The sequence below is a fragment of the Mycobacterium sp. 852013-50091_SCH5140682 genome (genome assembly GCF_001665685.1).
Classification (GTDB): domain Bacteria; phylum Actinomycetota; class Actinomycetes; order Mycobacteriales; family Mycobacteriaceae; genus Mycobacterium.
Genome location: NZ_LZTB01000141.1, coordinates 1 through 56340, shown reverse-complemented (window position 1 = coordinate 56340; position 56340 = coordinate 1). Strand labels below are relative to the sequence as shown.

The following is a 56340-nucleotide window of genomic DNA, read 5'->3' as shown; positions in this document are numbered from 1 at the left end:
CACCAGATCGGGCTCGTTCGTCGGCTTCGGATCGTCGGCGCGGAACGGATTCGGGCTCCAGGCGGGAGCGGCCGTCGGTGAGGCGGCGTCGGCCTGGACAGCAGCCCGCGACACCGGCGCGTTGACCGAGCTGTCGGGCTTCGGCGTGGCGGGCTTTTGGGGTGCGGCGGCCTGCTTGGGCTCGAACATCTTCTTGAGCCGGTCGACCTGCTTGGCCTCGAAGTCCGGCTTGCTGCCGACCTTTGTCGTCGGCTTCGCGGCGGGCTTGGCCAACGAGTCGGAGATCGACGCGGACACCGTGTGCGCCGTCGTGGTGACCTGAGCGCTGACCTTCGCCACATTGTCGTTGATCTTCGACAGTGCCTTGGCGGGCCCGGCGGGGGTGCGCTTGGGCCCGGCGTTGACCGATGTACTGGTGCCGGCGTCCTTGGCGGCCGAACCGCCGTCGGTCGCGTCGGCGTTGGCGGTGCCCTGGCCGGCAGCGGCGATCGCCGCACCCACACCCATGGCTACTGCCACACCACCGATATAACCGATGTACTTCGTTGACGCCATTGCCGTCCTTCGCAGTCGATCCCCAGCCCACGGGCATCGTAGGGGGTTCACAGCACTTTGGCAGCTTGATCGGTCAGTTCAGCGGTGGCGGGCGCCTCGGTCACACCCAGGTTCCGCCGTCGACCCGCAGCGTTGTACCGGTGACGTAGGACGCGCGGTCGCTGAGCAACCAGGCGGCGGCTTGCGCGATCTCGTCGGGCCGCGCCGCGCGCCGCAGTGGGGTGTCCGCGACCAGTCGTTCGACCACGCCGGGACTCGCGTCCTCCCACTGCTGGATCATTTCCGTCATGGTCGGCCCGGGTGCGATCGCATTGATCCGGATACCCTGCGGCCCATAGCTCACGGCGGCAGACTCGGTAAGGCTGTTGACCGCGCGCTTCATCGCCCCGTAGGCCGGCAGGTCGGGATTGCTGTGCAGGCTCCCGACGCTGGAATTGTTCACGATTGCACCGGTTTTGGCGGTCGCGCCAATCGCAGTCACCTCCGCGGACAGCGCCAGCCACAGGCCTTTGAGGTTGACCGTGTAGACGTGATCGAAATCGTCCTCGGACACCTCGTGCAGTGGTCCCGGCGGCTGGATCGTCGCGCCGTTGTTGAAGGCGACGTCGAGACGCCCCCACAGCTCTACGACCCGCTGCACCGCGGTCCGCACACTGGATCCGTCGGCCAGATCACAGACCACGTAATCGGCAGTGCCGCCCGCGGATCTGATGTCTTCGGTGACCGCCTTGAGCTCGCTCTCGGTCCGCGCCGTGAGGACGACGGTGGCGCCCTCTAAGGCGAACAGGCGGGCGGCCGCGGCGCCGATACCGCGACCCGCGCCGGTGATGAATGCGATCTTGCCTTCCAGCAGGCCGGTTTTCGTCGGAGAAGTCATGACAGCGAGCCTGCGGGTGCGCGCTGGTCTTATCCAGGTATCACCGGTACCTGGCTACGGTCCGCGGTCCCACGGAGAATGGCAGCGTGGACAAGCGAGAGCTCGGCGCGTTCCTGCGCAGCAGGCGCGAGCGAATCCGGCCATCGGACGTCGGTCTGCCCGCCGGGCAACGGCGTCGCACCCCGGGTCTGCGACGCGACGAGGTCGCGCATCTGGCGTTCATCTCGACCGACTACTACACGCGTCTGGAACAGGCCAGGGCCCCGCACCCGTCAGGTGACGTGCTGTCCGGTCTGGTTCGCGCACTTCGCCTTTCCGGTGCCGAGCGGGCGTATCTCTACCTGCTGGCCGGCGTCGAACTCGAGCGGCCACCCGGCCCGCCGCGGGAGGTTCGCCCGAGCATCCTCAACTTGATCCAGCGGCTGCCGCAAGCCGCTGCCATCGTGCTGTCGGCGACCTATGAGGTGCTCGCCTGGAACGACCTGGCGTGCGCGCTGATGGAGGACTTTTCGGCGTTGTCCCGCCGGGACCGCAACCTGCTGCGGCGGGCGTTTCTCGGGTCGCATCCGGCGGACGGGAGGCGCCTGTACGGCGTGTCCGACGCCGACGAGTTCTCCGACACTGCCGCGCTGCACCTGCGCGCCACTGCCGCACGCTATCCCGACGATCCGGAGACGAGCGAGCTGATCGCCGAACTACGTTCCGGCAGTGCTGAATTCGCGCGGTTGTGGAATGCGCACGACATCGTGTCCCGCCCGACCCTGTGCAAGACGTTCGCCCATCCGGTGGTCGGCCCGGTCGCGGTCAACTGCGATTCGCTCGACATCGCCGACCGCGATCAACGCGTCGTGATCTACACGCCGGAACCGGGCTCGCCGTCGGAGGAAGCGATGCGGCTGCTGGCGGTTCTGGGCACCCAGCGGATGGACGTACCCGGCTGAGCAGTCACGGATTGATGGTGTGCTCGCCGATCTGGCGGCCCCAGACGTACTCCGATGTCAACGGTTGGCCGAGCTCGAAGTGGTTGTACGGCGCCAGCGATATGCCGGTGTCCATCACCAGGTACGGCGCGGGCCACAGGTCCCGGGTGATCGGTTGCCAGCAGCCGGGCCGTCCCTCGGGGCCGCCCTTGGCGTTCACGCGGGGCAGGTTGTCGGGATACACGTAGGGATTGCCGACACCGACGATGAAGGTGTGCGTACGTACCGAGTATCCGTTGCCGCTGAACGCCTCGGCCATCTTGGGTGCGGCATCATGAAAGCCGCGGATGGTGCACAGCAGCTCCGGACTGTACTTGTCCAGCAGCCCCGACGTCGGGAGTAGATCTTGGGCGCCGCGGACCAGGTAGGGGCCGCCGCGCTCGAAGATGTCACCACCGGTGTTGCCGAAGCCGACCGCGGCGACGAGGGCCTGGTCGAGGTTCCCGCGTTGATCGTTGAGGGTGCGCGCGGTAGTGACGGCGTTGCTCAGCCCGTCCCAGAGATCCGGTGAGGCGTTGGCGTACACCTCGCTGAGATCGGCCAGGGCGGTGATGTCGTGGCGGATCTGGGGCATGCGGGAGTTGAGATCGGCCAGGATGGTGTTGCCGTTGACGATCGACTGGCCGTACTTGCCGCCGAGGCCGTCGAGGGCCTGGGCGGTGGCGGTGAGGGTTTCGTTGAGCTTGATCGGGTCGACCTGCTCGGAGATCTTCGTGATGGTCTCGAACAGTGTGTTGAACTCTGTTGTCACACCCTGGGCCTGAATCGGGATGTGGGGCGAAACGCGTTGCCGCGAGGGGTTTTCCGGTGACATGAACGATATGTATTTGTTGCCGAACACCGTGGTGGCCCGCAATTCGGCGTGCACATTCTCCGGTATGAGATGCAGGTATTTCGGATCGACGTTGAGCCGTAATCTCGCTTCGGGGTTGTCCCCGACGTCCACCACGTCGACCGTGGCCAGCCTGCCGATCGGCACGCCGTTGTAGGTGACCTTCGAACCCGGGTCCATCGACAACCCGGCCCGGCCCGACAGCACGGTCAGTTGCAGCTTGGGTTGGAAGCCCCCGCGGAACTGCGTCCAGATCAGGCTGATGCCGACGGCGATGACGATCGCGGTCACCAGACCCATCCGCTTGTACGGGGGTGTGGGAGGCCGTGCCACCATCTATGGATGCTGACACGAGCAAATACTCGCATTCAATTCGCGTTCCGATGACCTGCCCGCCACCGCCACCACGGCGAACGCCGCGTCAGCAACGCTCACGCGATATGGTCGCGCGCATTCTCGATGCGGCGCAGCGCGTGCTGATCGAGCAGGGGTACGAAGGCGCCTCCACCAACCGGATCGCCGGCGTGGCCGGCATCAGCCCCGGATCGCTGTATCAGTACTTTCCCAACAAAGATGCCGTCGTTGCCGCGGTGATCAGCAGGTTCAGCGACCAGATGGCAGCTCAGGTGGCAGACAGCGTGTCAGCTCACCTCGACCAGCCGGCTCCGACGTACGTCAGGGTGTCCATCGCAGCGTTGCTCGACGCACTTGACGTGCACCCGGAGTTCCTGCGGGCCATCGTCGAGCACACCCCGCGCCTGGGGGTGGCCAGCAAGCTCGTCGCATTCGAGCAGCGCATCAGCGATCTGACGATGGCGTATCTGACCTTGAACCGCCGCCACTTGCGCAGCGACACGACCCATTCCACCGCCACCTGGATGCTGGTGCGGCTCGTCGAGCACCTCTGCATCCGGTACGTCATCGACCAACCCGCGATCGCTCGTGAAGAGTTCCTCGACGAGATCACCGTGCTGGTGTTGAACTACCTGCGCCCCTATCCGTCCGAGGCCTGACGCGCCCTGCTCGCGTTCGGGTCGTGTTCACCGGCCGGTCGAGCCGTCGATCAGTTCGCGGATGATGTCCGCATGACCCGCGTGGCGTCCGGTCTCCTCGATCATGTGGGTGAGGGCCCACCGGAGGCTGGGGGCGGCGCGGCCTGGGACGGGCGCAGTGAGATCGCCGCAGCCGTCGAGCATTTGGTTGGCGTCAGCGACCGCCGCCCGATAGCGGGCGACGACGTCGGCGACGTTGTCCGCCTCCGGCGCGTGAAACGTCGTCTGCCAGTCGGCGACGTCCTCGCCGAGGAAGATCCAGCGTTCGACGTGCGTCAGATGCTGCAGGAGGCCGAGCAGATTGGTGCCCGACGGCACGGCGGCCGTTCGCACGGCCGGTTCGGGCGTCCCGTCCACCTTGGCCGCGATCGAGGTGCGTAGGTAATCGAGAAAGCCCCGCAGAGTCGTCGTCTCGTCAGACCCGGTCTTCGGTGGCGGGGTGTCGTGAGGCATACGCCAAGTCTGGCCGGGCTCACACCATCTGGCACGCGGACTTGCTGTTCGGGCAAGACCGATGAGTTTCGCCGGGGTGGCGCGTCTATATCGACAAATCCGACAACCGAGGAGACCCTCATGACCGCCACGTACACCTTCGACGTCTTTTCCAGCCTTGACGGTTACGGCGGGGTCAGTGGCGGGGATTGGGGCGGTTACTGGGGGAAGCAAGGTGCTGAACTGCTCGATCACCGCCTCGCGCTCTACGCCGAAGATCAGCGGATGGTGTTCGGGGCCAACACTTATCGGACGTTCACCGAGCTGCTGAGCTCGGGCACCGATGAGTCGGTTGGCGACCCCTGGGTGACCCGCATGCGCAACCTGCCCGCGACGGTCGTCTCGAGCACGCTGCCCGGGCCGCTGGACTGGCCGGATGCGACCGTCGTGAGCGGTGACGCCGTCGACGTCGTCGCCCGGCTCAAGGAGGAGTCCGACGTGCCGCTGCGCTCGCACGGCAGCCTGTCGATGAACCGGGCGCTGATGGTCGCGGGCCTGGTCGACCGTATTCAGGTGACGATCTTCCCGGTCATCACGGGTCAGACCGGCGACGATCCGATCTTTGCCGGTGCTGCTGATTTCGACCTCGAGCTGATCGAGAGCCGCACGCTTGACGGGCGCATCCAAGAACTCACCTACCGGCCCTCCCTGCATCTTGTGATGTCCTGAGAGATCACAGGGCTGGCACGACGGACCGCCGAGGTTGAGCGGGTGCTTACGGGCAAACCGCGTCGGTCCGGGCGTTTCTCGGGCCTACAGCCGAACCAGTGAGAACGGATAGGTCAACGTCCCACTCGGTGCGCCGTCGCAGCCCGCCGCGAATGAGGACTGCAGAGTGCCGGTCAGGGTCTGCGCATCCCACGAGTACACGTCTCGGGTCGCGACGACCGGACCGTAGTAGACGTTGCCGCAGCGCAGCCCGTCTGGCACATCTACGGTCAGTGTGTAACGGCCGTCGGCCAGGGTGGCGTTTCCGCGGTACTCGAACGCCTTCGCGATGGGCATCGGTATCGCGTTGATCTGTACGCAGTCATGGGCTTCCGGAACGCAGTACGAGACTGCCCATGTCCAAGTGTGGAAGTCGTACCGGTCGGGAATGAGCAACTGGTAGTTGGCATAGAAGGGGGTGGCGTGCGCGACGGGTGACAGCCAGCCGACCGCGGTCATCAGACTGGCGAGGGCGACGATGGGCTTCGGAATCGGCATATGTTGTCTCCGAGTCAGTTTCGGCGGTCACGTCACATGTGCGAACCGCCGTCGACACGGACCTCTGTGCCGGTGATGAAATACGCATCGTTGCTGCCGAGCAGGGCGACCACACCGGCGACTGCGTCAGGAGTCGCGAAGATTGCGCCACCGTCAATGGGCAGCATCGGGGCGACCTTGCCGAACAGGGCGTAGTCGGCGTCATCGGGTAGACCTGGGCCGACGCTTTGTCGCGACTCGCCGGAACCGTCGGTCATCCCCGATGAGATCGACCCTGGCTGAACGGAATTGAACCGGATTCCGGCCTTGGAGAACTCCGATGCCCACGCGTGTGTCATCGCCAGCACCCCGCCCTTCGAAGCTGCGTAGGCAGCCATGTAGGGGTGTGCGAACTGCGCGGAGGTGGAACTGAAATTCACCACGGCCGGCGCGTTGCCCTCATGCAGCGGGCCGATTGTTTCACGGGTCACCAGGAAGGTGCCGACGAGGTTGACCCGGACCACCTGTTCGAAATCATCAAGGGTGGTTGCCGCCAGGTGCGCTGAGCGCAGGATCCCGGCGGCGTTGACCAGGGTGTCGAGGCCACCCAGGGCCTCGACGGCGCGGCTGACACCGGCGCGCACGGATTCCTCGTCGCCCACGTCCATGACCACGGTGGTCAACCTCTGCCCGCATTCCCCGGTCTTGGAAACGGTGTCACTGAGTCCCTCTGCGCTGATGTCGGCTGCCACGACCCGACCGCCTTCGGCCAGGATGCGCAGCACGCACGCCTGGCCGATGCCAGAGCCGCCGCCGGTGATCAACACCCGGCGGTTGGCGAAGCGTGACGGGGCGATCGTCGATGCAGGCACTGCAGTGGGCACGGTTGTGACTCCTGTTCGATTGGGCCGGCTCGTCGTCGGATACGGCAGCGACTACCTACGGTGCGGCTCGGACGGACGCCTGGCGGTGATGGCTCCCATTGGGTGGGAGGTTGTGTATTCGCGATCACTGATGGCTGCGAAGGTTTGGGGCGTCCCCACCAAGTTCGGCACGTTGCCGAGATGCCTGTAGGCGGATCGTGATGGAGTATTCGGTGACACATGGTGAATAAGGCCGCGGACCGCTGGTCCACCGGATTGCCCGTGCTGAGCGCTGGCACGTCGGGAATGTTGCAGGCCGTCGGTGGTCTGTTCAAGATGTCCGCCGACGCAATCAAGTTCGTGTTCCGCCGACCGTTTCAGGGCAAGGAGTTCTTGGAGCAGTCGTGGTTCGTCGCACGCGTCTCCCTGTTGCCCACACTGCTGGTGGCCATTCCGTTCACCGTGCTGGTGAGCTTCACCCTCAACATTTTGCTGCGCGAGCTCGGCGCGGCCGATTTGTCGGGTGCCGGCGCGGCCTTCGGGGCGGTTACCCAGGTCGGGCCGATGGTGACGGTGCTGATCGTGGCAGGCGCCGGTGCTACCGCAATGTGCGCCGACCTGGGTTCACGGACCATCCGTGACGAGATCGACGCGCTCGAGGTGCTGGGGATCAATCCGGTCCAACGGCTCGTTGCGCCGCGCGTGTTGGCCTCCGGGCTGGTGGCTCTGCTTCTCAACAGTCTGGTCGTCATCATCGGCATCCTGGGTGGCTACGCCTTCTCGGTGTTCATCCAAGGGGTCAACCCTGGCGCCTTCGCTGCCGGGATCACCCTGCTGACCGGCGTGCCGGAAGTCATCATCTCCTGTGTCAAGGCAGCGCTGTTCGGGCTCATCGCCGGGCTGGTTGCCTGCTATCGAGGGCTGACGATCAGCGGCGGCGGAGCCAAGGCGGTCGGCAACGCGGTCAACGAAACCGTCGTCTACGCGTTCATGGCGCTGTTCGTGGTCAACGTGGTGGTCACCGCGATCGGTATCCGGATGACGGCGCACTGAGGCCGGGAGGATTCGCGATGGCAATACGCGTGCTCTACCCGCGGGTTTCACGGGAACTCAACAGGCCGATCGAGGCCGCGAGTCGTCTGGGCGACCACACACTGTTCTACGGCAGGGCCTTGGCCGGAATGCCCCACGCCGCGGTGCACTACCGCCGCGAGATCGTCCGGCTGGTCGCCGAGATCAGCATGGGCGCAGGCACACTGGCGATGATCGGCGGCACGGTCGTCATCGTCGGCTTTCTGACCTTGGCTGCCGGCGGAACCCTGGCAGTCCAGGGATACAGCTCTCTGGGCAACATCGGCATCGAAGCCCTGACAGGATTCCTCGCCGCCTTCATAAACGTGCGGATATCAGCTCCGGTCGTCGCCGGTATCGGGTTGGCTGCCACCTTCGGTGCCGGCGTCACCGCTCAGCTGGGAGCCATGAGGATCAGCGAGGAGATCGATGCACTCGAGACCATGGGCATCCGGCCGGTCGAGTACCTGGTCAGCACCCGCATCGTCGCGGGCATGGTCGCCATCGCGCCCCTGTACTCCATCGCGGTGATCTTGTCGTTCGTCGCCAGCAAACTCACCACCGTCGTGATGTTCGGCCAGTCCGCGGGTCTGTACAACCATTACTTCTCGACATTCCTCAACCCGATCGACCTCCTGTGGTCTTTCCTTCAAGCCATCCTCATGGCGCTGGCAGTCCTTCTGGTTCATACGTACTTCGGATATTTCGCGGCGGGAGGGCCGTCGGGTGTCGGGGTGGCGGTGGGCAACGCGGTGCGTACCTCACTCATCGTGGTGATCTCGGTGACTTTGCTGGTGTCACTGTCGATCTATGGGTCCAACGGCAACTTCAACCTGTCGGGTTAGGAGCGCGCCGAGTCGATGAAGAGAAATCCGAATGTGGTGCGCCCGTTGGCCGGGTTGGCTACCGCAGCCACCGTCGTGGCGATTGTGGCTGTCGCGGTGGGGCTGTTCCGGGGCAGCTTCACCAGGACTGTGCCGGTGACCGTGCTCTCGTCGCGGGCTGGCTTGGTGATGAACCCTCAGGCCAAGGTGAAATTGCATGGCGCACAGGTGGGCTCGGTCGAGTCCATCGAGTCGCTACCCGACGGCCAGGCGGCAATCCATCTGGCGATCGACCCGGCACGGATAGACCTGGTCCCGGCCAACACCGGTGTCGATATAGCGTCCTCGACGGTGTTCGGCTCGAAGTTCGTCGAGTTCGTTCCCCCGAAAGATCCGGCGACACAATCGCTACAAGCCGGGCAGGTGCTTTCGGCCGACCACGTCACCGTGGAGATCAACACCGTCTTCGAGCAGCTGTCATCGGTGCTGTCGAAGATCGAACCAGACAAACTCAACGAGACCCTCGGCGCACTGTCATCGGCTCTCGATGGGCGAGGCGGGCAGATGGGCCAGACGCTTTCCGATCTCGATGAATTCCTGACCAAGATCGACCCGAGCCTGCCCGCGATGGAGCATGAGCTTGCAGTGGCGCCGCAGGTGACGAGTGCCTACGCCGATGTCACACCGGATCTACTCGCGACCGCCACTGCCGCGACCACCTCCAGCCAGATGCTTGTGGACGAACAACGCAGCCTCGACGCGGTGCTGCTAAGCGTGATCGGCCTATCCGATGTAGGCAATGACGTGGTTGGCACCAACCGCCAGGCGATCACCGATGTGATGCACCTGCTTGCCCCGACGACCGATCTGACCAATCAGTACCACGAGGCACTTACCTGCGGGCTTGGTGGAGCCGCGCAGCTTGCCAAGGCGCCCGGCAGCCCGGTTCCCGGCGGCCTGCTGCTGCAAACCGTCGTTCTCGGCCAGGAGCGGTACCGATATCCCGCGAACCTTCCGAAGGTGGCGGCGACAGGTGGTCCCCAATGCACAGACCTGCCGAAGGTGCCGTTCCAGAAGCATCCACCGTTCGTCGTCACAGATGTCAACGCCAATCCGGCGCAATACGGTAACCAAGGCATCCTGCTCAACTCCGACGGTCTCAAGCAGATGCTGTACGGACCCGTGGACGGCCCGCCCCGCAACTCCGCACAGATCGGACAACCGGGATGACGAGCCTGGGAAGAACCGCCGTCAAATTCGGTGTCTTCGGGGTGGTGATGACGCTGCTGACGGCGGCGCTGTTCGCAATCTTCGGGCAGTACCGATCCGGTTCAAGCAACAGCTATTCCGCAGTGTTCGCCGACGCCTCCAGTCTCAAATCTGGAGACTCGGTGCGGGTGGCCGGAATCCGCATCGGCACCGTCAAGGATGTGGCCCTGCAATCCGACAACACGGTCGTCGTGACCTTCGACGCCGACAACTCCGTCCGGCTCACGGAAGGGACACAGGCGGCGGTTCGCTACCTCAACCTGGTCGGTGATCGTTATCTGGAGCTCGTCAATCGGCCCGGTGCAGCGAGGATTCAGCCCCCGGGGTCGAGGATCGGCGTGGACAGGACTGAACCAGCTCTCGACCTCGACTTGCTACTCGGCGGTCTGAAACCTGTCATTCGTGGATTGAATCCTCAGGACGTCAACGCGCTGACCGGCTCCCTGATCCAGATCTTGCAAGGCCAAAGCGGTGATGTGGAATCGCTTTTCGCGAGGACCTCGTCGTTCACCAATGCTGTCGCCGACAACGGACAAACCGTCTCACAGCTGATCGCCAACCTCAACGACACCCTGGCCACCGTCGCGAAAGATGGCGACAAATTCTCCGGCGCGGTGGACCGCCTGGAGAATCTGGTCACAGGCCTTGCCGCCGATCGGGATCCGATCGGAAACGCGATCACCGCGCTGGACAAGGGGACAGCGTCGCTCGCCGACCTGCTGACTCAATCCCGCCCGCCGCTGTCCGGCACCGTCGATCAATTGAGCCGACTGGCTCCGCTGCTGTCGAACGACAACGACCTGGCCCGGCTCGACCTGACCCTGCAGAAGACTCCCGCCAACTATCGCAAGCTGGTTCGGCTCGGTTCCTACGGCAGCTGGCTGAACCTTTACATCTGCGGCGTGTCGGTGCGGGTGACCGACCTGCAGGGACGGACCGCTCATTTCCCCTGGGTCATTCAGAACACCGGAAGGTGCGCAGAACCCTGATGCACAAATATCGTGGAAAACAGCTCGTCCGTACCGGTTTCCTCGGCCTGGTGCTGATCATCCTGATCATCGTCGCCGGCTTGCAACCCCAGCAGCTGTGGTCGATGGCGACGTCGGTCAGGTATCACGCCGTGTTCGCCGAGGCCGGCGGATTGTCGGCGGGCAACGACGTCAAGGTCTCGGGTGTGAACGTCGGCACCGTCTCCAGCGTCGAACTCGAAAATGGCTGTGCACTGGTCACGTTCGCGGTCGACGGTAAGGTCCGCCTAGGATCCGAGACGACCGCGCAGATCCGGACCGGGACCCTGCTCGGCCAGCGGATCCTCACACTGCAACCGCGCGGCAGTGGCAGCCTCGGTGCCTCGGGCGTGATCCCGCTGACCCGCACCGCGTCGCCGTATTCGCTGACCGACGCGGTGTCAGACTTCACCTCGAACACCGCGGGCACCGACACCTCGGCCATCAATCAGTCGCTCGACACCTTGTCGGACACCATCGACCGGATAGCCCCCCAATTGGCGCCGACTTTCGACGGTGTCACCCGACTTTCCAAGTCGCTCAACAATCGTGACGAATCGCTGTCCGGGCTCCTCAAGAGTGCCGCCGATGTCACGGGGATCCTGTCCGAGCGCGGCCAGCAGGTCAATCGGCTCCTGCTCAACGCCAACGATCTGCTCGGTGTCCTGCAGCAGCGTCGGTATGCGATCGTCAACCTGCTGGCCAGTACGTCGGCAGTGGCCCAGCAGCTGTCCGGCCTGGTCGCCGACAACGAGAAGAATCTCGCCCCGACCTTGGAGAAGCTCAACAAGGTCCTGGAGATGCTCGAACGCAATCGTGACAACCTCACGAAATCGCTTGCCGGACTGGCGAAGTATCAGCTCACCCAAGGTGAGGCTGTGAACAATGGCTTCTACTACTACGGGTTCGCCTCCAATTTGCTGCCCGGATCCGCGATTCAGCCATTCCTGGATTACGCATTGGGGTTCCGTCGTGGTGTCAACGCTGGGCAGCCACCTGACAACGCCGGACCGCGCGCGGAGTTCCCGTTCCCCTACAACGGTATTCCCGGAGGAGGGCGATGATAGCCGAACGTAGACATACGCCACGGTTGGCCAAGGTGCTGTTCGCTGCCTTGATGGCCTTGATCGTGGCGGGCTCGGGTTGGCTGCTGTACCAGAAGCTGTTCAGCCCCAAGACGATCGTCGCCTACTTCAGTTCGGCGACGGCGATCTATCCGGGTGACGATGTCCGGGTCGTGGGCGTCAAGGTCGGCACCATCGACGCGATCGAGCCGCAGGGCACTCGGGCCAAAGCCACTCTGAGTGTTGACCGCAACGTGCCGATCCCGGCCGATGCCAAGGCGATCATCGTGGCCCAGAACCTGGTCTCGGCACGCTACGTCCAGCTGACCCCGGCCTACGGTTCGAGCCCCGCTGCGAGCGGCCCGATGATGGCCGACCACGCGGAGATCGGGCTGGATCGTACGGCGGTGCCTGTCGAGTGGGACGAAGTCAAAGCGCAGCTGACTCGCTTGGCGACCGAGCTCGGACCCGCCAACGGCGTGTCGGATACGTCGCTCGGCCGCTTCATCGATACGGCCGCCAACGCCATGGACGGAAACGGTGAGAAACTGCACGAGACGATTACCCAGTTGTCCACCGTAGGCCGGGTTCTCGGCGAGGGTAGCGCGAACATCGTCGACGTCATCAAGAACCTGCAAACATTCGTTACCGCGCTGCGCGACAGCAATGTTCAGATCGTGCAGTTCCAAGATCGACTGGCCGACGTGACCAGTACGGTCGACGCGAGCCGATCCGATCTCGATGCCGCCATCAACAATCTGTCCGGCGCTGTCGGCGATGTGCAGCGGTTCATCGCCGGGTCACACGATCAGACCGCGCAGCAGATCCAGCGGCTGGCGAACGTCACCCAGGTCCTGACGGACAACGCCATGGTGGTCAAAAACGTGCTGCATGCGGCACCAAATGCACTCGTCAACGGCTACAACATCTACAACCCGGACACCGGAGGCCCACGAGGGTCGTTCGCCATGAACAACTTCGCCAATCCGGTCGCGCTCCTCTGTTCGGCCATCGGAGCCGTCGAGAACGCCACTGCAGAGCAGTCGGCCAAGGCCTGCGCCCAATATCTGGGCCCCGCATTGCGTCTGATGAATTTCAATTACCTGCCGATGCCGTTCAACGCCTACCTGGGACCCGCCCCTCAGAACGTTGTCTATTCCCAACCGGGACTCGTCCCCGGGGGCGGCGGCACAGGTGACAACCCAGCCGCTATACCTCCCGCGGTATCCGCATACACCGGTGCAGGTGACGTTGCGCCGCCCGCCGGTTGGACAGATCCCGCACATCCGCCCGGCGCGTACACACCTGACGGTCTGCCGGCAGATCCACAGCCTGCACTGTTCCCCGGCGCCCCGATTCCCCCCGTACCCGGCGTGATGCTCCCGCCGCCCACGCGGAAGCCATCGAGCTTGCCGGAGATGTTGTTGCCTGCAGAGGCCGCTGCCGTGCCGCCACCACCAGGAGGGACGCCATGAAGACACGACGCAGGTCGGCGCGCGGACTGTTCGCAACGGCTTGCTGCAGCGCCGTGGCCCTCTCAGGCTGCACATTTGACGGTGTGAACTCACTGCCATTGCCCGGCACCGTCGGTAGCGATGGCGATGCTGTGACGTATCACGTCCAGATACCGAATGTGGGTACGTTGGAGTCGAATTCGCCGGTCATGGTCAGCGATGTGGTTGTTGGCACGGTGCGCAGGATGAAGGTCGACGACTGGAACGCCGATGTGGATGTATCGGTCGAACCAGATGTCGTCGTGCCTGCGAACGCGGTGGCCACCGTGGGACAGACAAGCCTGTTGGGCTCGATGCACCTGGCGTTGGATCCCCCAGTCGGCCAACCTCCAACAGGACGCTTGCAGCCCGGCTCGACCATCCCGCTGAATCGCTCCTCGACCTACCCGTCGACCGAGCAGACGCTGTCGTCGCTGTCGACCGTGGTCAACGGTGGCGGACTCACCCAAATCGGCGACATAATCCACAACTTCAACGCCGCGCTCGACGGTCGGTCTGACCAGATCCGCGACTTGCTCACCCGAATGAACAGCGTGGTGACGATTCTGGACAACCAGCGCGAGAACATCGTCGCGACGATCAGCGCACTGAACCGATTTGCCGGCACCATTGCCGCACAACGCGATGTCGTTACCAAAGCGCTAGACCGAATCCCTGCTGCCCTACAGATCCTGATCGAGCAACGACCCCAGATCACCACCGCATTGGAGAAGCTCGGCAGTCTCAGTGCCACCGCCGATCGTCTGATCAACGACTCGCAGGCTGACCTCGTCCGCAACTTGAAAAATCTCGAACCCACCGTGCGCGCATTGGCAGATGTCGGACCCGATCTCGTGACGGCGCTGTCGTACCTTCCGACCTACCCATATACGCAGGAATTCATCGACCGGGGCATACGTGGCGACTACATGAACCAGTTCATCGTTTTCGACTTCACGATCCCCAGACTCAAGAGTGGAATCCTGCTCGGGACCAGATGGGGCGAGCCAGGCGCATCGCTTGTCCCCGCACCGGGAGATCCGTGGTACTCGTCGTACACGCTGGATCCGCTCAAAGCGCCCGTTACCCCGGTCCCCACTGAACTTGCCCCGATCCCGCCGCTGGTCGACGTGCCGGGGGCTCACGGCGCAGGCAATCCGCCCGCACCGACCGAGCGCGCAACCCCCGACGCCCCACCGGCACCGTCGGGCGACGACCAGCCGGCGAACGCTCCCGCGGGGCAGGGAGGCGGAAACTGATGCTCACCCGCTTCGTCCGCACTCAGCTGGTCGTCTTTTCGATCGCTTCGATCATCGGGCTCACGATGATGGTGCTCGTCTACCTGCAGGTTCCCGTGCTCGTCGGAATCGGCCGCATGACAGTCACATTGGAGCTGCCGTCGACTGGAGGCCTGTACCAGTTCGCCAATGTCACTTATCGCGGGATCGAGGTCGGCAAGGTCACAGACGTTGCACCCACCCGACACGGCGCCGTCGTCACCATGTCGCTACAGAAGACGCCGAAGATCCCGGCAGACTTGCAGGCCGACGTGCGCAGTATCTCTGCCGTCGGCGAACAGTACGTGGATCTGCGGCCCCGTACCGATACCGGGCCGTACCTGCAAGATGGTTCGGTCATCGCCGAAAGCAACGCATCCATCCCACCTGCGGTCGGCCCGATGCTGGATCAGATGAGTGCGCTGGTGGACAGTATCCCCTCAGGCAAACTTGGTGACCTGCTCGGCGAATCGTTCAAGGCACTCAACGGAACCGGCCATGACCTGGCCGCGTTGTTCGACGCATCGGCTCGGCTGAGCGCCGACGCCAACCACACCGCGGATCAGACGCGCACACTTGTCGACGACAGTCGACCGTTGCTCGACGGTCAGGCTGCCAGCGTCGACGCGATACGTACCTGGGCGCAGGGCCTGGCCGGGATCAGTCAGCAAGTGGCTGCGGACGACACCGCCGTGCGTACCATCCTGCGGACCGGCTCTGGGGCCGCCGACCAAGCCACGCAGTTGCTCAACCAGGTCAAGCCCACCTTGCCGGTGCTGTTGGCCAACCTGACCACGATCGGCCAGATCGGCGTGACCTACCATCCGTCGATCGAACAGTTGCTCGTGCTCTTGCCGCCATATCTGGCCGCAACCCAGTCCTACGGATCTTCCCTGAACAATCCAACGGGTATGGCGTTGTCGGAATTCAGTCTCACGCTGGGCGACCCACCGGCGTGTACGGTTGGCTTCTTGCCGCCGTCGTCATGGCGGTCACCGGCGGACTTGACCGACGTTGACACCCCGGACGGGTTGTACTGCAAGTTGCCGCAGGACTCACCGATCGGGGTTCGCGGGGCGCGTAACTTCCCGTGCATGGACCATCCGGGGAAGCGCGCCCCTTCCGTTGAAATCTGCGACAGCGACAAGCCTTACGAGCCGCTGGCCATGCGGCAGCACGTCACGGGCCCGTACCCAATCGACCCGAATCTGATTGCCCAGGGTGTACCGCCTGATGACCGGGTCAATTTCGGCGACCAGATCTTCGGGCCGACGGAGGGTACGCCGCCACCGACTTCCATGCCGGCCGATGGGGCAGTGCCGTTGCCCCCGGTCGGACCCATCGTGCCCCAGGCGCCTGCCGGCGGCGCTTTGCCTGCTGCGCCCAGCGCATTTGCCCCGGGCGTCGCGGGCCCCTCCGTGGCCTTCGCGACGTACGACCCGAAGACGGGTCAATATGCGACCCCGGACGGGAAGGTTTACAGCCAGGCCGATTTGGCGACACCGGCTGCGGGGACTTGGGAAGACTTACTTCCCAAGTGACTCGAGTGGCTGCGATGCCGGCGTCCCGTGAGTGGCGCCGGCTTACCGGCGCACGTCACGCCTTGACTAGCTTGAACGGCATATTGATGTAAACGGGCTTGTTGACGCCGCAGGCACCGCTAGGGCTCGTGGTGATGTCTTCACCCACCAGAGTCGTGGAAGCGGGATCGGACATCGCCCCATCCGGTGTCATCGCTTTGAAGCGGAAAACCTGCAGACCGGGAGCTGTCGTTCCGTCCTGGCATGGCACCCAGTTGTCGACGGTGTGCTTGACGTACCAGACCCCGCTCTTCTGATAAATCGGTGCTGTCCAACCCCATTCGCTGTGCACCGTTCCCGTGCATTCGCCCGGATAGCTGCACTGCGTGCTGATCGTCCAGGTGCTGCGGACACTGTCTTGCTCGTAGAAAACCTCGTTTTTACGGGCCCACTCGCCGTTGGAGGTTGCGATGTAGGTGCCGTTCAGTCCCCACGACGAGTCGTCGGCAACGGCCGTGGGGCCGGCCAAGACACCGACCACTGCGGCTACGCTGGCCGAGACCAACACGATTACACGCGACATCGCCTACTCCTCAGACTGGCCGTTCGGCGCGAATTCGGCGGTGCCCGACGCTAACACCAGCAATCGGCCCCACGAGCGGGTGTGCCCACTGAGCGGACACATCGACTCCAGCGCCCGCCGAGTGCATGTCAAAGTGACCCTGTGAGAACGACTCTGGCCGTGGCGACGGTACTGGCATCTGTGCTGATGACGCCGGGCAGTGCGGCGGCCGAGCCAACGACCTGTGGCAATCCGTCGTGTGTTCCCGGTATTACCCCGGGAGTGGTGCTTGGGGCGCCATGCTCGGACACCGCATACTTCGTCTTCGGCACCACTTCGTGGGGTCGGCTGGTGTTTTGTGGCTCGCCGCGCCGCTACGAGCCGAGGTATTTCCGGTCGCCCTCGATGGCTGGCGTCAAAGAGTTCGGTTCAAGCTGTGAAGGTTACGAGAACTGGGTGGCCCAAGCCCCCGATGGCCTGTTCCTGAGTTGCCAGTCGCGCAACGGGACTGCCATGTGGGGACGGGGAGACTGATGCGTAGAGCCGTAATTGTGGCCTTCGCAGCGCCATTGTTGTGTACGCCGGTTCAGGCCCACGCAGACGATCCGGTTCTGCACCGCGTGACCTACAAGGTTTCGGCGGAAAGCCAAGTAACCGCGGACATCTACTATCGAGAGGTCGACCCGCCCACGTGGGCGGATTACAGTCACAACCCCTACGAATTCAGCCCCAAGGTCGAGGCGACAATCGGTCCGGACCAGCCATGGGTGATCGATGTGATGCTGGCTGACCCTGATCAGTGGGCCATGGTCGCTGCGACCAGCGGGCGATTGCCGACCACTCCGGTGTTCCACTGCGAGTTGGCCGTTGATGGTGTCTCCGTGACGAGCAGCGGTGGCCCGAAGGGAGCACTCTGCGCGCTACGTCACTGGTAGTGCGCGGCGACGATATGCCTGCCCACTGGGTGGGAAACGGCGAACCGCCGAGGGGGTTGCGCGGATTACCGTGCCGATATCGGGACGTGGCCGCGGTCACATTCGCCATCGGAGGAACGCAGTTGCAGATCATGACACGACGTGCGAGGACGCAACGTGACCGAGAAGAACCGCTCCGGCATTCGGAGGACGCGCAAGCTGACGAAGCAGAACTGACACCAGACCAGGCCGCGCTGCTCGCCGAACAGGCAGAGGCAGAGGTCGCTGAAGCCGAATCGGCTGCAATGGCGGCTCGTACCCGGGCTCTGCGGCTGCGCGAGCAGGCCGCCGCCAGCCGCCCAGCCGAGGCGGCCCAGGTTGACGGCTGCAAGACTGCGTCGGACGGTGGAGCCTCCCATGCCGACATTGTTACGAGGCAACCCAACGGCAGGCGCTTGCCCAGGCTGCGGCTGGCCCGACCGCGCGCGTCGATCGTTGCCGCCGTGTTGGCCCTTGTCTGCACCGCGGTGCTGGTCGCCGCGACTGGATACTTCGTATGGCATCAACAGAAGGTGCTTCGAGAGGCGCATGACCGCGCTGAGTTCACCGCCGCCGCGCGCCAGGTCGTCGTCACGTTGATGTCCATCGACTTCAACAATGCCCAGGGCGATGTGCAGCGCATCGTCGACAACTCCACCGGGGCGTTCAGAGACGACTTTCAGCATGCCGCTGAGGATTTCATCAAAGTGGCCAAAGACGCGAAGGTCACCACCGCGGCCACCGCCAACGCCGCAGCCGTGGAGTCGATGACCCACGATTCGGCGGTGGTGTTGGTGACGGCCTCGTCCACGGTCACGAATGCGACGGGGGCAAAGGATGCGCCGCGCACCTGGCGCCTCAGCGTCGACCTGCAGCGTGAGGGCGATCAAATCAAGATGTCGAAAGTGGAGTTTGTGCCATGACAGTCAACGACGAAATCGCTACGGACACCATGGAGGATGACGGCGGCAATCTTGCGGTCGCCGATCCAGACTTCGTCGAACCGGTGGCCGAGGAGTCCGAGGATGAGCCACTGCTCGCCGAACCGGCGAGGAAACCCGGCAGAGCCGGGCGAGCATTGCGCGCCCTGGCGCTGCGATGGCGCATCGTGGTTGTCGTAGTCCTACTAGTGTCGTCGGCCTCCTCGGCCGCAGCCCTGTATTTCACGCAGTACCGAGTCGCTCACGAGACCGGCGCAGTGGCGGTCAAGGGCGTCGTCGAGGCCGCGTCGACCGGAACCGTGGCGCTGTTGTCGTATGCGCCCGAAACACTCGACAAAGATTTGGCAACGGCCCGGGCGTTGATGGTCGGCGACTTCCTGACCTACTACGGAAAGTTCACCTCAGACGTGGTGGCACCGGCGGTACGAGACAAGGGCATCAGGGCCAGTGCTCAAGTTGTGCGCGCCGCCATGATGGAAATCCATCCCGAATCGGCGAAGGTGTTGATTTTCCTCAATCAGGAGACCGTGAGCAAGGAGCGGCCCGACCCCGCCCTGACCGCCAGCAGCGTGGTCGTAAGCCTGACCAAACTCGACGGGAAATGGTTGATCTCGGCCTTCGACCCGGTCTGAGCCATCACCGGAGCCCCCGGGGCCGGATGAAGATCCCCTCGGCCTGCACCGTCACCACCCCGTTGGCATCGGTGATATGGCCAGCTGCAAACGTTTTGGTTCCTTCATGGCGGTCGACCCACGCCTCGGCCCGTAACTGCCCGAGCGGGGTCGGGTGCAGATATCGGATGGTCAAAGTGCCGGTGAACGCCGGTGCGTGGGGTCGGTGCGCCGTTGCCCCGAGGACGTGATCGAGCACCAATGCGCATACACCTCCATGCACCAGTCCCGGTGGGCCTTCATAGGGTGCGCCCAGCGTCAAGTCCGTAGAGGCCCCGCCGTCGGGCTCGTGGCGCACGCGCAGTGGGGGTGCGATCGCGTTGCGCAGGCCGACAGCCACATTGCCAAAGGCGAGCATTCGGCCGTCGGCGCTTGTTCGGACCCCGAACGAATTCGGCCGAAGTCGAGAACTCAGCAGCGTGACGGCTTCGTCGATGCGCCGGCGCGCTTGCGTCACAACGCTGTCGGCAGCTTCGCTGCGGATCGTCACATCGATCAGGCGTCGCAGAGAGTCTGTCAGTGGTTCGTAAAGCGACTCTTCGCGCTCGGCGTCGACAACGGGGATCGGGTCGCTGGTGTATCCCACGGCGAACACTCGGTCGTATGCCTCGTTTGCGCGGACGCCGGACTGTGCCGAATCTGAATCAGACATCGTCGTCCTCGTCGAACACTCCGTAATCGCCGCGGAAGAAGAGAAGCGGGGAGCGTTCGTCATGTGCCCACAGTCCCGTCACGCGCGCCACCACGATGGTGTGATCTCCGGCGGCATGCTCCAATTCGACGTCGGCCTCGATTGAGGCAAGAGTGCCGACAAGGGTGGGAGCGCCATTGCTGCCGGTGAACCAGTCCACGTCCTCGAACTTGTCGCCGCCGCGGGTGGCGAACCGAGCGCACAGGTCGCGTTGATCTCTGGCGAGGACATTCACGCACAACGAACCGACCTCACGGATCAGGGGCCAGCTGGTCGAATTGGCCGACGGGCAGAACGAAATGTATGGCGGCTCGAGCGACACGGAGGTTACCGATTGGCAGGTGAATCCGATGGGGCGGGCGCCATCGTGTGCGGTGATCACCGCGACGCCGGTGCAGAAGTGCCCGAGCACCCGGCGCATCGCCGGGGCCAGCGGTGTGAGTAGTGCGCCGCGCCCAGCGGCGGTCGTCTCGTCGGGCATGCGCCTCCTTTGGTTAGGCCGCCTCAACTGTCGCGCCGACCGGGCCTACCTGCAACGAGTCCTCCCAGTCAGTGGTTGTCGCAGCGCCTGGGCCATTCGGGTTGTTGCTAGCCTTGGGCGGTGATGGAAGCTGCCCGAGAGCCCGCCGACCGGCCTAATCTCGCCCCCACAGGGTGGGCGCTGCTAGGCATGTTGTCCGGGGGAGACGAGCTCTCCGGGTACGACATCAAGAAGTGGATCAACTGGGTGATGCGGTTCTTCTACTCCAGTCCCGCCTACAGTCAGATTTACTCTGAACTCAAGCGTCTCGAACAGCTGGGTTTGGTCACCTCGCGTGTCGAGGGCAGCACCCGTAGTCGGCGAATCTACAAAATCACTGACTTCGGACTGACGGCGGTCACCCGATGGAGTAACGAAGAGCCGGCCGAACCGCCCACTCTCAAGCATCATCCACTGATGCGGGTGATTTTAGGGCACCTGACCAGTCCTGACCGCCTCAAGGAATTGCTCGGCGAACATGTTGCCTACGCCGATCGGATGCAGCGTGCCGCCGCTACGGAGGCACGATGGACCGCTGAGCAGCCGGCGTGGTCGTATGCGCACTTGGCGCTGCGGTGGTCTGAGCGGTACTACTCCGCTGAGCGGGATCTGGCGCAGCAGTTGATCGACGAAATCGATGCCGCCGGTGACTTGTTCACCCAAGCCGGTGTGACGGGTATTCAATTTCCTGTGCGTGAGTACTGGTACGAGGTCGAGCGGCGGATTGCCGCCGAGGAGGAGCAGGGCTGACCGGTCTCGGCCAGCCCTGCTCCTCCGATCAGGTCGTGCGGCCGGCGGCGTGACGCGCGGCGATATAGCCGAACACCAATCCTTGCCCGATGGTCGCGCCCGCACCGGGGTAGCTGGCACCAAACGCATTGGCTGCCGTGTTACCGACTGCGTACAGGCCCTCGACGACCGAGCCGTCCTCGCGCAGAACCCGACCGAGGTCATCTGCCTGCACACCACCGCATGTCCCCAGGTCACTGAGGACGACTTTGACTGCGTAGAAAGGGCCGTGATCGAGGGCGCGCAGATTCGGATTCGGCGTCACGGTCGGATCGCCGTAGTAGCGGTCGTAGGCACTGGCTCCCCGGCTGAAGTCGGTGTCCTCGCCGGCGCGCGCCAACTGGTTGAATCGCTTCATCGTGAAGGTCAGCGATGCCGGGTCGACACCCATCGACCTGGCCAGTCCGGCGAGATCGTCGCTGCGGTGCGCGATGCCGGCGTCGTACCATTGCCGCGGAATCGGCATGCGCGGAAAAAGCTCTGCGGCAAGCAGATAACTGTTCCGGTACTGCTGATCGAAAACCATCCACATGGTCTCGACCGGCGTCCCTGCGCGCTCGCGCTGCAGCACTTGTTGCCCGAACGACATGTAGTCGATTGCCTCGTTGATGAACCGGGTGCCGGCCTGATCGACTAACAGACACCCCGGAAGCGACCGCTCTGCAAGCATGACGGTCGGCGCGGCTCCGGGCAGGGGAGCGAACGCCGGAAACCACCATGCCTGATCCATCAGAGCGGTCCCGGCGCCCAACTCCTGGGCGGTGCGGATCGCATCACCGGTGTTGCCCTCGGCCCCCAGACTCAGGTGTTCACCGAGCGATTCGGATTGAAACTTGTGGCGCCAGTCCATCGAATGGTCGAATCCCCCGGCGGCCAGGACGACGCCCCGGCGTGCTGTGATCGTGACGTCTGAGCCATTACGGCTGATCACCGCGCCGTTGACGCGGACGCCGTCGGTGAGCAGCCGGACGAGCGGAGTGTTGGTCCATACCGGGATCCCAGCGCGAATGACGCCGGCAAACATGCCCGCGGCGAGGGCCTGTCCGCCGGCGGCATAGCGTCTGCGCAGGGCCAGGCCGCCGATCCCTTGCACTGCGCGCAGCATGATGCGCGGTATTGCCTTGCCGGGTGCCCGCGCCATGAGGTTCAGCCAGCGGTAGTCCGCACCCGTCACCGGCATTGGGAAAGACGACTTCATCACGCCGGGGCGCAGCCGCGCCAGTTCCCGGCCCAGTATCGCAGTGTTGAACGGTCGGCATTCGCACGTGCGACCGACCGCGCTGCCGCCTGGCAGCTCCGGGTGGTAATCCGAATAGCCTTTCGCCCACTGAAATTTCATGGGTGTGGTGCGGCGCAGCATGTCTATCGTCGCGGCGCCGTGATCGAGAAATGAGTGCGCTCGGCTGATCGGTGCAGCATCGCCCACGACGGATTCAAGGTAGGTGCGTCCGGCTGCCACCGTGTCTCCCGAACCAGCCTCCGTCAGGACTGAGTTCGCCGGCATCCAGAACGCTCCACCCGAGCGAGCGGTCGACCCTCCGACGTACTCCGTCTTCTCCACTATGAGTGTTGAAAGACCCAATTCGTGGGCCGCCAGTGCTGCGGCCATGCCGGTTCCCGAGCCGACAACCAGCAGATCGACAGTCATGTTCTGGGGATCATTCACTGCCCGATTCTCAGACGAGCGTCGAGTCTTTGTGTCTGGCCTGCCCAGTCAGTGGAACACAGCGTCCGTTCGCCCACGGTGCCAGTGCTACAACAGGATTAGTCCCTTGGTAAGCGATCAGATGAAGAGGATGGCGGCATGACTTCGTTGCAGTCCGACGGCGCAGGCGACATTCGGCAGATCGAGGCCGATGCCGCCCCGGGGCGGTTTGCGCGCGGCTGGCATTGCCTGGGTTTGACCCGCGATCTCGGTGACGGAAAACCACACGCAATCAACGCATTCGGTGGCAAGCTGGTGATCTTCCGCGGAGAAGACGGCAACATCAACGCACTTGACGCCTACTGCAGGCACATGGGCGGCGACCTGTCCGACGGTGAGGTCAAAGGCAACGAGATCGCCTGCCCCTTCCACGACTGGCGCTGGGGCGGCGACGGCCGCTGCAAGCAGATCCCCTACAGCCGTAGGGTGCCCAAGCTGGCCCGTACTGCAAAATGGCCCACGATGGAGCAGGACGGAATGTTGTTCGTCTGGAACGATCCTGAGAAGAAGGCGCCACCCGCCGACGTCACCATTCCGCGTATCGAAGGGGTCGGCGGTGACAACTGGACTGACTGGCATTGGTACACCACGACGGTCAACACCAATTGTCGAGAGATCATCGACAACATCGTCGATATGGCGCACTTCTTCTACATCCACGGCGGGCTGCCGACTGAGTTCAAGAACATCTTCGAAGGCTATGTGGCCACGCAGTACTACAGGAGCGAGGCGCGTCCAGATCTTGGTTCGGGCGAGGGCGCCAAGATTCTCGGCACTACCTCGGTGGCATCTTATTACGGTCCGTCGTTCATGATCGATGATCTGACCTATCACTACGAGCATGGTGATCAGCGCACGGTGCTGCTCAATTGCCACTATCCCATCGACGCGGATTCCTTTGTGCTGCAATATGGAATCACCGTTGAGAAGTCAGAGGCGCTGCCGGAAGAGGCAGCCATGCGGATGGCGATCGCCCTGGGGGACTTCGTCAAGATAGGCTTCGAGCAGGACGTGGCCATCTGGCGGCGAAAGGCGCGAATCGACAACCCGCTGCTGTGCGAAGAGGATGGTCCGGTGTATCAGCTGCGTCGGTGGTACGAGCAGTTCTACGTCGATGCCGCAGATGTAGCCCCAGATATGGTGGACCGCTTCGAATTCGAGATCGACACGTCTCGTCCGCGCGAGGCGTGGATGAAGGAGGTCGAACAGAATCTTGCGGCCAATCGACTTCCCAGATTGGTGGGCTTGACGCAATGAGTGTCCGCCCCGACAACCGGCTGCGTGACGCGCCCATGACGCCGATCACGTGTTTGTCATGCGGGGCGCACGTTTTGGTGCGAAAGAGCAGCTGGGAGCAGACCAGCGTGCAGTGGAATGCCGCGTCTCGATCGAAATGCACAGTACCGAGCAGCTATTCGCCGCGCCGGCTTCGGGGATGTGGGGACACGGGGGGCGCTGGCCTTCTGGTGTGTCAGCAGCTGAGGATGTCCATCGAGGCCGCGGTACGCAATGGTTCGCTGCCTGTCCTCGATGAACTCTGATTCTCTGCCGAAGTAACCATTCCCGGTTCGACGAACGAATTTCGCTACGGCAGCCTTGACAAGGCGCGCATGACTATGTGTATTCCAGCCCTCAAGGCCGACTCCAGATGATCGAAGTCGCCGCCTTCGGCCCAATGGATGTAGGCCTGGCGGCTGATCTGGATCACCAGATGCGCGGGCACCGCACGGGCAAACGGATCCTCGTCCAGATGGACACGGGTGGCGAGGAATTCAGTGACGGGGTCGACCATGTCCTGCCCCCAATCCAGCCATCGCAGGCGGTATTGCGGATTATTGATCATCAGTGCCATGAACCTGCGATCGATGTCGAGTTCACCGCGTTTGGAAACCTCGGCGCTGAAGGCTCTGACGAGCGTCTCGCAGGTGTCGCTGTCCGGCGCCGCGTCCCGTAGAACCTGGACGCTGAGGTTGCCGTATAGCCGGAACAGAGGCATGACGACGTCTTCCTTGACCGCGAAGTGTCGGTGGAATGTCCGCACAGCGATCCCTGCTGTGTCGCAAATCCGCTCGATGGTCGCCGACGTGTCTCCGTCGGCGAGGAAGATATCGCGCGCCGCTCGGGCGACCGTCAGGCGTAGCTCTTCGGATCGTCGCTCAACCAGCGTCGGCCTGGTCACCTGAAGCTCCTTGCGTGGCCGGTGGGGGAATGGTCTTCGAGTCATATTAGCGATGCGGCAGACGCCGGCGGCCGTCCGTCCAGCGGTGATCGCGAGTCGCGGGAAGCTATTTCTCCGTTGTGTATTGCGTTCCGGCGGTACCGCCGCCTAACATCAACACAGTGGCAGATTCTGCCGGATCGGCATAATCTGCCACTTTCGCGGTTGACTTTGAACCCAAAGTCTTGACGGCAGCCCCAAACCGAGGACGGAACAGATGGTCAGCGACGACACCGAGCTCAACTATGACGACTACCAGCACGACTTCATGGGAAAGGTGGGTAACATCGAGGACTTCTCGCAGGAATTCCTCGCTCGACTCGCCCGAGTATTCGAAGACGTCATGGTGTTCATGCCCTACGCCCACGTCCAGACTTACGCCCCCAAGTGTGGGCTGGCTACGGCGATCGACATTGCCGCGGAGGTGTCGCGCGGTGGAATGCGCCAGGTGATGCCGATGAGTCGCTTTCTCGCACCGCCGGAGTGGGACTGGAAAAACCCGCAATACCAGGCCATCCCGTTCGATGTGCAAACCGGCGACCTGACCAAACCTGCTCTGCGCCGCCTCATAACGACCTACTGGGATCAGTACCTCAAGGGCCACAACTACTTCATCGACCAATGGGTGAAAGTCATTCCCGAGGAGGAAGTGTGGCTGGCGTTGCCGGACATGTACCAGATGATCATCGATTACCAGTACCCGAAGCTGGCCAAGGTGCTCAAGATCGAACCGGTGCACGTGGTGGACTATCTGAAGCTGGCATGCCTGAGTATCGACGGCACCTTGGGCTATGGCGGCGAGTACATCGTTCACAACCCCGATCACGTTGTGCTGAACATGCGCCGTTGCGAAGTTCTACAACGCTACCTTGACGAGGGCCTGTATCCGCCGGCGCGGGCATGGATGAATTGCACGTTTGAGCAACGTATTTCAGCGCCATTCTTCCCAGGATGCAAGCTGGCCATAAACTTGCCGCCCAAGGATTTCAAGTTCGCGCAAGGCGAGCCCTTCTGCGTATGGACCTACACCCGAGGAGAAGAAAATCACGCCGCGGCAGCCGCAGCGCCAGACCCCCGCGAAAGCGCCATGAAAAAGATCCCGATCATGCCGGTCTCGTCGACTTCCTGAGCTGCAGTCGCCGACGTGCTCACCCTGTCCGAAGTCGTTGTGTGCTCCGGCGACCCCAAAATTGGGGCGCCGGAGCACACATCGGGTGGAGAGCTCAGGCCAATTGGAAGGAGCTCAACGGTGCTTCGTCAGGGTAGATCGACGGGCCACCGAGGTCATAGCCTGCGTTCAGGGCACCGATGAAGGCCGCGTCATGCAGTGGTGCACTGGGGATGTCGAGCTTGATGCCCTTCTTGCCGAGGTCGTCGACCATCATGTCGATGGCCTTGTCGATGGTCAGGTCGTCCGAGTGGTCCATGTTCTTCTTCAGTTCGTCGTAGTCCTCGAAGACCTCCGCCGACCAGTGGACCAGGAAGCGCAGCTCGTCGGTGTGATGCCGGGCGATCACATCTTCACCGTTCTTGAGCACCCAGTAGTCGTAGTCCGACGGATCACCGGCGAACACCGTGTCGAAACCTAGTCCGGGCGGAACCTGTTGTTCCAGTGGTCCGTTGGCCTCACCGCGATGCACCAGCATCTCGTTCTGCACCACTACTCCGCGGTTGTACACCGGCGGCAGCACGCGCTTGGGCGCCTTCAGCGGCCCCTCGGGCCAATAGGTGAACCCACTGCCCTCGTCAAGGGAGAACCAGGTGATCACCTGGGCCATCTTGATCAGGTAGTCCTGGAACAAACCGGACTTGCCCATGACGCTTACCAGCCAAGTGGGCGCGTTCTCGTAGCGGATACCGCGGAAACTGGGCGAATCGAGGTGTCCGGGATCGCGATTCGCGCATGGTCCGTTGATGTTGAACAGCATCATCTGCGGCTTGGCATATTCGGCATGCCAGTACGACTTGGCCTGTTCGATGAATCCGGCGTTGTAGAAGCAATCGTGCAGTTCCGGATAGAGCAGGGTGCCGTAGTTCGCCAGGAAGCCGCGGAAGGTCGGGGTCAGGAACAGGTCGAGAGTGGGAGTGAAACCTTCGGGGAATCTGCCGCTCATGGTCGCGATGAGCTCTTCGGGCGAGGCGAAGTGCTGAGCGATGATGAGCCTCCACGGTGCGTCCCTACGAACCACTTCGAGCAGGCGATCCCGCTGATCGTCGGTGTAGACGTTGTCGATTTCGCGGGGCGGCGCGGCGGGGCGGAGGATGTCTGACAACTCCAGGCGCCGCTCTTCGGTGAGCATTACAGGGACTCCTTACCTATCAGTTGCGGCGTTGACAAACGCCGTTGGTGTGTTCGATTGTGTGCCGAATCACCGTCGTGCGGGCCCGGGTTGTCCGGCTATTGGGACGGTAGGTCTGTCCTCAGAACGGAAGGGGATTGGCGAATTTCGCGCGCAGCAGCGCGCCAGTTTCGGCCAACGCCAGCCGACCCCGTGCGGTCGCCTCGTACCGCATGAGGAACCCGTGATAGATGCCGGGATAGCGGGTGAGTGTGGTCTGGACGCCGGTATCGCGCAGTCGCACGGCGTAGCGTTCGCCCCAATCCCGGATCGGATCGCATTCCCCGGTCACCACTATCGCTTGAGGAAGACCTCGTAAGTCGGTCGCGTATGCCGGTACCCGGTACGGACTGTGGGGCGCGTTGGCGCCGAGGTCGGCCAGGTCGTGCATGTAGACGATGTCTTCGTGCAACAGCATGGGCGCTTCGGTCATCCGGGTGATCGAGGGGGCTCCCATGTCCCGATCAAGGCCCGGGTAGAGGAGAACCTGGGCGAAGATCGCCGGACCGTGATGGTCTCGCGCCGCCAGGGCCACGGCCGCGGCAAGTCCGCCGCCGGCGCTGTCTCCGGCAACCACGAGTCGCGCAGCGTCGACACCTAGCGATTCGGCGTTCGATGCCACCCATTCGGTGGCGGTGAAGGCGTCGTCGAATTGCGCTGGCGGCGGATTCTCCGGGGCAAGCCGGTAATCCACCGCCACCACGACCGCTCCGCTGGCTGCTGCGAGCCCGCGAGACAGTGGTTCGAACGAATGATTGGAGCCCATCACCAGGCCGCCGCCGTGGAAGTGCAACACCACCGGTGCCGGGTCATCGAACGTCCGCGCCGGCCGGTATATGCGCACGGGTATCTGCCGTGCGGATGCCGGAACCGTCATGTCGCTGATCTCCGCCATCTGTGGCATATCCGTTGGTAGCGGTGCTGTTTCGAGCGCTTCCCGGACCGCGTCGAGGCCGCGTTGCCGGATCGGTTTGACGGGTCCGAACGCTGCGTATCGTGCTGCGGCATCGGGATCCAGCGCGGGGCCCTGCTGTGCGGACCGCATGATCACTGCCGGGCCGGGTCGAACCGGCGCTGAGTGCGCAGTTGCGGGGGCACCTGCGTGGTGAGCACCTGGGCACGTTCTGCCATTGCCGAGCCTACGTATTCGGGTTGGGTCAGCAGGTAGAACTGGCCTTGCGCGGATTGGTCGAAGATCACTTGGGCTGCCGCGAGCGGGTCCATGGCCTCGGCTTTGATGTCCAGCATTGCTGCCCGTTGTGATTCGGCGGCACCGACATCGGCATTGGCCTCACCGGCATCCACGCCACCTGCAGCCTCGAAAATGTTGGATTTCACGGCCCCCGGCAGCACCGCGTGGACGTGAATACGGTGAGCGTGGCCAGACAACTCCACTTCCATTCGCAGGCATTCGGTGAGGGCCAGGACGGCGTGCTTGCTGATGATGTAGGGCGCTTGCAACGGCACAGCCGCCACCCCGCCGATCGACGAGAGATTCCAAATCCACGTGGGGGAGTCATGCGCCATCATCTTGGGCAGGAAGGCGCGTACACCGTGGAACACACCGCTGACGTTGACGTCCATCACCCGATTCCAGTTCGGGATCGGGGTGTCCCACAGGTAGCCGAACTGCTCTACTCCGGCATTGTTCACCAGAAGCCGGACCGGGCCGCGACCGTGATAGACGTGTTCCGCCAGCGCCGCCACCGCGTCTGGATCGCGAACATCACAGTGTTCGGCGACCGCGGTGGCACCAGTGTCGTCGAGTTCGTCGCGCAGTGACTCGACTGCGGCCTTGTCGATGTCGGCCAGGACCGTAGTCATGCCAAGCCGGTGGGCATATCGGGCCAAACCGGCACCGATTCCCGCTCCGGCGCCCGTGATCACGGCAACGCCACCTTCGAACAACTCGCGGGCGGAGGTCACCGTCATGCGCTCGCCGCGGCGCCGTCGGGAGCACCGGGCAGGCCTGCGCCGGCCAGCGGCTCGGAATTGGTGACGTCGAGAATGACCTCCATCTTGGTGAATTGCAGGCCTTTCGGTGCGCTGATGTCGCGACGCACGCCGACGTGAGTGACTCCGCTGGACACTGCGAACGGAACGAAATTGGTGACCTGATTGACGAAGATGTAGAAGCGCGCGTACGTCACACCATCCTCGGTGCCGGTGATGTGAAGGTTCGTCGCGTGATGACGAAGCGGGTAGGGGCTGGCCCGGCGGTGCTCCGTCAACCAAGGGATGATCGCGGCCGCACCGGACAAGTCGGCCGCCAGCGCCTCTTCGAACGGGCACGAACCCGAATCGCTGCGACTCAGGTACGCAGCGTCCTCGGCGAACGCGGCAGCCATCTCACCGTAGTGCGCCTCGTCGTAGTGAAACCAGAAATTACCGACAAAGTCCTGCAATTCGGCCAGTGAGATGGCGTCAGCGCTCACGATGTGTCTCCCGTTGGTATTTCGTTGTGATGATCCTTCGCTTGTGGAGTCAATCGCTGCAGCGTGGCCTGTTGTACCGCAATGCCCAGTCAGTGGACTGTTTTTCAATCGGCGATCAAGCTCCAGAGGCCGCGTGAACCGACGCATCGTGCGGCGTCGGTCACCACGGCGTCCCAGGACTGAACGGATCCGAATTCCGACCGCCAGGTGAGCGCGGGGCGGGTGTATTCGTGCAACCGATGTTCCATCGTGGTCCCGATCGCACCGCACGCTTGATGCGCGTTGCGTACCACCACCGAGGTGGCATGGCCGGTGCACGATCGGGCAACTGCCACGAGAAACTTGAGGTTTGGCGCCGACCAAGCGCTCTGCACGGCCGCGGTGAGGGCGGCCTCGGTGGCTGCACGGGCCAAGGCCGCTTCTGCAGCGATGTCGGCAACCATGTTTTGAACCGCCTGGAACTTCGACAGTGAGCGGCCGAACTGGGCTCTGGAGGAGGTGTGTTCGATGGTCAGTTCGAGGATTCGATCGAGTGCTGCGCACACTTGGATCGAACGTACCAGTGCCGATTTCAACTTGAGTTGTGTCAGTTGGCCGGCGGCGACCGGTGTGCCGGCCAGCGCGGTCAGATCAGCGCTGATGCTGTCGCGAGGTTCACCAATCATGTTGGTGCCCTGCGTGATTTGCACGGCAGGATCCGAAACATCCAGATCGGCAGCGTAATAGTGAATACCTGTAGGCCACACCACGACGATCCGGTCGGCCGTCGAGGCCCAGGGCACGTGGTGTGCCGTCCCGTCGTGGCCCAATACGCATATGGTGCGGGCGGCGCCGTCCGCAGGCAGCCCCACAACGTCCAGGAGCCAGCAGGCCAGCAAATCATGCTCGGCCAACGGGATCCGGATTCGGTGGCGTACGGCGGCGGCCATGAGCTCGGCGGCCTCCGGCCAGCCGGCTGCGCTGCCGCCGGACTCCTCGCGTCCCGTCAGTCGCGCGAGACCGAGCTCGTCGAGTCGCTGCCACAGACCGGCGTCGCGGGTGATCGGGGCGGCGGCAGGCCCAGATTTCCGCTGATCGGCGAAGACCGCGTTCATCATCCCAGCGAGATCTGGGTCGACGGATAACGCCGCGTGGTGATCGGTGCCGTTCGATGTGGTGGTCATCGGATCCCCAATCCGCGGGCGATCACGCCGCGCAGTACCTCGTTGGTTCCTCCGCGCAAGGTGAATCCGGGCCTCTGATCGACCGCGAACGCCGCCAACTGCCGGATCGCTGGGCCAACGGTGTTGTCGTCTCCGACATGCAGGTCGGCAAAGTCGGCGATGTCGCCCTCGGTGGTGGTCCCGAGTACCTTGACCACTGCCGCCGGCACGTCGGCGGACTCATGACGTTCGAGCGCACCGGCGATCGCCATCGACATCTGATGAAGTCCGGCCACGCGTGCGACCAGGCGGCCGAGGTTGGTGTCACGCGAAATCGCTTGGGCTTCCTCTGCGTCAGCACAGGCAGCCAACAGCGGGAAGGTGCTCAGCAATCGTTCAGGCCCGCTACGTTCGAAGCTCAGCTCGGAGGTCACCTGGTGCCAGCCGTCGCCGATCTTGCCAAACACCATGACGTCGGGCACATGGGTGTCATCGAGGACGACCTCGTTGAAATGGTGGCCGCCATTCATCGAAATGACCGGTCGCACGGTAACACCCGGGCTGTCGAGCCGTACGATGAACTGGCTCAGACCGCTGTGCCGGTGCGTGGGATCCAGCGGAGCCGTGCGGGCCAACACGATGAAGGCGTGGGCGCGGTGCGCGCCGGAGGTCCACAGTTTGGTGCCGCTGATCTGCCAGCCGCCGGCCACCTTCGTGGCCCGGGTTCGGACACTCGCCAAATCGGAGCCACAATCCGGCTCGCTCATACCGATGCCGAAAAAGCATCGTCCTGCCGTTATTTCGGGCAGGAACTCTCGCTTTTGCGCTTCGGTGCCGTACTTCAGCAGTGACGGCACGATCTGCCGATCGGCGATCCAATGGGCGGCCACGGGTGCGCCTGCGGCCAGCAGTTCCTCGGTGACCGCGAACCGTTCGATGAAGCTGCGCCCGTGCCCGCCGTACTCCTTGGGCACCGTCATGCCGATCCAGCCTCGCCGTGCCAGTCGGGCTGTGAAATCCTCGTCCCATCCGGACAACCAGGAATCGATTGAGGGAGTGAAGGTTCCGGCAGCAAGTTGCTCGGCGAGGAACCCACGCACCTGTTCGCGCAGCGCGGCGGTCGCTGATCGATCGAGAGCCGCAGGCGGGACCATTCGGGGCGGCGCCATCAGGCGGTTCGCCATTTCCCGATCCGGCGCACGTGCTCTGCATCTTGATGGGCGAGCGGTTGCATGGCAGCGGCCATACCCAGCGTGGACTCCAACTCGCCCGTACGTGATTCTCGTAGCAGGCGTTTGGCCATTCGCAGCGCGTGTGGTGGATTCTTGATGACGCGTGTGGCGAGATCTGTGGCAGCGGTGAGTAGCTCGTCGTGCTCGACGACACGGCTGACCAGGCCCCACTCAAGTGCAGTCTCTGCATCGATGCGGTCGCCGGTGAATGTCATCTCGGCAGCACGCGCGTAGCCGATTGCCCGCTGCAGAAACCAGGTGCCGCCGTCACCGGGAACCAGTCCGAGTTGCACGAAACTCTCGGCGAAAGATGCCCGCTCCGAGGCGATCCGGATGTCACACATGGCGGCGAGATCGCATCCGGCGCCGACCGCCGCACCGTTGACTGCTGCGATGATCGGAACCTCGAGCCTGGTCAATGCCCGTGGTAGTCGTTGAATTCCGTCGACGTAGGCGTATCGCTGGTAGATGGCGTCGAGGCCGAACATGCCGAGGCGGTCGGCCATCTCCTTGACATTGCCGCCCGCGGAGAAGACCTTGCCTTCGCCGGTCAAGATGATCGCCCGCACTGCCGTGTCGGCGTTTGCGAAGTCGACGGCCGCCTCAAAGGCTGCGATGAAGTCCTCGTCGGTGATCGCGTTGGCCACCTCGGGCAGGTTGATCGTCCAGATCTCGATGGTGTCGCGTTTGTCTATCTTCAATGGTTGCATCGGTGCGTCTCCTGGTTTGCTCGTCGTCATGCGGGCAGCTGCAGCGACTTCACCTGCAGATATTCCTCGAACCCGATTCGGCCCAGCTCACGACCGATGCCTGACTTCTTGTATCCGCCGAACGGCGCGGCGGGGTTGTACTTGCCGCCGTTGATGTCGAGCTGACCGGTCTGCACCGCGCGTGCGAATGCGATGGCGGCGGCGTCGTCGGCGGCCCACACCGCACCGGACAGTCCGTAGGGGGTGCCGTTCGCGATGCGAAGCGCATCCTCGGTGTCGGTGAACGGAATGACTGCCAGCACCGGTCCGAAAACCTCCTCCTGACCCAACTCCGACTCCGGGTCGACGTCGGCGAATACCGTTGGCGCGACGTAATAGCCGGTGTCGCGGATCTTCTCGGGCCCGCCCAGTAGGAGCCGGGAACCGTCGCGTCGTGCACGTTCGATGAATCCAAGTACCGATTCGTACTGGCTCTGTGAGGCCGACGGGCCGATCCTGGTGCTCGGATCCCACGGATCACCCACCGGGTACTTCGATACAGCGGCCTCGACGAGGTCGAGTGCTTCGCCGTAGTGGGCCTGTGGCACCAGCATCCGCGTCCACGCCATACAGGTCTGGCCGCCGTTGAGGAAGGCATTGCCGACACCGACTTTGACTGCCGTTGCCAGGTCGGCTCCGTCGAGTATTACGTTGGCGGACTTGCCGCCCAGTTCCAACGCGACCTTCTTGATCGTCTTACCGGCCAGTTCGCCCACCCGGCTGCCAACGCCGGTCGAACCCGTGAACGATACGAAGTCGACGTCGGGATGCTCGGACAGCCGTTCACCGATCACCCGGCCGGGCCCGGACACGAGATTGACCACCCCGGGCGGCAGTTCGGCGGCCTGGAGCGCCTCGACGAATTCGAACACCGACAAAGGCGCTTCATTGCTGGGTTTCAGTACGGCGGTGCAGCCTGCGGCGATGGCAGGAAGGACTTTGGCGACCACTTGGTAGAGCGGGTAATTCCACGGTGTGATGGCGCCGACGACACCATAGGGCTCGCGTAGCACCATGGAGTTGCCGATGCGTTCTTCGAACTCGAATGTCCGCAGTGCTTCGGCGAATCCGCGCGCGACCGCAAGTGGAACCTGAGTTTGGACCGACTGTGCAATCCGGATGGGTGCGCCCATCTCGCGGGTGATGGTTTCGGCGATGGCCGGTAGCCGCTTCTCCATGGCCTCGATCACGCGCGTGAGACGTTCGTGCCGTTCGCCAATGCTGATCAAAGGGTCGAAGGCGCGCCGCGCGGCGGCGACGGCGGCGTCTACATCTTCGACCGATCCTGCGGGGACGCGGCCGAGTACGTGCTCGGTCGCAGGATCGATCACCTCGATGGCCGCGGTGCTCGCGGGCCTGACCCATTGGCCATCGACGAACAACTCGTCGCGATCGTAGTTATGCACATGGGAGTTGGGCATATTGGTCTGCTTTCCGTCAGGGAACGATGCTGGCGCGCACATCGCGCTTGCCTTCGGCGGCTGCGAACGCGTCGTTGATGTCGTCAAGGGAATAACACGCTGCGGCCAGCCGGTCGAAGGGCAACGTGTCTTGATACGTGTCGAGGAACGCCAGCGCCCGGGACAGTACCGCCGGATCGTAGAGCGACACCCCGACCATGGTCTTGTTGGCGAACACGAAACGCGACGGGTCGAACTCAAAGGTCTTGCCGATGTTGATGTTTCCGATTTCCACGTACCGTCCGAACTGACCGAGCATCTTGAGACCCTCATCGATCGCCGACGGGTGCCCGACCACCTCGACGACTACGTCGGCGCCCTGACCTTCCGTGAGCTTCCGGACAATCTTCGTCCGGTCCTTGTTGCGGGAACCTCGGTGATATCGATGATCGCGTCCGCCCCGAACTCCTTGGCGAGCTCCAGACGCTCGCGAACCCCGTCTACAGCGATGACCGTCGCGGCGCCACGGGCTTTCGCGACCGCGACCGCGTAGAGGCCCAGTGCTCCGGCCCCCTGTACGACGACGGATTCGCCGAGTTGTAGATCAACCCGATCGAGTCCGTACATCACTTGTGACAAGGCGCAATTGGCGCCTGCGGCGATGTCGTCGGAAACGTTGTCGGGCACGGTGTAGACGACGGCCCTGGCCGGAAGCAGGTAGTAGTCGGCGTATCCGCCTACGAAGTAAGGGGGCTGGTCCGCGCGCCCAAGCATGGCCATCTTGAGCTTCAGACATGCGTTGCGGCGGCCGGCCAGACAGTTGCGGCAGGTGTGGCAGGGGAAGAAATAGGGAAACACGACCCTGGTGCCCGGTGAGAGTGGACTGCCGTTCGAGTCGGTCGACACACCGTCGCCCATTGCTTCGACGGCGCCCACCATCTCGTGGCCCAACACGGTGGGAAGTTGACCGCCGAGTCCGCGGGTGGCGAACGTGCCGTGCCAGGCATGTACGTCGGAGCCGCAGATGTTGGCTCGGCTGACCCTGATGAGGATCTCGCCGGGCCCGACCGCGGGTAGGCTGACCGTTTCGAGCTGGAATGGTTGACCAGGCCCGTCGAATCTTGCGATGCGTCCCTTGAACACTGTCGGCACAGTCCTTTCAGTAGCTGGTGGACCCTTCGGTGACAGCTGGATCCAGCGTCGGTCCCGAAGTCATCGAGCGCAGCTGCACCCGCAGTGACTCCTTAGAGCGCAGGCTATGTCGAGTGCGATCGCACGCGCGTAGAGCTTCCCGCCCAGTGGGCGTTACTTGATGCGCGGTGCACGCGACCTGCTCAGCGCACCGAACCCTGCTCGAGATCGAATTGATCGCGCAGCAGTCGTTTCAGCAGCTTGCCGCTGGGGTTCTTGGGCAGCGAGTCGACGAAGAATATGTGCTTGGGAGTCTTGAACCCGGCCAGGTGGGATCGGCAATGCGTGAGGATGTCTTCTTGGGTGAGATCAACACCCTCCCGCACAACAATTGCGGCTACCACTGCCTCGACCCATACCGGATGGGGAAGCCCGAAGACTGCCGCCTCCTCGACCCCGGAGTGCCGGTAAAGGACCTCTTCGACCTCGCGGCTCGCGACGTTCTCGCCACCGGTCTTGATCATGTCCTTCTTGCGGTCGACAACATGCAGGAGGCCGTGCCGGTCGTAGTAGCCGAGGTCGCCGGAGTGAAACCAGCCTCCGCGAAATGCGTCGGCGGTCTTGGCATCGTCATCGAGATAGCCGAGCATCAGATGCGGGCTGCGGTGCGCGATCTCCCCGACAACACCGACGCCCACCGGCGCATTGTCGTCGTCCAGGATTGCGGTCTCGACGTTGATCGCCGGCCTGCCGGCCGACCCCGCATGGGCATCCTGCTCGTCTGGACCGAGGGCTGATGCCAACGGAGCCATCTCGGTCTGGCCGTAGAAATTCCAGAGGCGCAGGTTCGGCAGGCGCTCGCGCACCTCGGCGAGGATCTCGACGGGCATTGCCGATGCTCCGTAATAGCCCTTGCACAGACTGGAAAGGTCGACCTGCTCGAACACCGGCGAGCGCAGCAATCCGATCCACACCGTCGGAGGAGCGAAATAATTGGTGACGCTGTACTTTTCGATCGCGCGTAGGACGAGTTCGGGCTCGGGGCGCGGAAGAATGATACTCGTGGCGCCGAGATAGATGTCGGTGATGAGGAAATTGTCGAGCTGTGCACAGTGATAGAGGGGCAACGAATGGATCTCGATGTCGGTGCTTTCCATGGAACCGGCGACGATGGAGCTGACGTAGTTGCCCATCAGGCTGCGGCTGGTGTGCATCGCGCCCTTTGGGTGTGACTCGGTTCCGCTCGTGTACATCAGCCGGATCAGCTGATCGTCGGTTACGTGGTGCCTCGGCGCCGGCGAGTTCGTCTTGAGCCAGTTGTCGAAATCCGTCCAGCCGTCGGGTGTGCTCTGCGCGGGCAGGTTGAGAGCCACTGTGGTGTCGACAACCCCGCCGAGCTGCACGGCACGGGCAGCCGTTGCCGCCAGGTCGGATTCGACGATGAAACCGGTGACCTTGCTGTGGCCGAGGATGTACGAAATCTCCTCGGCCGTGAGCATGAAATTGATGGGCACCAGCACCACCGCGGCACGAGCCGTGGCGAACGCCAGCACCGCGTACTGCCAGCAGTTGTGAGCCAACACCGCGACTCGGTCGCCGGGGGCGAAACCGTTGTCCTGCAGCGCTGCTGAGGCACGATCCACCAGGCGCTCGAACTCGGCGAAAGTCAGCGTCACGCCGCCGTCGATGATCGCGACCTTGTTGGGATATCTGCGGGCCGAGCGGCGTGGAATATCGCCGAGGGCGTGACTGCGCGCCGGGGTGAGCACGTCATTGAGGCCGTCCATGTCCGGTGACACTAGGCGTCGTCCACGACTGCCGACCAAGCAACCTCCCGCTCAGTAGACATGAGCCGCACCGGTGCTCGCCGCCGATCACATACTCAAAGAGACAAGGGAGGTTCGATGACGACCGATGCGACCGCGACGGCGGCCGAGGCAGTGATGGATGCCGACGAACTGCGAGAGAACTTGCGCCAGGCCGATGCCGGGGTGCTGGTAGCGGTGTTGGCGCAACTGACCGGTGACCCCGACGTGGTCGATCGATTCGGCCCGCAGATCTCCCACGTCCCCGACCCGCCCGAGCACATCGGTGTCGCCGCTCCGGAGACTCTCGACGAGCTCGTCGACGAGATCGTCGTTGCCATGGGCACCCCGCGGCCGGTGGACGCCGTGTGCGCCGACGATCCGGAACTGTTCGGTCGGATCGCCCCACTGGCCCTGGGAACCGAGGTCGATACGCAATATGTGGGGCTGTTGCTGGAACAGGGTGGCTTCCATCCGTCCCAGCCCGTCCTGCCCCGGGCCGCCAGGCTGCCCACCGGTTTCAAGGTCGTCGTCATCGGCGCGGGAATTGCCGGATTGGCCGCCGCGCTTGAGCTTTCCGCCGCCGGAATCGAGTATGAGATCATTGATCGGAACGACGAGGTCGGCGGCACCTGGTACACCACCGTCTATCCGGGCATCGGAGTGGACACTCCGTCGGCTTACTATTCACTCTCGCGTGACATCAACGGCGATTGGTCGAATTACTACCCGCAGGGCGCCGAGTATCAGAACTATCTCGTGTCGGTGGCCGACAAGAACGGGCTGCGCGAGCGCACCAGGTTCGGTACCGAAGTGATAGCTCTGCGATGGGACGAGCGTCGCGGACAATGGGAAGTCCACACCGCCTCGCCGGGCGGCAGCCACGACGTGTCTTATGCGAACGTCGTGATCCCGGCCACCGGCTACCTGAATCGTCCTCGGTGGCCGGAATTGGCGGGCATGGAAACCTTCACCGGGGTGAGCATCCACTCTGCCGAATGGGATCCAGATTTGGACCTCACCGGCAAGAAGGTCGCGATCATCGGTGCGGGATGCACGGCGGTTCAGATCGTCGACGCCTCTGTGGACCAGGTGCAGCATCTGACAGTGTTCCAGCGACAGCCTCATTGGGTCGCGCCACGCAAGAGATTGAGCGACGAGGTTCCCGAGCCGCGGCGATGGCTCAACAACCACGTGCCGTATTACGCCAACTGGAATCGCCTGAAGTCGTTCTGGGGCACGGCCGACAATAACTACCCTGTCATCCTGCGTGATCCTGAATGGGCCGCCGAGCACCCGCTGTCCATATCGAAGGCCAACGATGTGCTATTGCAGATGTGCCTGGACTACATCGACCGGACGTTCGGGGCGGGCAGTGAGCTGGCCGCGAAGGTCACACCTGACTTCGCGCCATACGGGAAGCGGATCATCCGCGATCCGGGTGGCTACTACTCCGCGTTGACGCGATCGCATGTCGACGTCGAGGCCGCTGAACCCGCGCGGGTCAACGAGCGCGGCATCGTCACTCAAGACGGTCGTCAGATCGAATTGGATGTCATCGTCTACGCAACCGGCTATCACCTGGACTTCCTGTCCACCATCGATATTCGGGGTCGCAATGGGCTCACGCTGAGAGAAGTGTGGGGGGACAGCCCTAGTGCCTATCGGGGTGGGATGGTACCGGGATTTCCGAACATGTTCGTGTCATCGGCGCCCAACTACAGTCCCGGTCACGGCGCCGGACACAACTTCGGTGTCGAGGTTATGGTGCATTACGTCATGGAGTGCCTACAGTTGATGGCGCTGCGCGGGGCCGAAACCATCGAAGTCACGCCGGAGGCGTTCACAGACTACGTACGGGAGATCGACGAGACAATGGCCAAGACCGTGTGGTGTCACACCCCGACGGCACACACCTACTACCGTTCCGGTGGCGGCCGCATTGTCACGGCCTTCCCGTTCCGACTGATCGACGTGTGGCAGAGTCACCGCCGTCCGATAGAAGGGGATCTCGTCGTCGGATGAGCCAACTACTCAGCGGCAAAACCGCTTTGGTAACCGGCAGCAGCCGCGGTATCGGACGGGCAATCGCTCAGCGGCTGGCCGCCGAAGGGGCGACGGTGGCGGTGACGGCCAGGTCGTACGAACCTTCCCTGTCGACGAGGGCGGGAGAGTCGACTGCGTTGCCGGGAACGATCGACGAGACCATCGAACTCATCGAATCCGCCGGGGGTACAGCGCTCGGCATTGCCGCAGACCTCGAAAACCCACAACAGCGTGCGGGCTTGGTCGATCAGGTTGTGGAGTGCACCGGCCGGATCGACATTCTGGTCAACAACGCCGGGTTTGCCGACTATTCGGTCATCGAAGACATGTCGATGGCTACCTTCGATCGAACCGTCGAGCACTACGTGCGTACGCCATTTGTGTTGACGCAGGCAGCCATCCCACACATGCGCCAGCAGGGTGGTGGCTGGATCGTCAATATCGGCTCGGTGACCGGGCTCCCGCCGGTGCGGCCATACCGCGAATACAACAAGGCCTCCGGCGATGTCGTCTATGCATCGGTGAAGGCGGCCCTGCACCGATTCACCCAGGGGATCGCCGCCGAGTTGCTGGATGCCAATATCGCTGTCAACGCGGTCGGCCCGACCAGCGCAGTGCGAACTCCTGGAGCGGCCAGCCTGATACCGGACACGTTTCCGACCGAGCCCGTGGAGTACCTCGCCGAGACAGTTCTGGCGATGTGCCATCTGCCGGCCGTCGAACGCACTGGACTGGTCGCGTTCAGTCTGCACTACCCGTGGTCGCAGAACCTCGCGGTGCATTCTCTCGACGGCAAAGAGCTTCTGCCACCACTGCAGCCGCCGGTGACAGCTCATCCGCACATCCTGCCCGCGGGGGTGTGAGCGGTCAGGACAGCGCGGGTTGGGCGATGCTGCAGAAGCTGTGGCACACCCGGTCGCGGACAATCACATCGGTGGTCTCGGGATCGAACCAGCGATCAACCACCGCCCAGTGAATCGGGTGCATGAGGTAAGGGCCCATCAGACCGTCGACGTCGGTGAACTCTTGCTCGAACACGTGGGTCCATGATGTCGCCCCGACGGAGTCGATCACCCGGCTCAGTTGCCACGCGCGGATGGTGTCCACGTAGCGTGGCATCGATCGCAGCTCTGCCTCGAAGCGAGCAACGGTGTCCGAATCGGCTTCAGGCGCCACCCGCACCAGCAGAGTCCGGTAAACCGTGCCCGGCGTACCGGTGCTGACCGGCGTGCCCTGGTAGGTCACACCGTTGACCCGCGTGACTTCCGGATCTGCCAATACCGATGCGAACTGATCTGCCACGCATCGCCATTGGCCCTTGTCGGCGAAACGCAGATGGACCAGTAGGTCGCCTCCGTTGCGTGAACAGGGTTCGGTGGCCGCCACGATCCAGCTCTGTGCATCGGTGGCCGTCGCGGTGTCACGAAGTGTCGTCAGCAGGCGGGAGCGATGATTCGTGGTGACATCGATCAGGCGGGTAACGCTATACATCGGTCTCTCCTTGCATTCCGCACAGGGTGTCGACATCCGCGGCCGAAGCGGCAACCGAACGCGATCGCTCTTGCACCAATTCGGCTATGCTCGACCACCATTGGGCCAGCGACGGGTCTGGGCGGCCTTGCCAGGTCATCTGCCACCAGGCCAGCGGGTCGGGCAGGCTCCAGATAACGGTGACGGTGTTGGGTTGGTCGTCGAACCAGATCGGTGGGCTGACCAGAACGTGCTCCAGCGTCATACCGCGCTCGCGCGCGCCGGGCGCATACTCGGTGAGGTATCGATCGATGAACGCCCGCGCCTGGCCGCACTGGGTCAGCACGCGGTCGATGACATAGACGACTTTCCTGACTTCGTTGTCGGCCATGCAACGAGGTTAAGGATGACATTGGTATTCCCGGCTGTGCGCTCCCGGCCAATGGGAAAGCGGCGTTGACCGCACCCTCGGGGAGGGTGACAGTAGCGTAATGACCGACATCAGCGCAGACCCGTTCGCCCCGACTCAGCTTGGGCCAATTCGGTTGCGCAACCGGACGATCAAGGCTGCGACCTCAGAGGGCCGGTCGCCGCACGGCCTTGTCACCGACGACCTCGTCGAGTTCCATCGGACCTTCGCCGCCGGCGGCGTCGGCATGACCACGGTTGCCTATTGCTGCGTGTCGTCAGAGGCCGCCAGTGCACCGGGACAAATCGTCATGAACGGGGCGGCGTTACCGGGCCTGCGCAAACTCACCGACGCGGTGCACCATGCCGGCGCAGCCATCTCGGCGCAACTGGGGCATGCCGGTGTGGTGGCGCAGAAGCGGCTGACCGGCGTGACGGCCATGGCGCCGAGCCGGTTTGTCAATCCGGCCTCGTTCGCCTATTGCCGGGAGATCAAACGAAGTGAGATCGGCATGGTGATCGACCAGTTCGGCGACGCCGCTCAGGTCGCCGTGGACGCCGGATTCGACGCGGTGGAACTGCATTTCGGACACCTATATCTGCCAAGCTCCTTTTTGAGTCCGCTGATCAACCGGCGCAGGGACGAGTACGGCGGCGATATCGACAACAGGTCACGTTTCGTGCGCGAGATCGCGCAGCGCGTTCGGGAGGTGGTCGGGAACCGGGTCGCGGTGATCGCCAAACTGGACATGGACGACGGTCTGCCCGGCAGCATCTGGATCGACGAAGCGTTGCGGACCGCGCAGCTGTTGGATGTCGACGAGACCTTGGACGCCATCGAGCTGACCCAGGGATCATCGGTTTTCAAGCCGATGTACCTGTTCCGCGGGGATGTTCCGGTGCGAGAGTTCGCCCAGGTCATGCCGCGGGCAATGCGGCCGGCGATCCGAATCGCGGGCAAATGGGCGATGGGCAGCTATCCCTACGAGGATCTCTACATGCTCTCTGCCGCACGCCAATTCGTTCCGTTGATGCGCAACACCAAGTTGATTCTGCTGGGTGGCATCACCAACTGCGAAAACCTCGAAGTCGGGTTGCGGGAGGGGTTCGATTTCCTGGCAATGGGTCGTGCGCTGCTGCGTGAGCCGGATCTGGTGAACCGGATGCGCGCCGACCGCAGCGTCCGCAGCCGCTGCAATCACAACAACCGGTGCATGGTGACGGTATTCGATCGCACCCATTGCGTCCTGGACCCGGAGCAGCGTTACGGTGCCGCTGCCCCGTTGGTCCTCGAAACCCCGAACGGCTCCGCTATTACCCAGTGACCTTGTGGCCGAGTACGGTTGCCACATCGACGCAGGCCTGAGCGCGAGCACGCCGGCAGATATCGAGAGCACGCATGGTCATGAAGCCGTGAACTCCTCCGTCGAACACTCGCGTAACGCTCGACACACCCGCGGCCCGCAGCGCTTCGGCATACGCCAAACCCTCGTCGCGGAGCGGATCGTGGCCGGCGACGAAGGTGATTGCGGGCGGTAAGCCGGCGAGATCGGCCTGCAGAGGAGATGCATACGGGTGCTCACGGTCGGAGATGTCGGGGACATACTGGTCCCAGTACCACTGCAACGCGCGGCGGGGGTTGTAGAAGCCCTCGCCGAACCGGCGGTAGGAATCGGTATCGAAATCGGCGGCGATGACTGGATACAGCAGCAGCTGGCCCGCCAACTCGGCGCCGCCGCGGTCACGCGCCATGACCGTGGTGACGGCAGCGAGATTGCCCCCGGCGCTGTCGCCGCCAACCATGAGGGCGCCTGGGTCGCCGCCCAACGTCGAAACCTGGTCGGCCGCCCAGCACGTGGCGGCGTACATGTCTTCGGCTGCGGCCGGCCATGCGCCTTCCTCGGAGGCTCGTCGATAGTGCACGGAGATCACCACGGCGGGAATGCGATTGGCGAGGTCACGGCAGAGCTCGTCGTGGCTGTCGAGATCGCAGAACACCCAACCGCCGCCATGCGCGAATACGAGGGTAGGTACGGGGCCGGCGGTGCGCGGCCGATAGATCCGAACCGGCACCATTCCGGCCGGACCGGGAACGGTCGTATCCTCTATGGCGCCCATGGCTTCTGGTTGCGCCACGGGCACGAATCGAGACCGGATCGCGGCACGTGCCTGCTCGCCGGTCATGGTGTGGACGGCTGGGAAACCGGAGTCCAACGCCTCGATGATGTCGGCGATCTCTGGATCGAGCCCGGTGGTCACACCGGGCGCTGCGTCGTGATGGTCGCTCATGCCGGCTGCGGGCTACTCGCCGCAGGCGCAATCGAGGCCGCCGGCCCGCCCCGTAAGGGCCGCATATGCTGCAAGGCCGCCGGGACCGGGGCGCCTTCCATCGACCGCCAAATTCCGAGCGCCGCCATCCGCACCGGTGCAACGAGTTGCTGGTCCAGCGAAACGATCTGACTCATCGGACCACAGACCGAGATCGCGGCAACAGCGTCGCCGGGGTCACCCACAGGGGCAGCGACGCAGCCGAAGCCGCGCAGTGATTCTTCGCGATCGAATGCCACGCCGTGCGCACGTACCTTCATCAACTCGTTGCTCAACTGAGCATGGGTACGGATCGAGTACTTGGTTTGCTGCCCTAGGTCGGTACCCAGCAGCTCGATGGCGTGATCGTCTGCGAACGCCAACATGGCCTTGCCGACCGCTGCGCAATGTGCCGGCTGGCGGCCGCCGACGCGCGTCGGGATCGCTGTGGCCATCCTGGCGCCCACCTTCTCCATGTAGACCACATCAGGTCCGTCGAGGACAGCCAGGTGAACAACCAGACCCGTGGCGGCATGCAGCTTGTGCAGGATCGGGATCGCCGCTTTGTGTAGACGGTCCTGGTGCACCGCAAGCGATCCCAGCTCGACGAGGCGCATCCCCAGTTCGTAGTCGCGCCCGATACGACGCACCCAACGCAGTTCCACGAGTCGCTCGAGAAACCGATGTGCAGACGAACGGGGCAACCCGGTGCGCCGCACGATTTGCGCCAGGGTGAGCCGGCCTGGTCCGTCGAATGCGTCGAGAACGGCGGAGACGCGATCAATGACCGCGCTGGGCGCGTCGGCAGCGGTCTTCGTGGCGGTGGTCGCGAACTGTTCGATGGTCGCGGTCATGGCATCCTCCGTGAGCGGCGATATGACTAGTCGCTATATGACTAATAGGAATATACCTACCACAAACGTGTGTCTGCTGTCACATCTTGGGACCGGTCGCGGACGGTCAGGGAGGTGCCCGGCCAGTGTGGGCAGTGGACTTCACCAGTCGGGCGAGGGAGCTGATGTCAGCTGCATCCGAGGCGCTCAACCACGGGCTGCGGCGGCCCCGGCCCGGCGACCATAGAAGCTGCCGTCGCCGAGCGAGATGCCGCTGGCGTACCCCCACGCCGCCAGGCCGGCAGTCGATCTGCCCGCCGCATACAGGCCCGGAATGGGTTCGCCGCTGACATGGAGAACCTCAGCGTCAAGGGTGGTGGCCAGACCGCCGAGCGTGAATCCGCCCGTGCTCTCCCTCAGATCGATGGCACCCAGTGGCGCGCCGATCGGCCTGAGCCACTGCGGCTTCTTGTGCAGAAGCGGATCCTCGCCTCGAGTCGCACCGTCGTTGTAGGCCTCGACCGTGTGCTGCAGCGAGCCCGGCGGCAACCCGATTGCCTCTTCGAGTTCGGCCACGGTATCGGCAACCCAGGTCGGTGGCCGGAACATCAGCTGCGGTGTCGGTGAGGACATGGCCTCCTCGTGAGCCTCACCGTCGATGATCAGATAGGCGGTGTTGTCCTGGTGGTAGAGCGTCAGCTGGCCGATACGGCCTGGGTAGGTGTCCTCGGGCACATAGCGTTGGCCGCGGGCGTTGACCAGGACGCCACGCACCAACTGCTGCGGATCGGCGAAGATGGCGACCTCGGTGGCGTCCATGTGTGCGAGATCGGCGCCCAGCGCCTGTGCCATACGAATAGCTCGTCCGTCGTGCTGCTCGATCGACGCTGCCGGACGACCCGCAATGCGCGGAGCGTACTGCGCCACCATGGAGTCGTTGTATGCGAAGCTGCCGGTTGCCAGCACGACCCCGCGCCGCGCTCGAATCGCGACCGGGTTGCCGTAGCGGCGGGCGGTGAGGCCGACGACTCGCCCTCCGGTATCGACGACGAGCCGCTGAACACGGACGTCGTAGAGGGCCCGCGTCCCCGCCGCCGTCGCCGTCTCGACGAGCGGCTTCATCAACATGTAGCCGGCGCTGGCCTCACCTTGCTTCTTGCCGGACATCTGTGGGACGTGACCGCGGGGGGCGGGCCGCGCCACGGTGTTGAACGGGAAGGAGTTCTCTCCGCCGCTGAACATCAAACCTTGGTCACCCATCGGCTCCCAGCCGGGCTCACCGAAGAACTCCGCCTTGAATGGCACACCGCAACCGACCAGCCAGTCGAAATGCGCGACGCTGTGTTCGCAGTAGTCGGCGATGCGCTCGGTGTCAGCTCCCGGACCCATGGCCACATTCAGAAATGCGGCCATATCTTCCACGGAATCGTCGAAACCGCACGCGGTCTGCAGCGCCGTACCGCCGCCGAGGTAGATGAATCCGCCCGCCATCGCTGCGGCCCCGCCCCACGAGCAGGTCCTTTCCAGCACCAGCACGTCGGCGCCGCCACGTGCCGCCTCGACCGCCGCGGCGGCACCGGCGACGCCATAGCCTGCGATGACTACATCGGCTTCGTGATCCCAGCCGGCGATGTCGCCCACCGCAACTGGAACGACTTCGGTGTTCACGGGCGCATGGCCGCGGGCAGATCAGATACCCACTCGTGGCCCCAGTAACTGTCGGCCGTGATTTCTTCGGCGGTGTAATAGGTTTCGTCGACGCGCGTACCTTCGGTGCCGAACTCGACGTCCCAATCGCCGGGCGCACGCACATAGAACGACACCATCTTGTCGTTGGTGTGCCGCCCGAGTGTCGACGACAACTGGAAGCCGTCCTTGTTCACGCGGTCCAGGGCCTGGCCGACTGCGTCGAGGGTGTCGACCTCGACCATGAGATGGATCAACCCGGGGTCGCGCAGGTTCGACGCCGGGCAGATGGCCAGGCTGTGGTGACGCTGATTGACACCCATGAACCGCACCCGTACCGGCCCGAATTCTGGTGGCACCGGCACCCGGAACGCGCCGCGCGACTTGAACCCGAGTACCTGCGTATAGAACTCGAACAGTCCGTTGACGTCCAATGCAGGCAGCACCACGTGGCCCAGCCCCTGTTCACCGGTGACGAACTTGGCGCCGAACGGTGTCACCACGGGACTGTGATCGAGTACCGCGCCGTGGAATACCTCCAGCGAGGTGCCGGCGGGATCGTCGAATGCGATGACCTCTTCAACGCGTCGGGCATCGGCCTCCGCCAGTGACAGTTCCTTGTACGGAACGCCGGCGGCGTCAAGTGCACTTTTGAGTTCCTCAAGGTCTGCGTGGTCGCGAACCTCCCAGCCGACGGTGACGATCTTGTCGGTATCGCCGGGCGTGACGATGATCCTGGCGGCGCGCTCGTCCATGCGCAGGTACAGCGTCGCGGGATCGGGCCCGCCGCCTTCCGCGAAACCCAATACGCCGAAGGCGAAATGGCGCCACCGCTCGATATCGGTCGCCTGGACGGTCACGTAGCCCAGGCTCTTGATCAAGGCCATTGTGTTCCCCTCAGATCATCGCCCGCAGCGGACCCTGGGGGTCCACACCGAGCGAGCTCAATGCCGATGCGTGATAAACGGTGCCGGGAACGTGGATCGCATGCGCCTGCCCCACGTGGACGTCGCGCCAATAGCGCTGCAGCGGTTTGTCCATCCGCGCTGCGTTCCCGCCGCACCTGGCGAAGATCTCGTCGACCGCCGACACCGCCCGCCACACGGCACGCACCTGCGTGCGTCGTCCCGCGGCCCGGTCCTCGAACGACACCTCCTCGCCGGCGTCGACCATGTCGTAGATGCGGTCGGCATTGGCGAGCAGTTCCTGACGCGCCGCGTTGATGTCGGCGGCCGCCTCACCGATGGCATACATGACATAGGGATCGTCCTTGATCGCGACACCGCTGGAGTTGACGCGCTCGCGCTGGTAGTCGAGAGCGGCGGCCAGTGCACCCTCGGCGATACCGATGGTCGCCGAAGAAATGCCGAGCGGGAACATGGTCGACCACGGCATGAGGTAGAGCGTCTCGGTCATACCGGCTTCGCGTTGGGCGGTGCCGTCCATCACCTTCATCGCGTCCATCGTCCGGTACGACGGCACGAACGCATCCTTGACGGTGACATCCTTGGAGCCGGTACCGCGCAGGCCGACAACATCCCACGAGTCCTCGACGATCTCATAATCCTTGCGGGGCAGGATCATATGCAGCATCTGTGGGGGCGTGAGCGGCTTGCCGTCTGCATCGCCGATCATGGCTCCGAGGAAGATCCAGTCACAATGGTCGGTGCCGGAGCTGAACTGCCACCGGCCGTTGAAGATATAGCCGCCCTCGACCGGTTTGGCCACACCCTGCGGTGCATAAGGAGAGGCCACCCAGGTGTCGATGTCGTCGGCCCAGATCTCCTCCCCGACACGGGGATCGGCGTATGCCAACTGGTACGGATGTACGCCCACGACACCGTTGATCCACCCGGCGGAGGGATCCAGGGCCGCGGTGGCCATCACAGTTTCTGCGAACTCGCGCGGGTGAACCTCAAGTCCGCCATGCCGTTTCGGCTGCAGCAGCCGTATGGAGCCCACCTGCTTCATGGTCTTGACCGTGTCGTCGGTCAACTTACCGATCTTCTCCGCCTCGGCGGCCTGCCCGCGGAGCTGCTCGGCCAGCTCCGCGATACTGTCGATCACCCGTTTCGTCATGGTTCTGATGGTGGACTCATCAGCTGCCCAGCCGTCGCGGCTGTCCCAGTGAGTGGACGTGAATCAGCACTGGAATTACGGATTCCCAGCCGCCGGAACACGAATCGCCCCGGGTGCAACAGTACCGACAGAAGCGGCCTGACCGAACGGCGACGCTGTTGTGAGATACCGAAATGCCGGTCGGCAGAGGGGGTCGAAAAACGGGTTTCAGAACTCAATTTTGAGTTTGTGTGACCGTGGACAAGCCTGGCAGGCCAGGAAAAGGCCATCGGCGATGTCGTCGTCCTCGAGAATCTCGGCATTGCCCATCGCGACTTCGCCCTCGATCGTGGTTGCCGCACACGAACCGCAATGGCCTTCCCGACACGAGTAGGGCACGGCGATGCCTGCGGCCAGCATGGTCTCTACGAGATTGCGCCCGCGCGGCCATCGCAACGTATGCACCTGGCCGTCGAGTTGGATCTCGGCCTCGGCAGCGTCCGTGTCGTCGACAACGAGCGTTTCGGCGGTTACCTCGGCGAACGGATCGCCGGTCAGCGACTGGAATACTTCCTGATGGATCCGGTCCCGCGGAACGCCGGCCTCTGTCAACGCCTCCCTGACCACGGCCATGTAGGGCGCTGGTCCGCAGATGAACGATTCGTAGCCGCTGAACATGCTCGCGAATGCGCTGAGCTGAGCGTGGGTTGGCAGGCCTTGAATCGATTCGAGCCAGTGCAGCACCGTGATCCGGCCGGCATAGCGCGCTGCGAATTCACGCAACTCGGCTGCGAAAATGACGGACTTCTCGTCGCGGTTGGCGTAGCACAGGATGACCCGGCCGGTGCCGGCCACCAGCACGGATTTCAAGATCGACATCACCGGTGTGATACCGCTGCCCGCGGCCCACAGCAAGAAGTCGCCGTCGAGACTGGTTGGGGTGAACACTCCGGACGGAGGCAAAACCTCAATCGTGTCACCGGAGGAAATGTTGTCGCACAGCCAATTTGAACCGTATCCGCCTTCGGTTCGCTTGATGGTGACCTTCGGGGACTCGTCGGTATGCGGTGAACTTGCCAGAGAGTAGCAACGGGCTACCGCACCCGTGAGGTCACTGGGCACCCGCAGTGTCAAGAACTGCCCGGGGCGGTAGGCGAACCGATCGCGGTGCTCGTCGGGCACGGTCAGTACCAGTGAGCGAGCGTCGTGGCTTTCGTCGACGACCTCGCTGACGGTAACCACCACGGTACGCACACGGGTTGTCTCCGTCGGGGCGGATTCCACGTCGGTCATGCGTGCCATCTTGGTCGGGGCAACACCGCGGGTGCGGGCGCTCGTCCAATGGCCGGGACGAAATTATGGGATGCCCGCTCACCGGGAAACCCCACCGGCGGTGCGGATCGGAGGCCCTACCGTACGGTGCGTGAGCAGCGTGACCGGGTTCGATGTCGATGTAGTTGTGGTCGGAGCAGGGTTCGGGGGGTTGTACGCTCTGCACCATTTCCGTGAGCAGGGACTGTCCGTGCGGGTGTTCGAGGCTGCACCTGATGTGGGCGGCACGTGGTACTTCAACCGATACCCCGGTGCTCGCTGCGACGTGGAGAGCGTCGACTACTGCTATTCCTTCTCCGAGGAACTTCAGCAGGAATGGACCTGGACCGAGAAGTACGCGACTCAGGGCGAGATCCTCAAGTACATCAACTGGGTGGCCGACCGGCTGGATCTCCGCAGCGGGATCACGTTCAACACCGTTGTCAGCTCTGCCGTGTTCGATGAGGATGCGTTGCTCTGGCGGGTGACCGCCGAGGGTGCCGCCGGTACGGTCACTGTCGCTGCGCGGTTCGTGGTCATGGCCACCGGGCCACTGTCGGCATCGTTGACGCCGGATTTCGCCGGACTGGAAACCTTCGCCGGCGAGATCTACCACACCGCGCATTGGCCGCACGAGGGCGTCGATTTCACCGGCAGACGCGTCGCCGTCATCGGCACGGGATCATCGGGCATCCAGTCGATTCCGGTGATCGCCGAACAAGCAGAGCAGCTGTACGTATTCCAACGCACGCCGAATTACAGTGTCCCGGCTGGCAACCGCGCACTGACCGATGCTGAGATCGCCGAGATCAAGGCCAACTACGCGCAGCGGCGCCACAAGTCGTGGCGCAGCGGCGGAGGGTCGCCGCACGTGGCCCACCCGAAACTGACCATGGAAGCCACTCCGGAGGAGCGCCGCGCGGCGTTCGAAGAGCGCTGGAATCTCGGCGGTGTGCTGTTCTCCAAGACTTTCGCCGATCAGATGACGAACATCGAGGCCAACGAGGAGGCGCGCAAATTCTACGAGGAGAAGATCCGCGCGCTCATCGACGCCCCTGAGCTCGCGGAGTTGTTGATTCCCACCGATCATCCGATCGGAACGAAACGAATCTGTACTGACTCCAACTATTTTCAGACGTTCAATCGGTCCAATGTCAGGTTGGTCAGCGTTCGCAAGACGCCCATCGAATCCGTCGACGAAAGCGGGATCAACACGACCGAGGCGCATTACGGCGTTGACGCCATCGTGCTGGCGACCGGGTTCGATGCGATGACGGGCGCGTTGGCCAAGATCAACATCGTCGGCCGCGGGGGCAGGCGGCTCGTCGATTCCTGGGCCGATGGACCGCGGACCTACCTGGGCCTGAGTGTCGACGGTTTCCCGAATCTGTTCCTGGTGTCAGGCCCGGGTGCCCCTGCCGTGCTGGCGAACATGGTGTTGCATGCCGAAGCGCACATCAACTGGATCGCCGATGCCATCGCCTACCTCGACGAGCAGGGCTACGCCGCCATGGAAGCCACACCGGAAGCCGTGGACGGCTGGGTTCTCGAATGCAATCAGCGAGCCGATGCGACATTGTTCCCTCGGGCGAATTCTTGGTACATGGGTGCCAACGTTCCGGGAAAGCCGCGGGTTTTCATGTTGTTCATCGGCGGATTTGCAGCCTATCTCGACATCTGCGCCGAGATCGCCAACGCCGATTACAAGGGATTCGCCTTGATCGAGGGATCCTAGATGCCGACCTTGGCGGGCAAGGTTGCCCTGGTCACCGGCGCGTCACGCGGGACGGGCCGGGCGCACTGCGAGCGGTTTGCCGATGCAGGTGCCGACGTGATCGCGGTGGACATCGATGCGATGCAGGACGAACTCGGGTGTACCGCAGCGTCGGTGCGGGAGCGTGAAAGGCGCTGTGTCGCCGGGTTGGCGGATGTGCGTAACTTGCACGTGCTCTCCGAGGTGGTCGATGCCGCCGTTGCCGAGCTCGGACGCCTGGACGTCGTTGTGGCCAATGCGGGCATTCATCCGCCCGGAGCCCCGACGTGGGAACTGTCCGAAAAGGCGTGGCGGGACACCCTCGATGTCAATGTAACCGGAGTGTGGCACACCGTAAAGGCGACGGCCAGGCATTTCGGCGACGACGGTGGATCGATCGTCATCATCAGCTCGACCAGCGGCATACGCGGTACCGCCAACTCCGCGCATTACACAGCGAGCAAACACGCCGTGGTTGGGCTGGTGCGCACGTTGGCCAACGAGCTCGGCCCGCGACGCATTCGGGTCAACACGGTGCACCCCGGCGCGGTCGCGACCCCGATGGTTCGCAACGCGGCAACGTATCGACGCCTGTGCCCCGACATCGAAGACCCGACAGAGGCCGATGCCGCGCGAGTACTTGCGGCCCGCCATCTTTTGCCCGTGCCGTGGGTTGAGCCCGTGGACGTTGCCAACGCCGTGGTGTTTCTTGCCTCCGACGACGCGAGATACATCACCGGAACCGAGCTTGTCGTCGATGCCGGTCTCACCCAAAAGACATGACGCACAGGGAAGGGCGGCTGGCCCGGAAGGTAGCTTTCATCACGGGTGCAGCTCGCGGCATCGGACGCGCCCAGGCGGTGCGCTTCGCCGAGGAAGGCGCCGCAGTCATCGCCGTCGACCTTTGCGGCCCGATCGCCACCGTGGGCGTACCTCCGGCCACTCCCACCGATCTTGCGGACACCGCGCGGCTCGTGCGAGCAGTCGGTGGCCGCATCTCGACCGCGATCGTCGACGTCCGTGACGTCGACGGGCTCGCCGCCGCGGTCGACACCGGTGTCGCAGAATTCGGTGGTCTCGACATCGTCTGTGCCACAGCGGGAATCACATCGAGGGCAGCCATGGCGGAGATGGATGAGCAGACTTGGCAGACCATGCTCGATGTGAACCTCACTGGAGTGTTCCATACCTGCAAAGTCACCGCGCCGCAGCTGATCGCGCGCGGTGCCGGCTCCATCGTCCTGGTCAGCTCAATCGCTGGGCACCGCGGACTGGTCGGTGTGGGTCATTACACCGCCGCCAAACACGGCATCGTCGGCCTGATGCGCAGCTTGGCGCATGAGCTTGCACCGCACGCGATTCGGGTCAATACGGTCCACCCGACCAACGTTGACACACCGCTGATCCAGAATGACATGGTCCGCAGCGCATTTCGGCCAGACCTGGACCGCGTGCCCACTCGTACAGAGTTTGCACAGGCGGCGCGGTCGATGAACCTTCTCGACATCCCGTGGGTGGAACCGCAAGATGTCGCGAATGCGAGCCTGTTTCTGGCATCCGACGAGGCCCGATACATCACCGCCGCCGCGTTGCCGGTCGACGGCGGCAGCACACAACGATGAAGAGAAATCGGTGATCGATCTCGACAAGTGCGGAAGGTGGGCAGTGGTCGCGGGCGGCTCGGAAGGAGTCGGCGAGGACAACGCGGTGGCGCTGTGTGAATCATTCGTTCTGCTTCGCCGTCCACAGCCACTGCCAGACAGTCGGTTCCCTCACCAAGCTTGGCAAGCATCGGCCCAGGAGTATCTCGTGTGGCGTGAGGCCGCCAACCACTTCGAGCTGCAACGCAGAGAGGAGGGCTGGCGCATCACCAAACGCACGAGCCGCATGCTGGACGGAAGACCGGCCGGCCACCGGCTGCCCATCGCGGGCGCCACCGGAGCCCCGCTTGGCGCCGAAGCCGATGAGCGAGGAGCCTGACCGGTGGGCACATATGCAGTAACCGGATCAGCGTCCGGTATGGGCTGGGAAGTGGCGCAACGGTTGCGGGCAGCGGGTCACAAAGTCATCGGTGTTGATCTCAGAGACAGCGAGATCGTGGCCGACCTGTCGACCGATGGCGGTCGTCGCAGGGCTGTGGGTGAACTACTGACCACTTCCGGCGGTGTACTTGACGGCGCGGTGCTGGCGGCAGGGCTCGGTCCGATCCCTGGCCGGGAGCGTCTCATCGCGCAGGTCAACTATTTCGGCGTGACTGAGCTGTTGGATGCGTTGCGTCCGGCCTTGGCGCGCAGCGATCGCGCCAAAGTGGTGGTGATCGCGAGCAATTCGGCAACCACCACGCCAGCGGTACCGAGGCGAGCTGTGCGGGCGTTCCTGGCCGGTGATGGCGAGAAAGCCCTGCGCGCGGTGCGGTTCTACGGACGGGCTTCCGCTGCGATGATCTATGCCGCCTCCAAGATCGCAGTTGCTCGATGGGTGCGAAGACAGGCTGTGCGCCCAGACTGGGCGGGTGCGGGTATTCGACTCAACGCCGTGGCACCTGGGGCCGTGATGACACCGTTGCTGGCCGAGCAGTTGGCAGATCCAAAGGAAGCCAAGGCGGTCAAATCCTTCCCGGTGCCGGTCGGGGGCTACGGTGACGCCGGGCATCTCGCGGACTGGATGATGTTCATGCTGTCGGATGCGGCTGACTTCCTCTGTGGAAGCGTTGTTTTCGTTGATGGCGGTTCTGATGCGTACTTCCGTGCGGAGTCCTGGCCGGCTCCTGTGCCAGCCAGGTCTCTGCCCCGGTATCTGCTGCGCTTTCTCAGCTATCCCCGTTCAGGTGGCTGACACCGAGGAACGGCAGCACTGTTCGTTCGAACGCTTCCTTGGCCTCGATCATGACCCAATGCCCACAGTTGGGGAACACGTGTAGTTCGGCGTTCGGGATGCTCTTCATGGGTATCAGCGACATGTCCAGCGGGCTCACCCGGTCGTCGCGTCCCCATGTCAGCAAGGTCGGCGCCTGTACCTTGTGCATGATCGCCCACGGCATCGGGGAATCCATCGTGCGCATCATCTCCATCATCGCCGCGAACGCGGCCTTGCCGTACATCCGCCGTGCGGATTCCAGCGTTGCGGGATCTGTGGCCAGCGCCCACCGCTCCTCGATGAGGTTCTCGGTGACGAGGTTCGGGTCATACACCATCGAGTTCAGCCAGTCGACCAACTTCGTCCGGGTCGGCTGCTCGGTGAACTCCTGAAGTAGTCGGATACCTTCGCTGGGCCCAGGGCTGAAGATGCTCGTGCCGATGCCGCCGATCGTCACCAACCGCCCGACGCGTTCGGGATGGTTGATGGCGAAGTTGACGCCGACACCGCCGCCCATGGAGTTGCCGATCACGTCGACGCGCTCGAGTCCGAGAGCGTCAGTGAATGCCACCGCGGCCCCTTGCGCGTCGACCATTGGGTGGCCGCCGAAATCGTCGCTGATCCCGAAACCGGGGAACTCCAGGATCAAGCAGCGGAAGTGCCGGGCGAACACGGCGAGGTTGCCGCGGAAGTTGCGCCAACCGGTCACTCCCGGACCGGAGCCATGCAGCATCAGTAACGGCGGACCGTCACCGGCCTCGTGGTAGCGCAGAACTCCTTTCGGGGTGGTGACCTCACGCAATGTGTCCTGGTATTCGAACGTCAGCATCGTCATTGAGAGCCCTTTCTAGGTGATACGGATGCGATCACACACCATCCGCGTTGTCCCGCATAGCCCGAGTGTCGAATGACTGGAACATCGGAAGGTTGAATCGATCGACGCTCAGTTCTGTGTGAGTCATATGACTTCCAGTGAGTGGACGCAGCGGGATGGGGCCAGTGGTTTCGGCGTGACGATGTGTCTGTTGGGATCTGTGGTCAAGGAGACGGACAGTTGCACGACGAGACCGATGTGGTGACGTATCAGGTGCGCGACGGCGTCGCGGTTGTCACGATGAATCGTCCGCGCTATCGGAATGCCCAGAACTCGGTGATGACGTACGCCCTGGATTCGGCGTTCGCGTCAGCCGTCGACGATGACGAGGTCGATGTCATCGTGCTGGCCGGAGCCGGTGAGCATTTCAGCGCGGGACATGATCTGGGCACTCCTGGGCGTGATCACCACGTTCATTACGACAACCGTGCGGTGCTTTGGTGGGATCACCTCGAGAGGTCTGGCGGGGACCAACGGTTCGCTCGCGAGATGGAGGTCTATCTCGGGATGTGCCGGCGATGGCGGGAAATTCCGAAGCCAACCATCGCCATGGTTCAGGGTGCCTGCATCGCCGGAGGACTGATGCTGGCCTGGGTGTGTGATGTGATCGTGGCGTCGGACGACGCGTTCTTCTCGGATCCGGTTGTGCAGATGGGGATTCCGGGAGTGGAGTACTTCGCCCACCCATGGATGGTGGGGTCGCGTTTTGCCAAAGAGCTTCTGTTCACAGGTGATCGGTTCAGCGCTCAGCGTGCGTACGAGGTCGGCATGGTCAACCGGGTCGTGTCTCGTGATGATCTGGAGCGCACGACATTCGCATTGGCCTCACGAATCGCATCGATGCCGCGGTTTGGACTGTCGTTGACCAAGAAGGCGGTCAACCAGTGTGAGGACCAGATGGGAATGCGCAACGGAATGGATTCGGTCTTCGGGCTCCACCACTTCGCGCACGCACACAATGCCGAAGTCGCAGCAGATTCCCTGGGGGGTATGGATATCAAGGCCATGGTGGAGCGGCACAATGCTTAGCGTCGAGGTTCGTGATCAGCTGGCGGCAGACTTGGCTCAGGCTGAGCGCAGCCAGGTTCCGATGA

General features: G+C 63.7%; 57 protein-coding genes and 1 pseudogene (1 of these 58 only partly in view). 28 read left to right on the top strand and 30 right to left on the bottom strand.

Annotated elements, in window-relative coordinates:
• A protein-coding gene (locus A5784_RS36975; RefSeq protein ID WP_064949816.1) for a hypothetical protein crosses the window boundary here: on the bottom strand, positions 1 to 555 show its 5' portion. The gene continues 399 nt to the left of window position 1, outside the view; the window shows 555 of its 954 coding nt (coding positions 1–555); it begins with the start codon at positions 553 to 555; the stop codon falls past the left edge of the window.
• A 100-nt stretch (positions 556 to 655) separates the two neighbouring features.
• A complete protein-coding gene (locus A5784_RS36970) occupies positions 656 to 1432 on the bottom strand; it encodes an SDR family NAD(P)-dependent oxidoreductase (protein ID WP_064949815.1) in 777 nt (258 codons plus the stop codon).
• An 86-nt stretch (positions 1433 to 1518) separates the two neighbouring features.
• Here A5784_RS36970 and A5784_RS36965 point away from each other — a divergent pair, with 86 nt between their 5' ends.
• Positions 1519 to 2373: a helix-turn-helix transcriptional regulator gene (locus tag A5784_RS36965; RefSeq protein ID WP_064949814.1), complete on the top strand. Its 855-nt coding sequence runs from the start codon at positions 1519 to 1521 to the stop codon at positions 2371 to 2373.
• A 4-nt stretch (positions 2374 to 2377) separates the two neighbouring features.
• On the opposite strand, the gene A5784_RS36960 is transcribed toward A5784_RS36965, so the two are convergent.
• Complete coding sequence (locus A5784_RS36960) at positions 2378 to 3580, bottom strand: MCE family protein (protein WP_064949813.1); 1203 nt, start codon at positions 3578 to 3580, stop codon at positions 2378 to 2380.
• Between the two features lie 104 nt (positions 3581 to 3684).
• Between A5784_RS36960 and A5784_RS36955 the strand changes: the two genes are divergently transcribed.
• Positions 3685 to 4257, top strand: a complete 573-nt coding sequence (locus A5784_RS36955) for a TetR/AcrR family transcriptional regulator (RefSeq protein WP_064949812.1) — start codon at positions 3685 to 3687, stop codon at positions 4255 to 4257.
• Positions 4258 to 4284: 27 nt separating this feature from the next.
• Here the strand turns inward: A5784_RS36955 and A5784_RS36950 are convergent, their stop codons facing one another.
• Positions 4285 to 4749 (bottom strand): DinB family protein, encoded by a 465-nt coding sequence (locus A5784_RS36950; protein WP_064949811.1) that lies wholly within the window; start codon positions 4747 to 4749, stop codon positions 4285 to 4287.
• A gap of 120 nt (positions 4750 to 4869) precedes the next feature.
• Here A5784_RS36950 and A5784_RS36945 point away from each other — a divergent pair, with 120 nt between their 5' ends.
• A complete protein-coding gene (locus A5784_RS36945) occupies positions 4870 to 5457 on the top strand; it encodes a dihydrofolate reductase family protein (protein WP_082945306.1) in 588 nt (195 codons plus the stop codon).
• 84 nt (positions 5458 to 5541) lie between these two features.
• Here A5784_RS36945 and A5784_RS36940 read toward each other — a convergent pair whose 3' ends face one another.
• Both A5784_RS36940 and A5784_RS36935 read right to left on the bottom strand, forming a co-directional pair.
• Entirely contained in the window at positions 5542 to 5955 is a 414-nt protein-coding gene (locus A5784_RS36940) for a hypothetical protein (protein WP_156750981.1), read from the bottom strand.
• 71 nt (positions 5956 to 6026) lie between these two features.
• Positions 6027 to 6857, bottom strand: a complete 831-nt coding sequence (locus tag A5784_RS36935; RefSeq protein ID WP_502687567.1) for an SDR family NAD(P)-dependent oxidoreductase — start codon at positions 6855 to 6857, stop codon at positions 6027 to 6029.
• Between the two features lie 219 nt (positions 6858 to 7076).
• Between A5784_RS36935 and A5784_RS36930 the strand changes: the two genes are divergently transcribed.
• The 8 genes from A5784_RS36930 to A5784_RS36895 are packed head-to-tail and all read left to right on the top strand — an operon-like array spanning position 7077 to position 16382.
• Entirely contained in the window at positions 7077 to 7889 is an 813-nt protein-coding gene (locus tag A5784_RS36930; RefSeq protein WP_064949809.1) for an MlaE family ABC transporter permease, read from the top strand.
• A gap of 17 nt (positions 7890 to 7906) precedes the next feature.
• Positions 7907 to 8752, top strand: coding sequence for an MlaE family ABC transporter permease (locus A5784_RS36925; RefSeq protein WP_064949808.1), 846 nt, complete (start codon positions 7907 to 7909; stop codon positions 8750 to 8752).
• A 15-nt stretch (positions 8753 to 8767) separates the two neighbouring features.
• On the top strand, positions 8768 to 9961 hold the full coding sequence (locus A5784_RS36920) for an MCE family protein (protein ID WP_064949807.1): 1194 nt from the start codon (positions 8768 to 8770) through the stop codon (positions 9959 to 9961).
• Entirely contained in the window at positions 9958 to 10989 is a 1032-nt protein-coding gene (locus tag A5784_RS36915; protein ID WP_064949806.1) for an MCE family protein, read from the top strand. The genes A5784_RS36920 and A5784_RS36915 overlap by 4 nt, the downstream gene beginning before the upstream one ends.
• Complete coding sequence (locus A5784_RS36910) at positions 10989 to 12071, top strand: MCE family protein (protein WP_064949805.1); 1083 nt, start codon at positions 10989 to 10991, stop codon at positions 12069 to 12071. The genes A5784_RS36915 and A5784_RS36910 overlap by 1 nt, the downstream gene beginning before the upstream one ends.
• Positions 12068 to 13546, top strand: a complete 1479-nt coding sequence (locus tag A5784_RS36905) for an MCE family protein (protein WP_064949804.1) — start codon at positions 12068 to 12070, stop codon at positions 13544 to 13546. The genes A5784_RS36910 and A5784_RS36905 overlap by 4 nt, the downstream gene beginning before the upstream one ends.
• Entirely contained in the window at positions 13543 to 14823 is a 1281-nt protein-coding gene (locus tag A5784_RS36900) for an MCE family protein (RefSeq protein ID WP_082945305.1), read from the top strand. The genes A5784_RS36905 and A5784_RS36900 overlap by 4 nt, the downstream gene beginning before the upstream one ends.
• A complete protein-coding gene (locus A5784_RS36895) occupies positions 14823 to 16382 on the top strand; it encodes an MCE family protein (protein WP_064949803.1) in 1560 nt (519 codons plus the stop codon). The genes A5784_RS36900 and A5784_RS36895 overlap by 1 nt, the downstream gene beginning before the upstream one ends.
• Before the next feature lie 55 nt (positions 16383 to 16437).
• Here the strand turns inward: A5784_RS36895 and A5784_RS36890 are convergent, their stop codons facing one another.
• The gene (locus A5784_RS36890) at positions 16438 to 16944 is read right to left on the bottom strand and encodes an Rv2253/PknI dimerization domain-containing protein (RefSeq protein WP_064949802.1); all 507 of its coding nucleotides are present in this window, start codon (positions 16942 to 16944) and stop codon (positions 16438 to 16440) included.
• A 186-nt stretch (positions 16945 to 17130) separates the two neighbouring features.
• On the opposite strand from A5784_RS36890, the gene A5784_RS39545 reads away from it, so the two are divergent.
• The 4 genes from A5784_RS39545 to A5784_RS36875 all read left to right on the top strand — a co-directional run bounded on the left by A5784_RS39545 (position 17131) and on the right by A5784_RS36875 (position 19449).
• Positions 17131 to 17457 (top strand): hypothetical protein, encoded by a 327-nt coding sequence (locus A5784_RS39545; protein ID WP_082945309.1) that lies wholly within the window; start codon positions 17131 to 17133, stop codon positions 17455 to 17457.
• On the top strand, positions 17457 to 17858 hold the full coding sequence (locus A5784_RS36885) for an Rv2576c family protein (RefSeq protein WP_064949801.1): 402 nt from the start codon (positions 17457 to 17459) through the stop codon (positions 17856 to 17858). Before A5784_RS39545 ends, A5784_RS36885 begins: the two co-directional genes overlap by 1 nt.
• Before the next feature lie 131 nt (positions 17859 to 17989).
• Entirely contained in the window at positions 17990 to 18799 is an 810-nt protein-coding gene (locus tag A5784_RS36880) for an Rv1363c family protein (RefSeq protein ID WP_232006398.1), read from the top strand.
• Entirely contained in the window at positions 18796 to 19449 is a 654-nt protein-coding gene (locus A5784_RS36875; protein WP_353651933.1) for a hypothetical protein, read from the top strand. Before A5784_RS36880 ends, A5784_RS36875 begins: the two co-directional genes overlap by 4 nt.
• A 4-nt stretch (positions 19450 to 19453) precedes the next feature.
• Here A5784_RS36875 and A5784_RS36870 read toward each other — a convergent pair whose 3' ends face one another.
• Both A5784_RS36870 and A5784_RS36865 read right to left on the bottom strand, forming a co-directional pair.
• Positions 19454 to 20140 (bottom strand): PaaI family thioesterase, encoded by a 687-nt coding sequence (locus A5784_RS36870; RefSeq protein WP_082945303.1) that lies wholly within the window; start codon positions 20138 to 20140, stop codon positions 19454 to 19456.
• Positions 20133 to 20660 carry a flavin reductase family protein gene (locus tag A5784_RS36865; protein ID WP_082945302.1) on the bottom strand — a complete coding sequence of 176 codons (528 nt, stop codon included), beginning with the start codon at positions 20658 to 20660 and terminating at the stop codon, positions 20133 to 20135. The genes A5784_RS36870 and A5784_RS36865 overlap by 8 nt, the downstream gene beginning before the upstream one ends.
• Positions 20661 to 20783: 123 nt before the next feature.
• On the opposite strand from A5784_RS36865, the gene A5784_RS36860 reads away from it, so the two are divergent.
• Positions 20784 to 21449 carry a PadR family transcriptional regulator gene (locus A5784_RS36860; protein WP_156750980.1) on the top strand — a complete coding sequence of 222 codons (666 nt, stop codon included), beginning with the start codon at positions 20784 to 20786 and terminating at the stop codon, positions 21447 to 21449.
• Between the two features lie 28 nt (positions 21450 to 21477).
• On the opposite strand, the gene A5784_RS36855 is transcribed toward A5784_RS36860, so the two are convergent.
• Positions 21478 to 23154 carry a 3-ketosteroid-delta-1-dehydrogenase gene (locus tag A5784_RS36855; RefSeq protein WP_064949799.1) on the bottom strand — a complete coding sequence of 559 codons (1677 nt, stop codon included), beginning with the start codon at positions 23152 to 23154 and terminating at the stop codon, positions 21478 to 21480.
• Positions 23155 to 23292: 138 nt separating this feature from the next.
• On the opposite strand from A5784_RS36855, the gene A5784_RS36850 reads away from it, so the two are divergent.
• On the top strand, positions 23293 to 24450 hold the full coding sequence (locus A5784_RS36850) for a 3-ketosteroid-9-alpha-monooxygenase, oxygenase component (protein WP_064949798.1): 1158 nt from the start codon (positions 23293 to 23295) through the stop codon (positions 24448 to 24450).
• A complete protein-coding gene (locus tag A5784_RS40020) occupies positions 24447 to 24734 on the top strand; it encodes a hypothetical protein (RefSeq protein ID WP_082945301.1) in 288 nt (95 codons plus the stop codon). Before A5784_RS36850 ends, A5784_RS40020 begins: the two co-directional genes overlap by 4 nt.
• A 44-nt stretch (positions 24735 to 24778) precedes the next feature.
• Here the strand turns inward: A5784_RS40020 and A5784_RS36845 are convergent, their stop codons facing one another.
• Positions 24779 to 25372: a TetR/AcrR family transcriptional regulator gene (locus A5784_RS36845; RefSeq protein WP_232006397.1), complete on the bottom strand. Its 594-nt coding sequence runs from the start codon at positions 25370 to 25372 to the stop codon at positions 24779 to 24781.
• 256 nt (positions 25373 to 25628) lie between these two features.
• Between A5784_RS36845 and A5784_RS36840 the strand changes: the two genes are divergently transcribed.
• Positions 25629 to 26540, top strand: coding sequence for a hypothetical protein (locus tag A5784_RS36840; RefSeq protein ID WP_064949796.1), 912 nt, complete (start codon positions 25629 to 25631; stop codon positions 26538 to 26540).
• 94 nt (positions 26541 to 26634) lie between these two features.
• Here the strand turns inward: A5784_RS36840 and A5784_RS36835 are convergent, their stop codons facing one another.
• The 10 genes and pseudogenes from A5784_RS36835 to A5784_RS36790 all read right to left on the bottom strand — a co-directional run bounded on the left by A5784_RS36835 (position 26635) and on the right by A5784_RS36790 (position 37626).
• Entirely contained in the window at positions 26635 to 27711 is a 1077-nt protein-coding gene (locus A5784_RS36835) for a hypothetical protein (protein WP_064949795.1), read from the bottom strand.
• Between the two features lie 121 nt (positions 27712 to 27832).
• Positions 27833 to 28795 carry an alpha/beta hydrolase gene (locus A5784_RS36830; protein ID WP_064949826.1) on the bottom strand — a complete coding sequence of 321 codons (963 nt, stop codon included), beginning with the start codon at positions 28793 to 28795 and terminating at the stop codon, positions 27833 to 27835.
• Between the two features lie 2 nt (positions 28796 to 28797).
• On the bottom strand, positions 28798 to 29682 hold the full coding sequence (locus A5784_RS36825) for an SDR family NAD(P)-dependent oxidoreductase (RefSeq protein WP_064949794.1): 885 nt from the start codon (positions 29680 to 29682) through the stop codon (positions 28798 to 28800).
• Complete coding sequence (locus A5784_RS36820; RefSeq protein WP_064949793.1) at positions 29679 to 30185, bottom strand: nuclear transport factor 2 family protein; 507 nt, start codon at positions 30183 to 30185, stop codon at positions 29679 to 29681. The genes A5784_RS36825 and A5784_RS36820 overlap by 4 nt, the downstream gene beginning before the upstream one ends.
• A 104-nt stretch (positions 30186 to 30289) precedes the next feature.
• Positions 30290 to 31348, bottom strand: a complete 1059-nt coding sequence (locus tag A5784_RS36815; protein WP_502687566.1) for an acyl-CoA dehydrogenase family protein — start codon at positions 31346 to 31348, stop codon at positions 30290 to 30292.
• Complete coding sequence (locus A5784_RS36810; protein ID WP_064949825.1) at positions 31345 to 32496, bottom strand: acyl-CoA dehydrogenase family protein; 1152 nt, start codon at positions 32494 to 32496, stop codon at positions 31345 to 31347. The genes A5784_RS36815 and A5784_RS36810 overlap by 4 nt, the downstream gene beginning before the upstream one ends.
• A complete protein-coding gene (locus A5784_RS36805; protein WP_064949824.1) occupies positions 32496 to 33269 on the bottom strand; it encodes a crotonase/enoyl-CoA hydratase family protein in 774 nt (257 codons plus the stop codon). Before A5784_RS36805 ends, A5784_RS36810 begins: the two co-directional genes overlap by 1 nt.
• 26 nt (positions 33270 to 33295) lie before the next feature.
• Positions 33296 to 34729: an aldehyde dehydrogenase family protein gene (locus A5784_RS36800; RefSeq protein ID WP_064949792.1), complete on the bottom strand. Its 1434-nt coding sequence runs from the start codon at positions 34727 to 34729 to the stop codon at positions 33296 to 33298.
• A 16-nt stretch (positions 34730 to 34745) separates the two neighbouring features.
• Positions 34746 to 35851 (bottom strand): annotated as a pseudogene (locus A5784_RS36795) (zinc-binding dehydrogenase).
• Between the two features lie 191 nt (positions 35852 to 36042).
• Entirely contained in the window at positions 36043 to 37626 is a 1584-nt protein-coding gene (locus tag A5784_RS36790) for an acyl-CoA synthetase (protein ID WP_064949791.1), read from the bottom strand.
• A gap of 117 nt (positions 37627 to 37743) precedes the next feature.
• Between A5784_RS36790 and A5784_RS36785 the strand changes: the two genes are divergently transcribed.
• On the top strand, positions 37744 to 39669 hold the full coding sequence (locus A5784_RS36785) for a flavin-containing monooxygenase (protein WP_064949790.1): 1926 nt from the start codon (positions 37744 to 37746) through the stop codon (positions 39667 to 39669).
• Positions 39666 to 40553, top strand: a complete 888-nt coding sequence (locus A5784_RS36780) for an SDR family NAD(P)-dependent oxidoreductase (protein WP_064949789.1) — start codon at positions 39666 to 39668, stop codon at positions 40551 to 40553. Before A5784_RS36785 ends, A5784_RS36780 begins: the two co-directional genes overlap by 4 nt.
• A gap of 4 nt (positions 40554 to 40557) precedes the next feature.
• On the opposite strand, the gene A5784_RS36775 is transcribed toward A5784_RS36780, so the two are convergent.
• A complete protein-coding gene (locus tag A5784_RS36775; RefSeq protein ID WP_064949788.1) occupies positions 40558 to 41181 on the bottom strand; it encodes a Dabb family protein in 624 nt (207 codons plus the stop codon).
• The gene (locus A5784_RS36770; protein ID WP_064949787.1) at positions 41174 to 41551 is read right to left on the bottom strand and encodes a hypothetical protein; all 378 of its coding nucleotides are present in this window, start codon (positions 41549 to 41551) and stop codon (positions 41174 to 41176) included. Before A5784_RS36770 ends, A5784_RS36775 begins: the two co-directional genes overlap by 8 nt.
• A 100-nt stretch (positions 41552 to 41651) precedes the next feature.
• Between A5784_RS36770 and A5784_RS36765 the strand changes: the two genes are divergently transcribed.
• A complete protein-coding gene (locus A5784_RS36765; protein WP_064949786.1) occupies positions 41652 to 42893 on the top strand; it encodes an NADH:flavin oxidoreductase in 1242 nt (413 codons plus the stop codon).
• On the opposite strand, the gene lipP1 is transcribed toward A5784_RS36765, so the two are convergent.
• The 6 genes from lipP1 to A5784_RS36735 all read right to left on the bottom strand — a co-directional run bounded on the left by lipP1 (position 42883) and on the right by A5784_RS36735 (position 49745).
• Positions 42883 to 43857, bottom strand: coding sequence for a LipP1 family hormone-sensitive lipase (lipP1, locus tag A5784_RS36760; protein WP_064949785.1), 975 nt, complete (start codon positions 43855 to 43857; stop codon positions 42883 to 42885). The two genes, A5784_RS36765 and lipP1, sit on opposite strands and share 11 nt — an antisense overlap.
• Positions 43854 to 44729 carry an IclR family transcriptional regulator gene (locus tag A5784_RS36755; RefSeq protein WP_064949784.1) on the bottom strand — a complete coding sequence of 292 codons (876 nt, stop codon included), beginning with the start codon at positions 44727 to 44729 and terminating at the stop codon, positions 43854 to 43856. The genes lipP1 and A5784_RS36755 overlap by 4 nt, the downstream gene beginning before the upstream one ends.
• Before the next feature lie 186 nt (positions 44730 to 44915).
• Positions 44916 to 46376 (bottom strand): FAD-dependent oxidoreductase, encoded by a 1461-nt coding sequence (locus A5784_RS36750; RefSeq protein ID WP_064949783.1) that lies wholly within the window; start codon positions 46374 to 46376, stop codon positions 44916 to 44918.
• Entirely contained in the window at positions 46373 to 47281 is a 909-nt protein-coding gene (gene bphC / locus A5784_RS36745; protein ID WP_062830162.1) for a biphenyl-2,3-diol 1,2-dioxygenase, read from the bottom strand. Before bphC ends, A5784_RS36750 begins: the two co-directional genes overlap by 4 nt.
• A gap of 10 nt (positions 47282 to 47291) precedes the next feature.
• The gene (locus A5784_RS36740; protein ID WP_064949782.1) at positions 47292 to 48473 is read right to left on the bottom strand and encodes an acyl-CoA dehydrogenase family protein; all 1182 of its coding nucleotides are present in this window, start codon (positions 48471 to 48473) and stop codon (positions 47292 to 47294) included.
• A 207-nt stretch (positions 48474 to 48680) separates the two neighbouring features.
• Positions 48681 to 49745, bottom strand: a complete 1065-nt coding sequence (locus A5784_RS36735; RefSeq protein WP_064949781.1) for a ferredoxin--NADP reductase — start codon at positions 49743 to 49745, stop codon at positions 48681 to 48683.
• Positions 49746 to 49815: 70 nt separating this feature from the next.
• Here A5784_RS36735 and A5784_RS36730 point away from each other — a divergent pair, with 70 nt between their 5' ends.
• From A5784_RS36730 to A5784_RS36710, 5 genes are all read left to right on the top strand, one after another.
• The gene (locus A5784_RS36730) at positions 49816 to 51498 is read left to right on the top strand and encodes a flavin-containing monooxygenase (RefSeq protein WP_064949780.1); all 1683 of its coding nucleotides are present in this window, start codon (positions 49816 to 49818) and stop codon (positions 51496 to 51498) included.
• A complete protein-coding gene (locus A5784_RS36725; protein ID WP_064949779.1) occupies positions 51499 to 52299 on the top strand; it encodes a mycofactocin-coupled SDR family oxidoreductase in 801 nt (266 codons plus the stop codon). It begins immediately after the preceding gene.
• Positions 52296 to 53138 carry a mycofactocin-coupled SDR family oxidoreductase gene (locus A5784_RS36720; RefSeq protein WP_064949778.1) on the top strand — a complete coding sequence of 281 codons (843 nt, stop codon included), beginning with the start codon at positions 52296 to 52298 and terminating at the stop codon, positions 53136 to 53138. Before A5784_RS36725 ends, A5784_RS36720 begins: the two co-directional genes overlap by 4 nt.
• 187 nt (positions 53139 to 53325) lie before the next feature.
• Complete coding sequence (locus tag A5784_RS39535) at positions 53326 to 53496, top strand: hypothetical protein (RefSeq protein WP_232006396.1); 171 nt, start codon at positions 53326 to 53328, stop codon at positions 53494 to 53496.
• Positions 53497 to 53499: 3 nt separating this feature from the next.
• Positions 53500 to 54351 carry an SDR family oxidoreductase gene (locus A5784_RS36710; protein WP_064949776.1) on the top strand — a complete coding sequence of 284 codons (852 nt, stop codon included), beginning with the start codon at positions 53500 to 53502 and terminating at the stop codon, positions 54349 to 54351.
• Here A5784_RS36710 and A5784_RS36705 read toward each other — a convergent pair.
• Positions 54326 to 55201 (bottom strand): alpha/beta fold hydrolase, encoded by an 876-nt coding sequence (locus A5784_RS36705; protein ID WP_064949822.1) that lies wholly within the window; start codon positions 55199 to 55201, stop codon positions 54326 to 54328. The genes A5784_RS36710 and A5784_RS36705 overlap by 26 nt on opposite strands.
• 225 nt (positions 55202 to 55426) lie before the next feature.
• On the opposite strand from A5784_RS36705, the gene A5784_RS36700 reads away from it, so the two are divergent.
• The gene (locus A5784_RS36700) at positions 55427 to 56275 is read left to right on the top strand and encodes an enoyl-CoA hydratase (protein ID WP_064949775.1); all 849 of its coding nucleotides are present in this window, start codon (positions 55427 to 55429) and stop codon (positions 56273 to 56275) included.
• Positions 56276 to 56340 lie beyond the last annotated feature (65 nt).

Excerpts from the sequence above, each read along its gene's own strand:
- A5784_RS36970 (WP_064949815.1), bottom strand. The coding sequence starts at position 1,432 with ATGACTTCTCCGACGAAAACCGGCCTGCTGGAAGGCAAGATCGCATTC.
- A5784_RS36960 (WP_064949813.1), bottom strand. The coding sequence starts at position 3,580 with ATGGTGGCACGGCCTCCCACACCCCCGTACAAGCGGATGGGTCTGGTG.
- A5784_RS36955 (WP_064949812.1), top strand. The coding sequence starts at position 3,685 with ATGGTCGCGCGCATTCTCGATGCGGCGCAGCGCGTGCTGATCGAGCAG.
- A5784_RS36950 (WP_064949811.1), bottom strand. The coding sequence starts at position 4,749 with ATGCCTCACGACACCCCGCCACCGAAGACCGGGTCTGACGAGACGACG.
- A5784_RS36945 (WP_082945306.1), top strand. The coding sequence starts at position 4,870 with ATGACCGCCACGTACACCTTCGACGTCTTTTCCAGCCTTGACGGTTAC.
- A5784_RS36940 (WP_156750981.1), bottom strand. The coding sequence starts at position 5,955 with ATGACCGCGGTCGGCTGGCTGTCACCCGTCGCGCACGCCACCCCCTTC.
- A5784_RS36930 (WP_064949809.1), top strand. The coding sequence starts at position 7,077 with ATGGTGAATAAGGCCGCGGACCGCTGGTCCACCGGATTGCCCGTGCTG.
- A5784_RS36925 (WP_064949808.1), top strand. The coding sequence starts at position 7,907 with ATGGCAATACGCGTGCTCTACCCGCGGGTTTCACGGGAACTCAACAGG.
- A5784_RS36920 (WP_064949807.1), top strand. The coding sequence starts at position 8,768 with ATGAAGAGAAATCCGAATGTGGTGCGCCCGTTGGCCGGGTTGGCTACC.
- A5784_RS36915 (WP_064949806.1), top strand. The coding sequence starts at position 9,958 with ATGACGAGCCTGGGAAGAACCGCCGTCAAATTCGGTGTCTTCGGGGTG.
- A5784_RS36910 (WP_064949805.1), top strand. The coding sequence starts at position 10,989 with ATGCACAAATATCGTGGAAAACAGCTCGTCCGTACCGGTTTCCTCGGC.
- A5784_RS36905 (WP_064949804.1), top strand. The coding sequence starts at position 12,068 with ATGATAGCCGAACGTAGACATACGCCACGGTTGGCCAAGGTGCTGTTC.
- A5784_RS36900 (WP_082945305.1), top strand. The coding sequence starts at position 13,543 with ATGAAGACACGACGCAGGTCGGCGCGCGGACTGTTCGCAACGGCTTGC.
- A5784_RS36895 (WP_064949803.1), top strand. The coding sequence starts at position 14,823 with ATGCTCACCCGCTTCGTCCGCACTCAGCTGGTCGTCTTTTCGATCGCT.
- A5784_RS36890 (WP_064949802.1), bottom strand. The coding sequence starts at position 16,944 with ATGTCGCGTGTAATCGTGTTGGTCTCGGCCAGCGTAGCCGCAGTGGTC.
- A5784_RS39545 (WP_082945309.1), top strand. The coding sequence starts at position 17,131 with ATGACGCCGGGCAGTGCGGCGGCCGAGCCAACGACCTGTGGCAATCCG.
- A5784_RS36885 (WP_064949801.1), top strand. The coding sequence starts at position 17,457 with ATGCGTAGAGCCGTAATTGTGGCCTTCGCAGCGCCATTGTTGTGTACG.
- A5784_RS36880 (WP_232006398.1), top strand. The coding sequence starts at position 17,990 with ATGACACGACGTGCGAGGACGCAACGTGACCGAGAAGAACCGCTCCGG.
- A5784_RS36875 (WP_353651933.1), top strand. The coding sequence starts at position 18,796 with ATGACAGTCAACGACGAAATCGCTACGGACACCATGGAGGATGACGGC.
- A5784_RS36870 (WP_082945303.1), bottom strand. The coding sequence starts at position 20,140 with ATGTCTGATTCAGATTCGGCACAGTCCGGCGTCCGCGCAAACGAGGCA.
- A5784_RS36865 (WP_082945302.1), bottom strand. The coding sequence starts at position 20,660 with ATGCCCGACGAGACGACCGCCGCTGGGCGCGGCGCACTACTCACACCG.
- A5784_RS36860 (WP_156750980.1), top strand. The coding sequence starts at position 20,784 with ATGGAAGCTGCCCGAGAGCCCGCCGACCGGCCTAATCTCGCCCCCACA.
- A5784_RS36850 (WP_064949798.1), top strand. The coding sequence starts at position 23,293 with ATGACTTCGTTGCAGTCCGACGGCGCAGGCGACATTCGGCAGATCGAG.
- A5784_RS40020 (WP_082945301.1), top strand. The coding sequence starts at position 24,447 with ATGAGTGTCCGCCCCGACAACCGGCTGCGTGACGCGCCCATGACGCCG.
- A5784_RS36840 (WP_064949796.1), top strand. The coding sequence starts at position 25,629 with ATGGTCAGCGACGACACCGAGCTCAACTATGACGACTACCAGCACGAC.
- A5784_RS36835 (WP_064949795.1), bottom strand. The coding sequence starts at position 27,711 with ATGCTCACCGAAGAGCGGCGCCTGGAGTTGTCAGACATCCTCCGCCCC.
- A5784_RS36830 (WP_064949826.1), bottom strand. The coding sequence starts at position 28,795 with ATGCGGTCCGCACAGCAGGGCCCCGCGCTGGATCCCGATGCCGCAGCA.
- A5784_RS36825 (WP_064949794.1), bottom strand. The coding sequence starts at position 29,682 with ATGACGGTGACCTCCGCCCGCGAGTTGTTCGAAGGTGGCGTTGCCGTG.
- A5784_RS36815 (WP_502687566.1), bottom strand. The coding sequence starts at position 31,348 with ATGACCACCACATCGAACGGCACCGATCACCACGCGGCGTTATCCGTC.
- A5784_RS36810 (WP_064949825.1), bottom strand. The coding sequence starts at position 32,496 with ATGGCGCCGCCCCGAATGGTCCCGCCTGCGGCTCTCGATCGATCAGCG.
- A5784_RS36805 (WP_064949824.1), bottom strand. The coding sequence starts at position 33,269 with ATGCAACCATTGAAGATAGACAAACGCGACACCATCGAGATCTGGACG.
- A5784_RS36800 (WP_064949792.1), bottom strand. The coding sequence starts at position 34,729 with ATGCCCAACTCCCATGTGCATAACTACGATCGCGACGAGTTGTTCGTC.
- A5784_RS36790 (WP_064949791.1), bottom strand. The coding sequence starts at position 37,626 with ATGGACGGCCTCAATGACGTGCTCACCCCGGCGCGCAGTCACGCCCTC.
- A5784_RS36785 (WP_064949790.1), top strand. The coding sequence starts at position 37,744 with ATGACGACCGATGCGACCGCGACGGCGGCCGAGGCAGTGATGGATGCC.
- A5784_RS36780 (WP_064949789.1), top strand. The coding sequence starts at position 39,666 with ATGAGCCAACTACTCAGCGGCAAAACCGCTTTGGTAACCGGCAGCAGC.
- A5784_RS36775 (WP_064949788.1), bottom strand. The coding sequence starts at position 41,181 with ATGTATAGCGTTACCCGCCTGATCGATGTCACCACGAATCATCGCTCC.
- A5784_RS36770 (WP_064949787.1), bottom strand. The coding sequence starts at position 41,551 with ATGGCCGACAACGAAGTCAGGAAAGTCGTCTATGTCATCGACCGCGTG.
- A5784_RS36765 (WP_064949786.1), top strand. The coding sequence starts at position 41,652 with ATGACCGACATCAGCGCAGACCCGTTCGCCCCGACTCAGCTTGGGCCA.
- lipP1 (WP_064949785.1), bottom strand. The coding sequence starts at position 43,857 with ATGAGCGACCATCACGACGCAGCGCCCGGTGTGACCACCGGGCTCGAT.
- A5784_RS36755 (WP_064949784.1), bottom strand. The coding sequence starts at position 44,729 with ATGACCGCGACCATCGAACAGTTCGCGACCACCGCCACGAAGACCGCT.
- bphC (WP_062830162.1), bottom strand. The coding sequence starts at position 47,281 with ATGGCCTTGATCAAGAGCCTGGGCTACGTGACCGTCCAGGCGACCGAT.
- A5784_RS36740 (WP_064949782.1), bottom strand. The coding sequence starts at position 48,473 with ATGACGAAACGGGTGATCGACAGTATCGCGGAGCTGGCCGAGCAGCTC.
- A5784_RS36735 (WP_064949781.1), bottom strand. The coding sequence starts at position 49,745 with ATGACCGACGTGGAATCCGCCCCGACGGAGACAACCCGTGTGCGTACC.
- A5784_RS36730 (WP_064949780.1), top strand. The coding sequence starts at position 49,816 with ATGCCCGCTCACCGGGAAACCCCACCGGCGGTGCGGATCGGAGGCCCT.
- A5784_RS36725 (WP_064949779.1), top strand. The coding sequence starts at position 51,499 with ATGCCGACCTTGGCGGGCAAGGTTGCCCTGGTCACCGGCGCGTCACGC.
- A5784_RS36720 (WP_064949778.1), top strand. The coding sequence starts at position 52,296 with ATGACGCACAGGGAAGGGCGGCTGGCCCGGAAGGTAGCTTTCATCACG.
- A5784_RS36705 (WP_064949822.1), bottom strand. The coding sequence starts at position 55,201 with ATGCTGACGTTCGAATACCAGGACACATTGCGTGAGGTCACCACCCCG.